41 protein-coding genes are annotated in these 42,049 nt (G+C 70.1%); 14 read left to right on the top strand and 27 right to left on the bottom strand.

All coding sequences use genetic code 11. From position 1 onward, the window contains the following. The 4 genes from oxlT to E1J50_RS11305 all read left to right on the top strand — a co-directional run. A partial coding sequence (gene oxlT / locus E1J50_RS11290; RefSeq protein WP_483466572.1) for an oxalate/formate MFS antiporter occupies positions 1-1,260 on the top strand: 1,260 nt, incomplete at its 5' end. Positions 1,261-1,368: 108 nt separating this feature from the next. Then, positions 1,369-2,049: a GntR family transcriptional regulator gene (locus E1J50_RS11295; protein ID WP_132253567.1), complete on the top strand. Its 681-nt coding sequence runs from the start codon at positions 1,369-1,371 to the stop codon at positions 2,047-2,049. Between the two features lie 20 nt (positions 2,050-2,069). Continuing rightward, positions 2,070-2,525, top strand: coding sequence for a hypothetical protein (locus E1J50_RS11300; RefSeq protein WP_132253569.1), 456 nt, complete (start codon positions 2,070-2,072; stop codon positions 2,523-2,525). Between the two features lie 202 nt (positions 2,526-2,727). Further along, on the top strand, positions 2,728-3,090 hold the full coding sequence (locus tag E1J50_RS11305) for a PRC-barrel domain-containing protein (protein ID WP_132253571.1): 363 nt from the start codon (positions 2,728-2,730) through the stop codon (positions 3,088-3,090). 223 nt (positions 3,091-3,313) lie between these two features. On the opposite strand, the gene E1J50_RS11310 is transcribed toward E1J50_RS11305, so the two are convergent. Continuing rightward, positions 3,314-3,817: a Fur family transcriptional regulator gene (locus E1J50_RS11310; RefSeq protein WP_132253573.1), complete on the bottom strand. Its 504-nt coding sequence runs from the start codon at positions 3,815-3,817 to the stop codon at positions 3,314-3,316. A gap of 175 nt (positions 3,818-3,992) precedes the next feature. Here E1J50_RS11310 and E1J50_RS27245 point away from each other — a divergent pair, with 175 nt between their 5' ends. From E1J50_RS27245 to E1J50_RS11320, 3 genes are read left to right on the top strand one after another with little or no spacing between them, the layout of a single operon-like run. Continuing rightward, on the top strand, positions 3,993-4,163 hold the full coding sequence (locus E1J50_RS27245) for a hypothetical protein (RefSeq protein ID WP_165937836.1): 171 nt from the start codon (positions 3,993-3,995) through the stop codon (positions 4,161-4,163). Next, positions 4,160-5,074, top strand: a complete 915-nt coding sequence (locus tag E1J50_RS11315) for a metal ABC transporter ATP-binding protein (RefSeq protein WP_132253575.1) — start codon at positions 4,160-4,162, stop codon at positions 5,072-5,074. The genes E1J50_RS27245 and E1J50_RS11315 overlap by 4 nt, the downstream gene beginning before the upstream one ends. A gap of 38 nt (positions 5,075-5,112) precedes the next feature. Then, positions 5,113-5,937, top strand: a complete 825-nt coding sequence (locus E1J50_RS11320) for a metal ABC transporter permease (protein WP_132253643.1) — start codon at positions 5,113-5,115, stop codon at positions 5,935-5,937. A 7-nt stretch (positions 5,938-5,944) separates the two neighbouring features. On the opposite strand, the gene E1J50_RS11325 is transcribed toward E1J50_RS11320, so the two are convergent. Beyond that, positions 5,945-6,547 (bottom strand): exopolysaccharide biosynthesis protein, encoded by a 603-nt coding sequence (locus tag E1J50_RS11325; protein ID WP_281024559.1) that lies wholly within the window; start codon positions 6,545-6,547, stop codon positions 5,945-5,947. A 357-nt stretch (positions 6,548-6,904) separates the two neighbouring features. On the opposite strand from E1J50_RS11325, the gene bcsS reads away from it, so the two are divergent. Then, positions 6,905-7,636, top strand: a complete 732-nt coding sequence (gene bcsS, locus E1J50_RS11330; RefSeq protein WP_245516534.1) for a cellulose biosynthesis protein BcsS — start codon at positions 6,905-6,907, stop codon at positions 7,634-7,636. Positions 7,637-7,656: 20 nt separating this feature from the next. Here the strand turns inward: bcsS and E1J50_RS11335 are convergent, their stop codons facing one another. Both E1J50_RS11335 and E1J50_RS11340 read right to left on the bottom strand, forming a co-directional pair. Further along, the gene (locus E1J50_RS11335) at positions 7,657-9,255 is read right to left on the bottom strand and encodes a cryptochrome/photolyase family protein (RefSeq protein WP_245516535.1); all 1,599 of its coding nucleotides are present in this window, start codon (positions 9,253-9,255) and stop codon (positions 7,657-7,659) included. 4 nt (positions 9,256-9,259) lie between these two features. Beyond that, positions 9,260-9,994: an SDR family NAD(P)-dependent oxidoreductase gene (locus E1J50_RS11340; protein WP_132253581.1), complete on the bottom strand. Its 735-nt coding sequence runs from the start codon at positions 9,992-9,994 to the stop codon at positions 9,260-9,262. Positions 9,995-10,166: 172 nt separating this feature from the next. Here E1J50_RS11340 and E1J50_RS11345 point away from each other — a divergent pair, with 172 nt between their 5' ends. Next, the gene (locus E1J50_RS11345; protein WP_132253583.1) at positions 10,167-11,033 is read left to right on the top strand and encodes a methionyl-tRNA formyltransferase; all 867 of its coding nucleotides are present in this window, start codon (positions 10,167-10,169) and stop codon (positions 11,031-11,033) included. A 2-nt stretch (positions 11,034-11,035) separates the two neighbouring features. Continuing rightward, the gene (locus E1J50_RS11350) at positions 11,036-11,194 is read left to right on the top strand and encodes a DUF2256 domain-containing protein (RefSeq protein ID WP_207919188.1); all 159 of its coding nucleotides are present in this window, start codon (positions 11,036-11,038) and stop codon (positions 11,192-11,194) included. Positions 11,195-11,202: 8 nt separating this feature from the next. On the opposite strand, the gene E1J50_RS11355 is transcribed toward E1J50_RS11350, so the two are convergent. From E1J50_RS11355 to E1J50_RS11370, 4 genes are read right to left on the bottom strand one after another with little or no spacing between them, the layout of a single operon-like run. Beyond that, the gene (locus E1J50_RS11355; protein WP_132253588.1) at positions 11,203-11,826 is read right to left on the bottom strand and encodes a nucleotidyltransferase family protein; all 624 of its coding nucleotides are present in this window, start codon (positions 11,824-11,826) and stop codon (positions 11,203-11,205) included. Further along, on the bottom strand, positions 11,819-12,847 hold the full coding sequence (locus E1J50_RS11360; RefSeq protein WP_132253590.1) for a molybdopterin-binding protein: 1,029 nt from the start codon (positions 12,845-12,847) through the stop codon (positions 11,819-11,821). The genes E1J50_RS11355 and E1J50_RS11360 overlap by 8 nt, the downstream gene beginning before the upstream one ends. After that, on the bottom strand, positions 12,844-13,539 hold the full coding sequence (locus E1J50_RS11365) for an XdhC family protein (RefSeq protein ID WP_132253593.1): 696 nt from the start codon (positions 13,537-13,539) through the stop codon (positions 12,844-12,846). Before E1J50_RS11365 ends, E1J50_RS11360 begins: the two co-directional genes overlap by 4 nt. Further along, entirely contained in the window at positions 13,539-13,862 is a 324-nt protein-coding gene (locus tag E1J50_RS11370) for an XdhC family protein (RefSeq protein WP_132253595.1), read from the bottom strand. The genes E1J50_RS11365 and E1J50_RS11370 overlap by 1 nt, the downstream gene beginning before the upstream one ends. 200 nt (positions 13,863-14,062) lie before the next feature. Between E1J50_RS11370 and E1J50_RS11375 the strand changes: the two genes are divergently transcribed. Both E1J50_RS11375 and infA read left to right on the top strand, forming a co-directional pair. Continuing rightward, positions 14,063-15,184 (top strand): branched-chain amino acid ABC transporter substrate-binding protein, encoded by a 1,122-nt coding sequence (locus E1J50_RS11375; protein ID WP_132253598.1) that lies wholly within the window; start codon positions 14,063-14,065, stop codon positions 15,182-15,184. Positions 15,185-15,386: 202 nt separating this feature from the next. Continuing rightward, positions 15,387-15,659, top strand: coding sequence for a translation initiation factor IF-1 (gene infA / locus E1J50_RS11380; RefSeq protein WP_109890537.1), 273 nt, complete (start codon positions 15,387-15,389; stop codon positions 15,657-15,659). Positions 15,660-15,737: 78 nt separating this feature from the next. Here the strand turns inward: infA and parC are convergent, their stop codons facing one another. Both parC and recO read right to left on the bottom strand, forming a co-directional pair. After that, positions 15,738-17,984 (bottom strand): DNA topoisomerase IV subunit A, encoded by a 2,247-nt coding sequence (parC, locus tag E1J50_RS11385; RefSeq protein ID WP_132253600.1) that lies wholly within the window; start codon positions 17,982-17,984, stop codon positions 15,738-15,740. A gap of 49 nt (positions 17,985-18,033) precedes the next feature. Next, entirely contained in the window at positions 18,034-18,765 is a 732-nt protein-coding gene (gene recO / locus E1J50_RS11390) for a DNA repair protein RecO (RefSeq protein WP_132253602.1), read from the bottom strand. Positions 18,766-18,868: 103 nt separating this feature from the next. On the opposite strand from recO, the gene E1J50_RS11395 reads away from it, so the two are divergent. Beyond that, positions 18,869-19,291 carry a hypothetical protein gene (locus E1J50_RS11395; protein WP_425374927.1) on the top strand — a complete coding sequence of 141 codons (423 nt, stop codon included), beginning with the start codon at positions 18,869-18,871 and terminating at the stop codon, positions 19,289-19,291. A gap of 43 nt (positions 19,292-19,334) precedes the next feature. Continuing rightward, a complete protein-coding gene (locus E1J50_RS11400) occupies positions 19,335-20,021 on the top strand; it encodes a gamma-glutamylcyclotransferase (RefSeq protein WP_132253604.1) in 687 nt (228 codons plus the stop codon). A 226-nt stretch (positions 20,022-20,247) separates the two neighbouring features. Here the strand turns inward: E1J50_RS11400 and dnaE are convergent, their stop codons facing one another. The 17 genes from dnaE to E1J50_RS11485 form a co-directional block, all read right to left on the bottom strand. Continuing rightward, a complete protein-coding gene (gene dnaE / locus E1J50_RS11405; RefSeq protein WP_132253606.1) occupies positions 20,248-23,799 on the bottom strand; it encodes a DNA polymerase III subunit alpha in 3,552 nt (1,183 codons plus the stop codon). Positions 23,800-24,256: 457 nt separating this feature from the next. Continuing rightward, positions 24,257-24,970: an ABC transporter ATP-binding protein gene (locus E1J50_RS11410; protein ID WP_132253608.1), complete on the bottom strand. Its 714-nt coding sequence runs from the start codon at positions 24,968-24,970 to the stop codon at positions 24,257-24,259. A gap of 21 nt (positions 24,971-24,991) precedes the next feature. Continuing rightward, positions 24,992-26,299 carry a lipoprotein-releasing ABC transporter permease subunit gene (locus E1J50_RS11415; protein WP_132253611.1) on the bottom strand — a complete coding sequence of 436 codons (1,308 nt, stop codon included), beginning with the start codon at positions 26,297-26,299 and terminating at the stop codon, positions 24,992-24,994. A 7-nt stretch (positions 26,300-26,306) separates the two neighbouring features. Further along, entirely contained in the window at positions 26,307-27,632 is a 1,326-nt protein-coding gene (proS, locus tag E1J50_RS11420; protein ID WP_132253613.1) for a proline--tRNA ligase, read from the bottom strand. 589 nt (positions 27,633-28,221) lie between these two features. Beyond that, positions 28,222-29,544, bottom strand: coding sequence for a sugar MFS transporter (locus E1J50_RS11425; RefSeq protein WP_132253615.1), 1,323 nt, complete (start codon positions 29,542-29,544; stop codon positions 28,222-28,224). A gap of 95 nt (positions 29,545-29,639) precedes the next feature. Then, complete coding sequence (locus E1J50_RS11430) at positions 29,640-29,963, bottom strand: DUF1467 family protein (RefSeq protein WP_132253618.1); 324 nt, start codon at positions 29,961-29,963, stop codon at positions 29,640-29,642. Between the two features lie 13 nt (positions 29,964-29,976). Further along, the gene (gene mce, locus E1J50_RS11435; protein ID WP_132253620.1) at positions 29,977-30,381 is read right to left on the bottom strand and encodes a methylmalonyl-CoA epimerase; all 405 of its coding nucleotides are present in this window, start codon (positions 30,379-30,381) and stop codon (positions 29,977-29,979) included. Positions 30,382-30,453: 72 nt separating this feature from the next. After that, a complete protein-coding gene (locus E1J50_RS11440) occupies positions 30,454-32,127 on the bottom strand; it encodes a ribonuclease J (protein ID WP_132253623.1) in 1,674 nt (557 codons plus the stop codon). A gap of 16 nt (positions 32,128-32,143) precedes the next feature. Next, complete coding sequence (locus E1J50_RS11445; RefSeq protein WP_132253625.1) at positions 32,144-32,953, bottom strand: biotin--[acetyl-CoA-carboxylase] ligase; 810 nt, start codon at positions 32,951-32,953, stop codon at positions 32,144-32,146. 7 nt (positions 32,954-32,960) lie between these two features. Further along, positions 32,961-34,406, bottom strand: a complete 1,446-nt coding sequence (gene nuoN, locus E1J50_RS11450) for an NADH-quinone oxidoreductase subunit NuoN (RefSeq protein WP_132253627.1) — start codon at positions 34,404-34,406, stop codon at positions 32,961-32,963. A 14-nt stretch (positions 34,407-34,420) separates the two neighbouring features. Next, positions 34,421-35,941: an NADH-quinone oxidoreductase subunit M gene (locus E1J50_RS11455; RefSeq protein WP_132253629.1), complete on the bottom strand. Its 1,521-nt coding sequence runs from the start codon at positions 35,939-35,941 to the stop codon at positions 34,421-34,423. Between the two features lie 34 nt (positions 35,942-35,975). Next, positions 35,976-38,102, bottom strand: coding sequence for an NADH-quinone oxidoreductase subunit L (gene nuoL / locus E1J50_RS11460; RefSeq protein ID WP_132253631.1), 2,127 nt, complete (start codon positions 38,100-38,102; stop codon positions 35,976-35,978). A gap of 77 nt (positions 38,103-38,179) precedes the next feature. Continuing rightward, positions 38,180-38,485 carry an NADH-quinone oxidoreductase subunit NuoK gene (gene nuoK, locus E1J50_RS11465; protein ID WP_003598182.1) on the bottom strand — a complete coding sequence of 102 codons (306 nt, stop codon included), beginning with the start codon at positions 38,483-38,485 and terminating at the stop codon, positions 38,180-38,182. Between the two features lie 136 nt (positions 38,486-38,621). Beyond that, complete coding sequence (locus E1J50_RS11470; protein WP_132253634.1) at positions 38,622-39,242, bottom strand: NADH-quinone oxidoreductase subunit J; 621 nt, start codon at positions 39,240-39,242, stop codon at positions 38,622-38,624. A 122-nt stretch (positions 39,243-39,364) separates the two neighbouring features. Continuing rightward, positions 39,365-39,853, bottom strand: coding sequence for an NADH-quinone oxidoreductase subunit NuoI (gene nuoI, locus E1J50_RS11475; RefSeq protein ID WP_132253636.1), 489 nt, complete (start codon positions 39,851-39,853; stop codon positions 39,365-39,367). 25 nt (positions 39,854-39,878) lie between these two features. Next, positions 39,879-40,901, bottom strand: a complete 1,023-nt coding sequence (gene nuoH / locus E1J50_RS11480; RefSeq protein WP_132253638.1) for an NADH-quinone oxidoreductase subunit NuoH — start codon at positions 40,899-40,901, stop codon at positions 39,879-39,881. 11 nt (positions 40,902-40,912) lie between these two features. After that, the coding region (locus tag E1J50_RS11485) for a molybdopterin-dependent oxidoreductase (protein ID WP_165937837.1) at positions 40,913-42,049 on the bottom strand (1,137 nt) is incomplete at its 5' end.

Consider the following 42,049-nt stretch of genomic DNA (forward strand, 5'->3'; position numbering starts at 1 on the left):
TCACCCAATCGCTGGTTGCAAATCGTTCTCGGCGTCGCCTGCATGGTGGCGGCCGCGAACATCCAGTACGCCTGGACCCTGTTCGTCCCGGAAATCCAGAAGACCTTCGGCTGGGATCGCGCCGCGATCCAGGTCGCCTTCACCATCTTCGTGATCGTGCAGACCTGGCTCACCCCGATCGAGGGCTACTTCATCGACAAGTACGGCCCGAGCCGGGTCGTCATGTTCGGCGGCCTGATGACCGGGCTCGCCTGGGTGATCAACTCCTACGCCACCTCGCTCACCGGCTTCTACGCCGGCGCCGTCGTCGGCGGCATCGGTGTCGGCTGCGTCTACGCGACCTGCGTGAACAACGCCCTCAAGTGGTTCCCGGACAAGCGCGGCCTCGCGGTCGGCCTCACCGCGGGCGGCTACGGCGCCGGCTCGGCGCTGACCATCCTGCCGATCGCCAAGATGATCGACGCGGGCAGCTACGCCCAGGCCTTCTTCGTGTTCGGCCTGATCCAGGGCGCGATCATCATCCTCGCCGCCGCCTTCATGCGCTCCCCCGGCAAGGAGGAGGTCAAGTACTCGACCAAGGTCCTGCAGTCGCGCCGCGACTACACCCTCGGCGAGGCGCTGCGCACGCCGGTCTTCTACGTCATGCTGCTGATGTTCACCTGCACGGTGACGGGCGGCCTGATGGCGGTGGCCCAGCTCGGCGTGATCGCGCAGGATCTCGGCGTGAAGAACTTCCAGGTGAACCTGTACTTCTTCGCCATGGCGGCGCTGCCCTTCGCGCTGATGCTCGACCGCATCATGAACGGCATCTCCCGCCCGCTGTTCGGCTGGGTCTCGGACCGGATCGGCCGCGAGAAGACGATGTTCATCGCCTTCGCGATGGAGGGCATCGGCATCGTCGCGCTCGGCTATTTCGGCTCGAACCCGTGGGCCTTCGTGATCCTGTCGGGCATCGTGTTCCTGGCCTGGGGCGAGGTCTACTCGCTGTTCTCCGCGACCGCCGCCGACACGTTCGGCTCGAAGCACATCGGCAAGATCTACGGCGTGCTCTACTGCGCCAAGGGTTTTGCGGCCCTGTTCGTGCCGCTCGGCAACGTGATCATGCAGGCGACCGGCACGTGGTCGACGGTGCTCTACACCGTGGCCACCATGGACCTCATCGCGGCCGCCCTCGCGGTGGCGGTGCTCCGGCCCATGCTCAAGAAGCACCACGCGGCGAACGAGGCCGCCCTCCCGGCCGGCGCCCTCGCCCACGCCTGAGCCAAAACGCGCGCCCCGGTTCGCCGGGGTGCGCAGCCTGTCCCGGAACGGCCCTTCTCAGGTTCTCGAAGCGTCTGGAGCGTCACGTTGCTTCAAGCTCACACGCCGATGCCAAATCTAGCTTTCGTCGGGCGTGGCGCGACGCTCCGGCACCAGGCCTACGAGATGATCAAGCGCTCGATCCTGGCGATGGACATCTACAACAGCGCGACCGAGATCCGCCTGGACGAGAACCACATAGCCCGTGAGCTCGGCATCAGCCGGACGCCCGTGCGGGAGGCGATGTCCCTCTTGGAGCAGGAGGGCCTCGTCCGATCCATTCCCCGCCGTGGCCTGTTCGTCGTCCGCAAGACCAAGCGCGAGCTGATCGAGATGATCACGGTCTGGGCGGCGCTGGAGGGCACGGCCGCCTACCTCGCGGCAAGCCGAGCGAGCGACGCCGAGCTCGCCGAGCTCGCCGAGATGTTCGCCTCCTTCACTCTCTCGGGCCTCACGAACCGGCTCGATGACTACACGGACGCCAACATCGCCTTCCACCAGGCCATCATCCGCCTCGGCAACTGCCAGCTCATGGTCGAGATGTCCGCGAACCTGTTCGTCCATGTCCGCGCGATCCGATCGACGTCGATTCGCCAGGACGGGCGCCCCGACCGCTCGATGCGCGAGCACGCCGCGATCATCGCGGCCCTGCAGGCCCGCGCCGCCGAGCGCGCCGCCATCCTTGTCCGCGACCATGCCCTCGGGCTCGCCGGCCATGTCGAGGCGCACTGGACCGTTCCCAAGACCTAGCAACACGATGGAGCCGGAGCATGCTTCGCTACGTGATCCCGATGGCCCTCGTCCTCGCCGCGACCGGCGCCCGCGCCGCCGAGATGGTCGAGGCGCCGCTCCCGAACCGCGCGCCGGCACTCGTCTCGAAGCTCGTCGGCTACGCGATCACCCTGGAGAAGTGCAAGGCGGTCAAGCCCGGCCGCAACGCCCAGGCACCCTGGCTCGCCCTCCGGTCGGCCTACGGCTCCGCGGAGGAGCGCTGGGAGCAGGATGAGGCACGGCTCAAGGCGCTCGTGCGCACCGAGATCAACCGCCAGCGCCTGACCATGCCGGAGCCCGCCGACGGCTGGTGTGAGGAGGCCAAGCGCGCCTACGGCCGCCGCGGCACCATATACCCGGACGCGATCTCGATGATCGACGGCTCCTCCAGCAGCGCCTCCTTGGGCGCCGAGGCGCTGTTCACCGCCGACACGCTGGAGATCTACCAGCACTGATCGCGCGCCACGCAAGGGCTGGCCGGCAGCTCCCTGTAATGCCGCTTACGCGACGGGACGCGCGCGCATGATGCGAATTCAGCAGCCTCGCGCGTGCACGACGGTTGCATCATTTGAGCTTGCTACCTCCTGCGACGGTCACCCAAAATGGGCGAGCGCCTTTCGTGGCTCTCGTTCAACCAAGGACTGGAGGAAGCGAGCTATGGCTGAGACGGGCACGTTATCAGTTCCGAGCCATCCGCTGATCGAGAGTGATCGCGTCGAGGGCACCGCTGTTTACGATGCGAACGGAGTGCGGATCGGAACCATCAAGCGTCTCGTGATCGAAAAGATCAGCGGCCAGGTGGTTTATGCCGTCACGACGTTCCGCGGCTTCCTGAACCTGGATTCCGAGATCCATACGGTTCCTTGGGAACAGCTGCATTACGACACGAAACTGCACGGCTACCATACGAGCATCACAGAGGAGCAGCTGCGCAATTCGCCCGAGTTCTCCCGTGACGACACGCTTCTGTCTCGGGACGAGTGGGAACAGCTCGGCGAGTACTACGCAGGTCCGTTGTAGGGAGCGCTCGGCAGCCACGGGCCCGGCTTCCCCTCACGGAGTCCGCGGCCGGTGATCCCCAAGCCCATACTCCTCCCTCTGCGATTCCCGTATTCCATGATGCCCAACCCGCGAAGGTCCGCTACCGAGGGCGATGCGACCCGTTGCGGCCGCTTGGCTGAATGCCGGCGACCCTCCCCTCAGCGGACCTCGCGAGCGGGGACCAAACGTCGGATTTCGGCCCCTAGGCTGCGCCCTCGCGCTGCAGGCAGGCCTCGCACTCGCCCTCGACTTCGAGGATGCGGCTCGCGGGGCGGAACCCGGCGCGCGCCAGGGTGCGGCCGAGCTGGTCCTCGATCTCGGGCGAGGTGGTCTCGTCGATGCCGCCGCAGCTGCGGCAAATCATGAAGACGAGGCCCGCCCCCTCCCCGTGGCTGTGGGCGCAGGGGACGAAGGCGTTGCGGCTCGCGATGCGGTGGACGAGGTCGTGCTCGGTCAGGAAGTCGAGGGCGCGGTAGACCGAGACCGCCGCCACCCGGCGCCCCGGCTCGCTCAGGCGCTCGGCGATGTCGTAGGCGCCGAGCGGGCGGCCCGCCTCGGCCACCGCCTTCAGGACGTCCCGGCGCAGCCGCGTGAATTGCAGGTCGCGCTCCCGGCAGAGGCGCTCGGCCCGCTCGATCACGGCGTCGCCGCCGCAGCAGGGGCCCGCCTCGTGGCCGGCCTCATGAGGGTGCCTGTGCTCCGTCACGGCGGGTCCCGATTGAACTCCGAGGGTGTTACAGTGTATCAGCCCCGACTATAGGGCGCAGGCCCGATCCCGGCAAATCGTCCGGCGCGCGAGGATGCGGGCCGGCGGGCGGGAGGCGCCACCCGCCGCGACCGGCCCGGACGCCCGTCGCCGCGCCACCGGAACCGACCCCGACGTGACCCGATCCGACCGGCCCCAAGCCTCGTCCCGAGCCCCCTCCGCCTCCCCGTCGCGCCGGCCGACGTCGCGCGCCTCCCTGTTCCGCGCCGGGATCGGCGCCCGCCTCGCCCTCGCCGCCGCCTGCGCCGGCGGGCTCTGGCTCGTGATCCTGTGGGCGCTCCGGTGACGGTGCCTCCGCGCGGCGCCATCGCCTTCGACGGGCTGACCCTCGGCTATGACCGGCACCCGGCCGTGCACCATCTCGACGGCGCGATCCCGCGGGGCGACCTGCTCGCCCTCGTCGGCCCGAACGGAGCCGGCAAGTCCACGCTCCTGAAGGGGATCGCGGGGGAGATCGGCAGCCTCGACGGCCGGATCGAGCGCGACCGCGGCGCCATCGCCTACCTGCCGCAGGCCGACGAGATCGACCGCAGCTTTCCCCTCAGCGTCCTCGACCTCGCCTATATGGGCCTGTGGCGGCGGCTCGGCCCCTGGGCGAGCCTGCGGCGGCACCGGGGCGAGGCGCTCGCCGCCCTCGCCGCGGTCGGCCTCGACGGGTTCGAGGCGCGGGCGATCGGCACCCTGTCCGGCGGCCAGTTCCAGCGGGCCCTGTTCGCCCGGCTGATCCTGCAGGACGCCGCGATCATCCTGCTCGACGAGCCCTTCACCGGGATCGACGCCCGCACCACCGACGACCTCGTCGGCCTGATCCGCCTCTGGCACGGGCAGGGGCGCACGATCGTCGCGGCGCTGCACGACCTCGCGCAGGTGCGCGCCCATTTCCCCACGACCCTGCTGCTGGCCCGCGAGCCCGTGGCCTGGGGACCGACCGCCGCCGTGCTGACGCCCGCCCATCTCGCCCGCGCGACCCGGCTCTCGGAGGCCTGGGACGAGAACGCCGCGATCTGCGCCCGCGGCCATATCCACGAGCATGCCCACGAGCATGCCCACGAGCCTCTTCACGAGCCCCACGACCACCACCACGCGGGCGCGCACGGGCATGATCGCGATCAACGCGGCGACGTTCGGGGGGAGATCGCGCACAAGGCCGCGCCGGACCCCGATCCCGCGCGCCCACTCCACCGGAGCGCCTCGTGATCGACCTCGTCCTCGGCCCCTTCCTCGAGTTCGGATTCATGCGCCGGGCGCTGGCGGGCTGCCTCGCCCTGTCCGTCTCAGCCCCCCCGATCGGCGTCTTCCTGATGCTGCGCCGGATGAGCCTGATGAGCGAGGCGATGAGCCACGCCATCCTCCCCGGCGCCGCGGCGGGCTTTCTCGTCGCCGGCCTGTCCCTGCCCGCGATGACGCTGGGCGGCCTCGCGGCCGGCCTCGCGGTGGCTTTGCTCGCCGGCCTCGTCACCCGCTCGACCGTGCTGAAGGAGGATGCGAGCCTCGCCGCCTTCTACCTGATCTCGCTCGCGGCCGGCGTGCTCCTCGTCTCCCTCAGGGGGTCGCAGATCGACCTCCTGCACATCCTGTTCGGCACGGTGCTCGCCCTCGACGACCCGGCGCTGCTGCTGCTCGGCGGCATCGCGAGCGTGACGCTCCTGGCGCTCGCCGTGCTCTACCGCCCGCTCGTGATGGAGTGCGTCGACCCGCTCTTCCTGCGCACGGTGAGCCGCGTCGGCGGCCCGGTCCACCTCGCCTTCCTCGGCCTCGTGGTGATGAACCTCGTCGGCGGCTTCCAGGCGCTGGGGACGCTGCTGGCGGTCGGCCTGATGCTGCTGCCCGCGATCACGGCGCGGTTCTGGGCCTCCGACCTCAGCGGCCTGATCCCGGTCTCGATGCTCGCCGCGGCGCTCGCCAGCGTGATCGGCCTCAGCCTGTCCTACCACGCGGACCTGCCCACCGGCCCCGCCATCGTGCTGGCGGCGGGGGGCCTTTACCTCGTCTCGATGCTGGTGGGGCCGCGCGGCGGCCTCGTCTACCGCCTCGTCCGCCCCCGCCACCTCGAAGCGTGAGGCCGTCTCAGAGGCCGAACAGGCTCATGATGCCGGCGACGATCGCGTAGACGAAGCCGGCATTCAGCGCGACGCCGACGGTGCCGATCCCGAGCCCGACGAGGACGATGATGCCGTCCCGCTCGACGAGGCCGAGCCCCACGAGGCAGACCGCGAGCCCGAGCGGGATCTGCCCGACCACGGGCGCCGCGACGATCAGCGCCATCGCCAGCGTCAAGAGGATCAGCCCCATCCCGCGCATGCCGATCGCGGTCTCGAACACCGCCATGCGCGGCCGCGACCAGCGCTCCAGCCGCCGCAGCAGCGGAACGGCCCGGTTCACCGCCCGCTCCACGTCGCTGCGCGCGACGGAGCGCCCGAGCAGCGCCCGCGGCAGCCAGGGCGCCGACATGCCGGCCGCGATCTGCACCGCAACGAGCAGCAGCAGCAGCCCGCAGATCAGCGGGATCGGCGGCGGCATCGGCAGGCAGTTCGGCAGGCCGAGGATGACGACGAGCAGCGCGAAGGCGCGGTCCCGCAGCACGGCGACGATGTCGCCGACGGTCAGCCTCTCGCCCTCCTGGCTCGCGAGCACGGTGAGGACGTCGGAAGTTCGTGCACCGGAATACAAGAAGGTTCGGCCGCTGGCTGCTGTCCCGGGCGCGGCTCTAGCCGAGTTCGGTGCGGGCGCCAAGCGCGCCAGCGCACCTGCCGGCGGGACTTCGAGGCTTCTCGCGGAGCGTGCGGGACTGCTCGCGGGGTGCGCAGCGCGGGACGCGTCATCGTCGAAGGACGCATCGCTGAAGTTTTCGGCGTCGGAGAATTCCGACCTGAGGTTTTCTTCAATCATGCCGACCGGATGATCCGCCGTTGACCTGAAACAACCAGAAATAATTCCTTGTTTCTCCCGTGCAGATGCGCCCGATCTCTGGCGGAATCGAGGCACGAGAACCTACACTGATGCGAATTCAGCCTGGGCGAGTCCCCGGTGACACGCATTCTCCTATCGGCCGTCTCCGCTGCCGCCGCGCTCCCGCTCGCCGCCGCTCCCCTGCGCGCGGAGAGCTACCCGCTCGGTACGGTCGTGTTCGGAAGCCTCGACGCGGCGCCCGCCTCCTTCGCGGCGAGCGGCCTGAAGCTCGATCTCGGGCATCGAGGCGGCTCCGGCCCCGTGATCCTGGCGAGTGCCGGCATGGGGCGGCGCTTCGAGACGGCCCTCTGTTTCTGCGGCCCACGCGTCACCATCGCGCGGCTCGCCCGCTACACCGTCTCGGCCTCGGCCCTCGCGGGTTACCAATGGGCCGGGGATTGGGGCGTCGCCGCCCTCTATGCCGGACCTGAATCCGTGCTCGAGGCGCTGACGGACGGCAGCGGGTTCGGCCTGCTGCCGGCGCGTTTCGGGCTGCGCCTGCAGAGCGAGATCTGGGCCCATCCGAGCCCGGACACCCTCGTGAACGGCACCCTGATCCTCGGATCCGCCCGGGGCGACCTCTGGAGCCGTGTCGCCCTCGGTCATCGGATCTGGGACGCGTATCTCGGACCCGAGGCGAGCCTGTCCGCGGATGCGACGGGCTACGGCAAGTGGAGCTTCGGCCTCCACGCCACCGACGTCGCGCTGTGGCGCTACCATCTGCGTGTCTCGGCGGGCGTGCAGTTCGAGAGCGGACGGCGGGATCCGAGCCCGTACGTCTCGCTCACGGTCTGGACGGATCTGCGGTAGCCGCCGGCACCGAGCCGCCTCTACGGCTCGAGCCCGAGGGCGAGCTGACCCTCCGGCGCCCGTGCCTGCGCTGAGAGGCCGTCGAGGAAGCGGGCCGCGTCCGCCGCGATCTCGCCCCGGCGCCTTGCATCCATCTTCGCCAGGGTCCGGTAGGGCATGGCGAGGCGTGGATTGCCGGACAGGCGATCCTCGTTCTCGATCAGGAAATTCCAGTAGAGGTAATTGAACGGGCAGGCCCGCGGGCCCGCCTTCCGCTTCACGTCGTAGGCGCAGGACCCGCAATAATCCGACATTCGGTCGATGTAGGCGCCCGACGCCGCGTAGGGCTTCGAGCCCATCACGCCCCCGTCCGCCCACAGCACCATGCCGTGGACATTGGGCAATTCCACCCATTCGAAAGCGTCGGCGAACACGACGAGATACCATTCCTCGACCTGCGCCGGCTCGATTCCGGCGATGAGGGCGAAATTGCCCGTCACCATCAGGCGCTGGATATGGTGGGCGTAGGCATGCGCCCGCGTGTCCCGGATCACGTGCGCGAGGCAATTCATCGGCGTCTCGCCCGACCAGTAGAACCAGGGCAGGTCGCGCGTGGCGCGAAGCGCGTTGGTCCGGGCGTAATCCGGCATCCGCGCCCAGTAGAGGCCGCGCACGTATTCCCGCCAGCCGAGGATCTGGCGGATGAACCCTTCGGCGCAGTTCAGCGGCACGGAGCCCTCGCGGTAGGCGCGCTCGGCCGCGCGGCAGACCTCCTCCGGCGTGAGGAGGCCGGCGTTCAGGGCCGGCGCCAGCAGCGCGTGATAGAGGAAGGGCGCCCCGGCCTGCATCGCATCCTGATAGTCGCCGAAGGTCGGCAGGCACTCGGCGACGAAGTGCCGGAGCGCCTCGAGCGCGTCCGACCGCGTCACAGGCCAGGCGAAGCCGTCGAGGTCGCCGAAATGGTCGGGGAAGCGTGCGGCCACGAGGTCGATCACCGCCCGGGTGATCGCGTCCGGCGCGAAGCCCGGCCGGCGCGGCGGGACGTGGCCCTTCGGCAGGCGCCTGCGGTTCTCGGCGTCGAAGTTCCACTGGCCGCCGACGGGCTCGGCCCCCTCCATCAGAAAGCCGGTGCGGCGGCGCATGCCCCGATAGAACGTCTCCATGCGCAGGCTGCGCCTGTCCCCGGCCCAGGCCGCGAACTCGGCGCGCGGGCAGAGAAAGCGGTTGTCGTCGCGGATCTCGACCGGGAGGGCGAGATCGTCCCGCCATCCCTGCATCATCTCGTGGACGCGCCACTCGCCGGGCTCGGTCACCACCACCCGGTCCGGCCGGTGGCGGGCGACCGCCCGCTCGAGCTCGCCCGTGAAGCTGCCGCTGTTGCCCGCATCGTCGAGGCGAACGTAATCGACCGCGACCCCCTCGGCCCGGAGCTCGTCCGCGAAGTGCCGCATCGCCGAGAACAGGAAGGCGATCTTCTGCTTGTGGTGGCGGACATAGGTCGCCTCGGCCTCGACCTCGACGAGCAAAACCACGTCGCGATCCGGGTCGAGGTCGGTCAGCGAGCTGACCCGCCGGTGGAGCTGGTCGCCGAGGACGAAGCGCAGGGTCCCCGCCGCGCGGGCCGCGCGCCTCCCCGCCACCGCCTCAGCCCTTGGTCCGCAGCATCGCCCGCCCGCCATCGGCGCCGATGATCTGACCGGTGATCCAGGCCGCCTCCTCGGAGACGAGGAAGCTCGCGAGCGCGGCGACGTCCTCGGGGCGCCCGAGGCGCTGCAGGGCGTGCATCTGGGCGATGCCCTGGGCCCGGGTCTCATTGCCGGTGATCGCCGCGGCAAGCGGCGTCCGGGTGAGCGAGGGCGCCACCACGTTGACGCGCACCTGCGGCGCGAGTTCGGCCGCGAGCGACAGGGCGAGCCCCTCGACCGCGCCCTTCGCCATTGCCACCGAGGCATGGGACGGGAACCCCTGCGCCACCGCCACCGTGGAGAACAGGACGACGCCCGCCCCTGCCTCGCCCGCGCCGGCCTTCAGGGCGGACGCCGCCGATTGGAGCGCCAGGAAGGCGCCGAGGGCGTTGATGCGGAAATCGGCTTCGACATCCTCGGCGGTCAGCCTCGCGAGGTGGCGCAGATTGATCGTGCCCACCGCGTAGACGAGGCCACCGAGGCGCCCGCCGGCCTCGCGGGTCACCTGGTCGAAGAAGGCGGGGTCCGTCACGTCACCGGCCGTGATCGTGGTGTCGCCGAGGTGATCCGCGGCCTCCTCGAGCCGGGCGGCATCGCGGGCGGCGAGATGGAGCGCGTAGCCGCGTGCCCGCAAGGCCCGCGCCGTGGCGCGCCCGATGCCGCCCGTGCCCCCGTAGATCACCACCCGTTCCATCGGCGTCCCGTCCCTCGGCGGATCCGGCGCGGATTTTTCGCGCGGGCCGCGACCATTCCCGCGGAATGATGCTTAGGTATGGCGCGGGGATGCCCCGGGGAGTCGCGGCGCGCGGCCCGGCCCCATCGTCAATGTCGCAGCCGGAGCCCCGGCCCCGGCGTCAGGAGCCTGCATGAAATTCGCCTTTGCGGGCATCGATTTCCTCGGCGGCGTGTTCGACGCGCTGATCCAGGCCGGCTGGACGCCGATCAAGCTGTTCACGCGGCCCTGCGACGGGATCTACGACCACAACGAGGCGGTCGTGGCGCTGGCGCGCCAGCACCGGCTGCCCATGCAGCTCTCGCGGCTGCGCATCGGCGATCTCGACGCGCTCAACGCCGCCCACGGCCGCGACTGGGCCCTCGTCGTAGCGGGCTATCCCTGGCTCATCACCGGCTGGCACGGGCGCGCAGCCTACGCGCTGAATTTCCATCCCTCCCCGCTGCCGACCGGGCGCGGCCCCTACCCGCTCTTTCAGGCGATCCGCGAGGGCTATGAGAGCTGGGGCGTCACCGCGCACGTCCTCGCCGAGCAGGGCTTCGACACGGGCGATATCCTGGCCCAGGACATCTTCCCCGTCTCACCCGGAGAGACGCACGAATCCCTCCTCGCCAAGTGCCAGATGGCGGCGCGGCGGCTCGCCTCCGGGCCGATCGCGCGTAACTTGCCCACGCGCTGGCGCAGGCCCGAACCGCAGGGCGACGGCTCCTACTGGGCACGGGTGAGCGACGCCGACCGGACCCTCGACTTCCGCCAGGAGGTCGAGGCGATCCTGCGCCGCGTGCGGGCCTTCGGGTCGATCGAGACGATCGCCCGGCTCGGCGACAGCCGTGTCTTCGTCGCTGCCGCCGAGGGCTGGCGGGAAGCCCACACCCACCCGCCCGGCACCATCGTCCACCGCTACCGCCGCCAGATCGTGGTGGCGGCCCGGGACGGCTACGTGCTCGTCACCCGCTGGAGCCTCGTGCCGATCAACGAGGCCGGGCAGATCGGCCGCTGACGATGGCGCGGATGCGCCGCAAGGGCGATCTCCCGACGAAGCCCTGCGCCCAGTGCGGCAGGCCCTTCGCGTGGCGCAAGAAATGGGAGCGGGTCTGGGAGGAGGTGCGCTACTGCTCCGACCGCTGCCGGGCGGAGGCGAAGCGGGAGCGGACGGGGTGAGGCCGCCCTCAGGAACGACGTCCGGACCCGGAAGGCGTCACCCCGAGCGTTCGCCGCAGCGCCTCCGGCGTGTCCACATCGAAGCCCATCCCGGCCGTGCCGGCGATCTCCAGCACGTCGTCGCGCCCGGCCAGCAGCGGACCGGCGCCCCGGTCGCCCCTCAGCGCGGCCAGGGCCGGCCCGAGGCGGCGCAGGTTGAGGAGCACCGGGTTGCCGCGCCGCCCCGCATGGACCGGGATCACGGCGGCCGGGCGCGGCTCGGCGCCCGCGAAAGCGTCGGCCAAGCGGTCGAGGTCTCCACCCGTGACGCGCGGCATGTCGCCGAGGAGGATCACGGCCGCCCCGATCCCCGCGGGCAGGGATGCGAGCCCGGCCCTGAGGGATGTCGAGAGACCCTCCGCAAAGTCGGGATTGCGCAGGCAGGTCAGGTCGAGGTCTCGGAGCGCCGCGCGCACGCCCTCCGCGTGGGCACCGAGAACCGCCACGACGGGGCGCAGCCGCGAGGCGAGCGCGGCCTCCGCCGCGTGGCGCACGAGGGGGCGGCCCTCGAGTTCGGCGAGAAGCTTGGGTTCGGGCCCGAAGCGGGTGCCGCGCCCGGCCGCGAGGATCAGGGCGGCGACCGCCTCAGCCATCCTCCTCCTCCGCGCTCGCGCCGCCGCCGCGCGGCTGCGGGCGCGAGACGATCTCGGTGAGGAGGCCGCCGACGCCGAGCGCCACGATGTCGGCGCGGGTCACGGCGAGCCCGGCGAGCAACCGGTGCAGGATCCAGTCGAACCCGTTCTCCTTCGGCGAGCGCGCACAGCCCGGCGCGCCGATCACCGGCACGGCACCGCGGGCGCCGACGAGGAGGAGGTTGCCCGGATCGACCGGCATGCCGAGATGGTCGACCCGGCCGCCCGCCGCCTCGATGCCGGCCGGGATCACGTCCCGCCGGTCCGCGATGGCCGAGGCGCCGAAGATCACGGCGAGTTCGGCACCGTCGCGGTCGATCAGGTCGGCCAGAGCCGTGGCGACGGCGGCACCCTCGTGGGGAACACGGCGTTCCGCGACGATCCCCGCCCCCGTCGGCGCGAGGCGCTGCGCCAGGGTGCGCAGGGTCTTCTCGACGGTCGCCGGCTTGAGGCTCGGCAGCAGGGTCGAGACCACGCCGATTCGGGTCAGGCGATAGGGCTCGACCGCGATCGGAGGGCTGAGGGCCGCCGCGCGGGCGCGCTCGATCAGCGCCCCCGGCACCGCGTAGGGGATGATCTTGACGGTCGCCACCATCTCCCCGGCCGCCACCGGCTTGAACGGCGGCAGCGTCGCCACCGTGATCGCCTCGTCGACGGCGTTCGCCGCGTCGATCCCCTCGCGGGCGACGCGCAGAACGCCCGCCCGCACCGCGTGGAGATTGCAGCGGCCGGTGAAGGGCTCGGCGGCGGAGACGCCCTCCCCGGCCATGTGCCGCGCGAGGCGCGAGGCCGCCTCGTCCTCGCCGAGGTCGCCCGGCTCGAGCCGCGCCGCGACGATCTCCCGGAGGCCGGCTCTCTCGAGCCGGGCCACGATCTCCGCCGAGATCGGGCTTCCCTTGCGCAGGGTGGCGTCGTCCGCCCGGACGGAATGCGCGGCGATGAGGCCCGCGGCCTCGTGCAGCGGAACCGGCCCGAATTTCACGCGCCCGCTCCCGTCCGGCGCCGGGCGGCGACGATCTCGGCGAGGATCGCGACCGCGATCTCGGGGGGTGTGGCAGCACCGATATCGAGGCCGATCGGCGCCCGGATGCGGCCGGTCTCGGCCTGCCCGAAGCCGGCTTCCGTCAGGCGATCGAGGCGCCGGGCATGGGTCTTCCGCGAGCCGAGCGCGCCGACGTAGAAGCAGCCTGCCCTCAGGGCGGACCGAAGCGCCGGATCGTCGATCTTGGGATCGTGGGTCAGGGCGGCCACGGCGCAGTAGCGGTCGAGCGGCGGCACGGGCCCGGCGAACGCCTCGTCCGGCCAGAGCGACACGAGTTCGATGCCGGGAAAGCGCTCGGGTGTCGCGAAGGCGGTGCGCGGGTCGATCACCGTGACGGCGAGGTCGAGGCCCGCGGCCATCGGCGCGAGCGCCTGGCTGATATGGACCGCACCGATCACCACGAGCCGCACCGGGGGGACCTGGACGGTGAGGAAGAGGTCTCGCCCGCCGGCCTCCACGAGCCCGCTGCGGCCGCTCGCGAGATGCGTGCGCAACGTCTCGGCGAGCGGGTCGGCGTCGATCTCCGCCTCGCGCACCAGCCGTTGCTCGCCGCTCGCGACGTCGGTGACGAGGATGGCGGCGCGGCGCGCGGCGCGCTCGGCGTTGAGGGCCGCGAGGGTCTCGATGCGCATCAGGCGACCCGTTCGAGGAAGACGCGGATCCGCCCCCCGCAGGAGAGGCCCGCCCGCCACGCCGTCTCGTCGGCCACGCCGAATTCGAGGATGCGCGGGCGACCGTCCGCGATCACGTCGAGCCCTTCGGTGATGACCTCGCCCTCGACGCACCCGCCCGAGACGGAGCCGAGGAAATTGCCGGCGCCGTCGATGACGAGGTGGCTGCCGACCGGGCGCGGCGCCGAGCCCCAGGTCTCGATCACGGTCGCGACGGCGACGTCGCGCCCGTCCCGCCGCCAGGACTCGGCGGCGGCAAGGATGTCTGTGTCGGTGGCGAGCATGGCGCGGGATCCCGCAACGGGCGGCAAGCCGGGGCCCCGGCCGCGCCCGAACGGGTGGAGAGGGAGGCAGTTAGGCGGTCCCGCGCGGGGCGCAAGCCGGGCGCGCTCCGCGGCCGGGCAGCGCGTGCCTTTCCGCACCGCGCCGCCGGGAGTATCAAACCGGACGGAGATTGCTCCGCCACCGCGCCCGGCGAACCTCAATGAAGCTTACTCCGGCCGTTCTTCTCGCTCTCATCGCGGTCGCCGCCCCGGCACGGGCTCAGGCACCGGCCTCAACCCCCCTGAAGATCGGGCTGGCGGCGCCGCTGACGGGGCCGGATGCCGCTTTCGGGCAGGGCCTGCGCCTCGGCGCCGAGCAGGCGGTCGCCGACCTCAACCGGGGCGGAGGCCGCAAGCTCACCCTCGTCGTCGCCGACGATGCCGGCGATCCGAAGCAGGGCGCGGCCCTCGCCCGGAAGTTTGCCGCCGAAGGGATCAGCCTCGTCGTGGGGCCGTTCGCCTCCTCGGTCGCGGCCCTCGCGCAGCCGGCCTACGAGGAGGCGGGCATCGTGATGGTGACGCCCGGCGCGACCTGGACGCCCCTGAGCGGGCGAGGTGCCTGGAACCTGTTCCGGCTCGTCCCGAGTGACGCGCAGCAGGCGGCCTTCGCCGGGGCCTACCTCGCGGACCGCTACGGCAGCCGACGCATCGGCCTCGTGCACGACCGCACCACCTTCGGCCGCGGACTTGCCGACGAGGTCGGTCGCACGCTCAAGGCTCGGGGGCGCCGGGAGGTGCTGTTCGAGAGCCTGCCCCGCGGCGCGAAGGACGCCGCGGATCTCGCGGCGAAGCTGAAACGGGCGGCGGTCGAGGTCGTCTATTTCGGCGGCCTCGCGCCGGAGGCGGCGCTGCTCATCCGGGCGATGCGCGAGGCCGGCCTCGACGCACCGCTCGTCGGCAGCGATGGCCTGCTGGACAAGGATTTCGCGCAGGCGGCCGGCCCCGGTGCCGAGGGCACGGTGATGACGATGGAGCCCGAGCCGCGCAGGCTGCCCGAGCCGCGGGGCGGCAAGGCGCCGGCGCGCACGCCCGAGGCGGAGGCCGTGGCGGCACGGGCCTATGCGGCGGTCGAGCTTCTCGCGCTCGGCGCGGCGCGGGCGAGATCGGCGCAGGCCCGCAAGGTCGCCGCCGCCCTGCGGGAGGACGCGCCGATCCGGACCCTCGTCGGCGACCTCGCCTTCGACGCGCAGGGCGACGCGCGCTACCCCGACCTCGTCCTGCGGACTTGGCGACGGGCGCCGGACGGCCGCATCGACTACCTGATCGCCGAGGGAGGCCCTTGAGGGCGGCTTTCCTGTCGATGGCGGGGGTGGGTGCGGGCGCACGCGCTTGCTTCGCCACCGCGCCGACACTACATGCGTGCTACGCTTGACGGCTTCGCGCATCCGACGGGATCGGACCCGCCGCCCCGGCGTTTTGCTGATTGGCTGGTGAACGTGATCCCGGATCCCCGCGCTCGCCGGGCGCTCCGGCTGGAGAGGATGGATGGCGAAAGAAGAATTGATGCAGTTCGACGGTCTCGTTCTCGAGATCCTTCCGGATGCCCGCTACCGCGTGCAGCTCGACCAGGGCCACGAGATCGTGGCCTACACGGCCGGCAAGATGAAGAAGAACCGCATCAAGACCCTCGCCGGCGATCGCGTCACGGTCGAGATGTCGCCCTACGACCTGGAGAAGGGCCGCCTCGTCTTCCGTCACAAGGACGAGCGCTCCGGCCCCCGCCCGCCCGTCCGCGGCGGCCAGTTCCGGCGCCGCTGACGCGCCTCCCGGACCCAGCCCCCTGTAGGCGCCGGCCCGCTCGCGCGAGGCCGGCGTTGTCGCGTCCGGCGCTCGCGTTCAGCGCCCGAAACGCTCGAATTTCGGGAAGCTGCGGGTCATCAGCGTGCCGGCCTCGGCCCGGTGGCCCATCCACTTCTCCAGAACCTGCGCGTTGGCGAGCCGCGCCTGACCCGATCCGTCCCGCCAGGGCAGGCCCTCCGCGAGCGTGAAGATGCAGGCATCCGTGAGGCTTGCCGCCCGGCAGCGCTGAAGGCGCACGCCCTTGCCGCGGGCGAGTTCCGGCAATTCCGAGACGGGGAACACGAGGAGCAGCTTGTCCGAGGAGCAGACCGCGACGTGGTCGCCCTCGCCCGCCGGCACCAGCACGGCGGCCACCGCCGCGCCGTCGAGGCCGAGGATGCCCTTCCCCTTGCGGGTGTTGGCGACGAGCGCGTCCGCCGGCGCCAGGAAGCCGCGCCCGTCCGAGCCCGCGATCAGGAGCCGGCTGCCGGCCTGATAGGGCAGCGCGGCCACGATTTCGGTGCCGTCATCGAGATCGACCATGAGGCGGATCGGGTCGCCGAAGCCGCGCCCGCCCGGCAGCTTCGAGGCTTCGAGGGTGAAGACCTTGCCGTTGGAGGCGAGCACCAAGATCTTGGCCGTCGTCTCGGTGGGGAAGCCGATCTTGAGGCTGTCGTCGCCCTTGAAGGCGATGCCGGAGAGGTCGGCGACGTGGCCCTTGAGCGCGCGCACCCAACCCTTCTGCGAGACGATCACGGTGACCGGCTCGCGCTCGACCATCGCGGCCGTGAAGTCGATGCCGGCGGTATCCGGCGGGTTCTCCAGGGTGGTGCGGCGGGCGCCGAGCTTGGTTTCCGGTCCGAAGGTCTTCTTCACCGCCCGGATCTGCTGGGTGATCGTCTTCCACTGGAGCGGCTCGGAGGCGAGGAGCGCATCGAGCCCCTCCTTCTCGGTCGTGAGCGATTCGAGCTCGCGCTTCAGCTCCATCTCCTCGAGCTTGCGCAGGGAGCGCAGGCGCGTGTCGAGGATGGCGTTCGCCTGGATCTCGGTCAGCGTGAAGCGGGCGATCAGGGCCTGCTTCGGCTCGTCCTCCTCGCGGATGATGCGGATCACCTCGTCGAGATCGAGATAGACGATGAGCAACCCGCCCAGGATCTCGAGCCGCCGCTCGATCTGGCCGAGGCGGAAGCGCGAGCGGCGCTGGAGCACGACCCGGCGATGGCCGAGCCACTCGCGCAGGGCCTCGGCAAGGCCGATCACCCGCGGCACCTGCCCGCCGACGAGGACGTTCATGTTGAGCGGGATGCGCGCCTCGAGCTCCGAGAGGCGGAACAGCGATTCCATCAGCACGACCGGATCGACGCTGCGGGAGCGCGGCTCCAGCACGACGCGGACGTCCTCGGCCGATTCGTCGCGCACGTCGGCGAGCAGCGGGAGCTTGCGCTCCTGCAGCAGCTCCGCGAGCTTCTCGATCAGCCGCGCCTTCGGCACGCCGTAGGGAATCTCGGTGACGACGATGTTCCAGGTGCCGCGGCCGAGATCCTCCTTCGCCCAGCGGGCGCGAACGCGGAAGGCGCCGCGGCCGGTGCGATAGGCCTCGGTGATGGCCTGCGCCGAATCGATCAGGATGCCGCCCGTTGGGAAATCCGGCCCCTTCACGAAGCTGTTGAGCTGCTCCGAGGTCGCCGCCGGGTGGCTGATTAGGTAGAGCGCCGCGTCGCAGAGCTCGGCGGCATTGTGGGGCGGGATCGAGGTCGCCATGCCGACCGCGATGCCCTGGCTGCCGTTGGCGAGGAGGTTCGGGAAGGCCGCAGGCAGGACCGAGGGCTCCTCCTTCTCACCGTTGTAGGAGGGCCGGAAATCGACCGTGTCCTCGTCGATCCCGTCGAGGAGCAGGCGCGCCACCTCGGTCAGCCGCGCCTCGGTGTAGCGGTAGGCGGCCGGCCCGTCGCCGTCGATGTTGCCGAAATTGCCCTGGCCGTCGACGAGCGGGTAGCGCTGCGCGAAATCCTGCGAGAGGCGAACCAGCGCGTCGTAGATCGCCTGGTCGCCGTGCGGGTGGAAATCGCCCATCACGTCGCCGACGATCTTGGCGCATTTCTTGTGCACCGTGTTCGGGTCGAGGCGGAGCAGGCGCATGCCGTAGAGGATGCGCCGGTGCACCGGCTTCAGGCCGTCGCGGGCATCGGGCAGGGCCCGGTGCATGATGGTCGAGAGGGCGTAGGCGAGGTAGCGCTCTTCCAGCGCGGTCTTCAGCTCGACGCTCTCGACATCGCCGGTCGGCGGCTCGAAGGGCTGTCCCATGAAAGCTCCGAAGGGAATCGCTCAAAAAAAGAACATAACACGAACAGGCTCACGCGGACGCGAGACCGAGTGCGACGAATCGCGTCCGCTCCTCGGGAACCGCGAGTCCGCGTGGCTCCCAGAGGTGGCGGGCCAGAAAATACCCCGTCAAGGTAAATCCCTGGCGAACGTCCTCCGGCCCGGGCACCCGGTTGGCACCGGAGCGCTCGCCGAGGAAGGCCGGCAGGGGCAGCAGGCGGTCGCGGTAGGGCTCGCCAGCCGAGGCGCTCACCGCGCGCCCCGTCTTCGGCGAGACGTAGATCAGGGCGTCGTTGCCGCCGGTCGCCGCGCAGGCGTCTAGATCGAGACCGAAGCCCAGTTCGGCGAGCACCGCGAGCTCGAAGCGCACCATGAGCGCGGAGGCGATCGCCTTGTCGTCGAGGTGGTCGATCAGCACCTGCGACGCCTCGTAGAGCGCCGGGTGCGGGTCGCGCTCCGGCAGAAGCCGCAGCAGGCCCGCCATGTGGTTGACGCCGTAGAGGGCGAGGCCCGAACCGATCAGGCGGGAGGCGACGAGGTCGAGCGGCTCGACCGCGTAGGAGCCGAGGCCCTCGTCGATGCGGGCGCGCCAGCTCACGCGGATGCGGTTGCCGGGCTGAAGAACGGGCTGCATCCGGCGCGAGCGGCCGCCGTGGACGAGCCCGAGATGGCGCCCGTGGCCGGCCGTCATCGCCTCTAGGATCACCCCCGTTTCGCCGTGCCGGCGCAGGCCGATCACGAAGGCGTCGTCGCTCCACTGCATGGACGATAGATAAGCATCCGGGCGCGGAAATGTGAGCGCCGGACCCGGCTTGATGATTGCCCCAGCAACGGTATCGTCGCATCCCGCCCGGAGGCGAACGCCCGTGATTCTCAGCCGACCCGCCGCCCGCTTCGGGGCTGCCCTGGCGATCTTCTGGGGTGCCGGCTGCACGGGCGCGTCGACACCGCCGATCGCCGCGACCGAGGCCGTGCCAATGGGCTTCAAGGAGCGCATCGCCGCGCTGGCGCTCCGCCAAGTGCAGTTCGGCGCCGTCTCGGTCCTGCCCGTCTCCTTCGAGAAGAGCCGCATCGCTGGCCCCTTCGAGGATGGCGGGCGCACACTCTACTGCGTGTCGAGCCGGATGCGGGGGCGCAGCCTGTTCGGCACCGAGCGCGCGAAGGTCGTGATCCGGGAGGAAATCGGCACCGAGGCGCTCAGCGTCGTGCGGGACGAGCCGGAAGTCTGCGAGGGTCACCGCTCGGTGCCTTTCCCCGAACTCGAAGCCTACGCCGCCCGGCGGAGCTGAGCCCGGGCTTGATCCGGCGCCGCGGCGATGGTCCCCTCAGCCCATGCCCGCCGCCAACCTCGCCCTCACCCTCGACTTGATCGCCCGAGCCCATCCGGAACCCGTCGCGGACGACGCGACCGCGCTCCACCTCCTCACCGACGACGAGTTGCGGCCCGGCCTCGCGACAGCCCTGTCGGGCAAGCCTGGCTCCGCCGACGAGATCTGGGTCTTCGCCTACGGCTCGCTGATGTGGCAGCCGGAATTTACGGTGGCGGAGCGCCGCCTCGGGCTGGTGCGCGGCTTCCATCGCCGCTTCTGCCTGCTGCAGCGGCGCTTCCGCGGCACGGTCGAGCGGCCGGGCTTCGTGCTGGCGCTCGACCGGGGCGGCACCTGCAAGGGCGTCGCCTTCCGCCTCTCGGGCGCGGACCCGATGACAACGCTCATGCCGGTCTGGCGCCGGGAGATGAAGGGCAACGGCTACGAAGCCCGCTGGCTGCCCGTCGAGAAGGAAGCCGGCACCGTCCACGCGCTGACCTTCATCGTGAACCGCCTCGGCGACCGCTACGCGGGCCGGCTGAGCGAGCCCGAGATCGCCGACAAGATCGCGGCGGCCTGCGGGCATCTCGGCCCCAGCGCGGAATACCTGCTGCGCACCGTCCAGGCCTGCGCCGAGCTCGGAATCCGCGACCGCCACCTGACGCGGCTGCAGGCGCTGGTGGCGGAGCGGCTGCGCACGTGTGATGTCTGATCCAACGGATCTCGCAGCCGCCGCGAACGGCAGCCCCGACGCCGGTGGATGGGCGCGGGTCCCCTCCCCCGACGGGGAGCGGGACAGGGCGAGGGATGGAGGGGCATCCGGAGAGATCGCACCCCTCGCACCGTCCGCATCCGGCGGACTCGACCTCTCCGCAACGGGAGAGGCGGGCGGCCGCGTCCGCATCTGACTGCGGCAGCGACGTCGAACAGGATTCCGCTCAGTTCACCTCGACCTGCACCACGCCCGGCACGGCGCGGAGCGCGCCCGCCACCTGCGGGCTCGCCTGGTACTTGCCCGACAGCTTCACCTCGACCTCGCGCTCGCCCCCATCGAGGATCAGGATCAGCGAGACCTCGCCCTCCCCGCGCAGGGACAGGCGCTGCTGCACGGAGCCGAGCGGGCGCTCGTCGCGCAGGTAGATCCGCATGCCCTTCTGATAGCGGGCGACCGCCTGGTCGAGGGGTTCGGCGGTCTGGATGCGGGCGCGCACGTCCTCGCCCTCGAGATTGGCCTGGAGCTGCAGCACCAGCGGGCGGCCGGGCTCCAGGATGTCCCGGTAATGGCCGAGCCCTTCCGAAAAGATGATCGCCTCGAAATGGCCGGTCTGGTCCGAGAGGGTGACGATGCCGAGCTTGTTGCCGGTCTTGGTGCGCCGCTCCGCGCGGTCGAGCACGGAGGCGGCGACGCGCCCGACGCTTGTCGTGCCGGCCCGGACGGCCCGGCAGAACTCGGCCCAGGTCTGGACGCGCAGCTTCTCCAGGAGGTGCCCGTACTCGTCGAGCGGGTGGCCGGAGAGGAAGAAGCCGATCGCGTCGTATTCCTTCTTCAGTTTCTCGGCCATCGGCCAGGGATCGTAGGCCGGGATGCGCAGGGAGACGTCCGCCGAGGCGACGCCGCCGAACATGTCGGCGATGCCCGTCGTCTCGGCCTCGGCCGCGCCCTGAGCGAGCTTCATCATCGGCTCGACGGCCGCGAAGGCGCGGGCCCGGTCCGGCTCGATGCCGTCGAGGGCGCCGGCCGCGATCAGGTTCTCCAGCGTCCGCTTGTTGATGTGGCGCGGGTTGAGGCGGCGCGCGAGGCAGGCGAGGTCCCGGAACGGGCGGTCGCCGCGCGCCTCGACGATCGCCTCCACCGCCGCCCGCCCGACGCCCTTGATGGCCGCGAGCGCGTAGCGGATGCGGCCCTCGTGCACCTCGAACACGACGCCGGACGTGTTGATCGAGGGCGGCTCGACCACGATCTTCATCCGCTGCGCGTCCTGGCGGAATTCGGCGAGCTTGTCGGTGTTGTCGAGGTCGAGCGTCATCGCGGCGGCGAGGAACTCGACCGGATAGTTCGCCTTCAGATAGGCCGTCTGGTAGGTCAGCAGGGCGTAGGCCGCCGCGTGGCTCTTGTTGAAGCCGTAATCGGCGAACTTGGCGAGCAGGTCGAAGATCTCGTTCGCCTTCGCCTGCGCCAGTCCGCGCTCGACGCAGCCCTTCACGAAGCGGTCGCGCTGGGCGTCCATCTCCGCCTTGATCTTCTTGCCCATGGCGCGGCGCAGGAGGTCGGCGTCACCGAGCGAGTAGCCGGCGAGCACCTTGGCCACCTCCATCACCTGTTCCTGGTAGACGATGATCCCGAAAGTCTCCTTCAGGATCGGCTCCAGCTTCGGGTGCGGGTACCAGCTCGCCTCGTTGCCGGCGTCCCGCCCGAGCTTGCGCTCGCAATAGACGGGGATGTTGGCCATCGGGCCCGGCCGGTAGAGGGCGACCAGCGCGATGATGTCCTCGAACCGGTCGGCCTGCATCTCGCAGAGCGCCTTGCGCATGCCGGCCGATTCCACCTGGAACACGCCGACCGTCTCGCCGCGCTTCATCGGCTCGTAGGTCTTCTCGTCGTCGAGCGGCAGGCTCGCGAGATCGACGTGGATGCCGCGCAGCTTGAGGAGGTCCGTGCAGCAGCGCAGCATCGTCAGCGTCTTGAGGCCGAGGAAGTCGAACTTCACGAGCCCTGCCTGCTCGACCCACTTCATGTTGAACTGGGTCACCCGCATGCCCGTCTTCGGGTCGCGGTAGAGCGGGACGAGCTGCTCCAGCGGCCGGTCGCCGATGACGACGCCGGCGGCGTGGGTCGAGGCGTGCCGGTGCAGGCCCTCCAGCTTCTTGGAGATCTCCATGAGGCGGGCGACGATCGGCTCCTCCTCGATCGCCGATTGCAGCTTCGGCTCGCCCTCGATCGCCTGGGCGAGCGTCACGGGGTTCGCCGGGTTCTGCGGCACGAGCTTCGTCAGCTTGTCGACCTGCCCGTAGGGCATCTCCAGCACGCGGCCGACGTCGCGCAGCACGCCGCGGGCGAGCAGCGTGCCGAAGGTGATGATCTGAGCGACCTGCCGGTGCCCGTAGCGCTCCTGCACGTACTGGATCACGCGCTCGCGGCCCTCGACGCAGAAGTCGATGTCGAAATCCGGCATCGAGACGCGCTCGGGGTTGAGGAAGCGCTCGAACAGCAGGCCGAAGCGGAGCGGGTCGAGGTCGGTGATGAGGAGCGACCACGCGACGAGCGAGCCCGCGCCCGAGCCGCGGCCGGGCCCCACCGGGATGTCGTGGTCCTTGGCCCACTTGATGAAGTCCGAGACGATCAGGAAGTAGCCCGGGAACTTCATCTTGACGATGACGTCGAGCTCGAAGGCGAGGCGCTCCCGGTAGATCTCCTCGGACATGCCCGGCGCGGTGCCGTGCTGCTTGAGGCGCAGTTCGAGCCCCGCCTCGGCTTGCCGCCGGAGTTCGGCCGGCTCGTCGAGGGTAAGGGTCTCCGCGACCGCGCTCGCGGCCTCGGCGCTGGCCTCGACCGTGCCGGTGGGCGCGGCCTCCCTGTCGACGAGCGCGGCCGCCTGGTCGGCGGCGGCGACGCTGCCGAAATTCGGCAGGATCGGCTTGCGGGTGCGCACCCGGTAGGCGCAGCGCATGGCGATCTCGACGGTGGCCGAGAGCGCCTCTGGCAGGTCCCGGAACAGCTCCGCCATCTCGGCGCGGGTCTTGAAGGCGTGGCGCGGGGTCAGCCGGCGGCGGCGCTCGTCGGAGACGAGGCGCCCTTCCGCGATGGCGAGCAGCGCGTCGTGCGCCTCATAGTCGCCCGCCTTGCCGAAGAAGGGCTCGTTCGTGGCGGCGACCGGCAGCCCGTGCCGGTCGGCGAGGCGCAGCAACTCGCGCTCGACCCGGCGCTCGTCGTCGGCTCCATGCCGCTGCAATTCGAGGTAGAGGTGGTCCTCACCGAAGGCGGAGAGAAGCTGCCCGAGGCGGGAGGCGGCGAGTTCCGGCCTCCCCGCGCGCAGCGCCGCGTCGAGCGGGCCGGTCGCTCCGCCGGTGAGCGCGATCAGTCCTTCGACGCCGTCGTCGAGCGCGCTCGCGGCGACCCGCGGCGCCTCGCCGAGCGGGCCGTCGAAATAGGCGCGGCTCGCGAGCCGCAGCAGATTGCCGTAGCCCGCCTCGTCCTGGGCGAGGATGACGATGTTGCAGGCGGGCACGCTCAGCCGGGCCATCGGCTCCGGCGCCTCGAAGACGACGGAGAGCTGCATCCCGGCGATCGGCTGGATGCCGGAGCCCGCCGCCTTCTCGGAAAACTCCAGCGCACCGAACAGGTTGTTCGTGTCGGTCAGCGCGAGTGCGGGCTGCCTGTCGCCGACAGCCGCCTTCACGAGGTCGCCGACCTTGAAGGCGCCCTCGAGCAGGGAATAGGACGAGTGAACGTGGAGGTGGACGAATCCGACCTCCTTGAGCTGGCGCGCCATGACCGACCTTGTTCGTGGTCGGCCAGGATTCCGGCTCGGGCTTAAGGTGTCATCCGCAAAGGCGATGCTCGCCGCAGATGTCCACCGCCATGTGCCCTGCCGGCATCACCGGGGGCGCCCTGCCGCCCGAAACCGCACCCTTGCCGCGCTTTCCTGTGGGCGGCACCCGCCGGGCGGGAACTTTTCGCGAACGGGAGGGCACCGTTAATGGAGCGGGGCCAATGCTACGGCCCAGAGCGCCACCGCGCTCGACAGGAGACCGAAGGCCGTGAACTCGATGAACCCCGTCAGGACGTTCCGCTTCGTGCTCATCGCTCGCATCTGCGCCTCCTTCTGATAGGCGCAGTTTTGTTCCTGTTTTGTTCTATGTAAAGCGGGGATAGTGGGAAGACCCGCGCGCTGGTTAGCGCGGGGTAAACGACCGACGCTCGGCCCAGTGGCCGCGGGGCCCGTCGCGTCAGGCCAGTTGCTCGATCAGCCCGTCGCGGATCGTGACCCGCCGGTCCATGCGGGCGGCGAGGTCGAGGTTGTGGGTGGCGATCAGCGCGGCGAGGCCGGAGGCCCGCACCAGCGCGGTCAGGATCGAGAAGACGTGGTCGGCCGTATGGGGATCGAGGTTGCCGGTCGGCTCGTCGGCCAGCAGCAGCCGCGGGCCATTGGCGACCGCGCGCGCGATGGCGACGCGCTGCTGCTCGCCGCCCGAGAGCTCGGCCGGGCGGTGCTGCAGGCGGTCCTTGAGGCCGAGAAAGCTCAGAAGCTCGGCCGCCCGCGTCTTGGCCTCGGCCCGCGACAGGCCGCGGATGAGCTGGGGCATCACCACGTTCTCCTGCGCCGAGAACTCGGGCAGCAGGTGGTGGAACTGGTAGACGAAGCCCATCTCCTCGCGGCGCAGGCGCGTGCGCTCGGCGTCGCCCATCGCGGCGGTGGGCTGGCCGCCGACATAGACCTCGCCGCCATCGGGCTTCTCGAGGAGCCCGGCGACGTGCAGCAGCGTCGACTTGCCCGCCCCCGAGGGCGCCACCAGGGCGACGAGTTCGCCCGGCCAGATCGCGAGGTCGGCGCCCCGCAGGATCTCGAGTGCGCCCTCGGCTTGAGGGTAGCGCCGCTCGACGCGGGCGAAGAACAGGGCCGGCACCGGCTGCGCGCCGGCGGGCTCGGGCGTCGTACTCATGAGCGTGACCCCTCTTGCGCCTCAGCCGTACCGCAACGCCTGGACCGGATCGAGCCGGGCGGCGCGCCAGGAGGGATAGAGCGTCGCGACGAGCGACAGCAGGAACGCGGTGACGACCACCACCGTGATCTCCGTGGCGTTCATCTGGGCCGGAATCTCGGCGAGGAAGCGCACGGTCGGGTCCCAGGCGGATGGGAAGAGGAAGCGCTGGATCGGCTTGATGTTGAGCGTGATCAGGATGCCGAGCCCGAGACCCGACAGCGTGCCCACGAGGCCGATCAGCGCGCCGTTGATCAGGAACACGCGCATCACGGTGCCGGGCGTCGCCCCCATGGTCCGGAGGATCGCGATGTCGCTCGACTTGTCGCGCACGAGCAGGATCAGGCCGGAGATGATGTTGAGGGTCGCCACCACCACGATCAGGCTGAGGATCAGGAACATCACGTTCCGCTCGACCTCCAGCGCGCCGAAGAAGGTGCGGTTTCGCTGGCGCCAGTCGGTCAGGAGCACGGGGCGCTCGGCCGCCATCTCCAGGGGCTCGCGCATCTCGGCCACCGCGTCGGCGTTGTCGAGGTAGATCTCGATCAGGCTGACGTCGCCCTCCCGGTTGAAGAAGGCCTGCGACTCGGTGAGCGGCATGAAGACGAAGGTCGCGTCGAACTCGGTCATGCCGATCTCGAACACCGCCTTGACGGTGTAGGCCTTGGTGCGCGGCGCCGTGCCGAAGGGCGTGGTCGCGCCCTTGGGGGTCGAGAGGGTGATTTGGTCGCCCGCCTGGAGACCGAGGGATTCGGCGAGGCGCCGGCCGATCGCGACCCCCGCCCCGTCGTCGAACCCGTTGAGGGTGCCGCTGCGCAGGTTCTTGGAGATCGCGGCGATGCCGTCGAGGTCCTGCTCGCGCACGCCGCGCACCAGCACGCCGCTGCCCCCGTAGGGCGAAGAGGCGAAAGCCTGCCCCTCGACGAGGGGAATGGCCGCGCGCACGCCCGCGACCTTCGAGAGGCGGTCCGAGAGATCCGTGTAGTCGGTGAACAGCTTGTCGATGGGCGTGACGAAGACGTGGCCGTTAATGCCCACGATCTTCGAGAGGAGTTCCGCCCGGAAGCCGTTCATCACCGAGAGCACGATGATCAGCGTCGCGACGCCGAGCGCGATGCCGAGCACCGAGAAGAAGGCGACCACAGAGACGCCGCCGCCCCGCCGGCGCGCGCGCAGGTAGCGGCCGGCGATGATCCACTCGAAGGGCGCGAAGGGCGCCGTCGAGCCGGCGCGCAAGCTGGCGCCGACGCCCCGCACCCGCTCTCCCAATCTCCCCGCGAGCCCCGACATCGCGGCCTCAGATCCGCTTCAGCCGGGCGAGGAGATCGACCGGCGCCAGCGTCTCGCGCTCGCCCGTCGCGCGGCGCTTCAGCTCGACCCTGCCCTCGGCGAGCCCCTTCGGCCCGACGATGACCTGCCAGGGCAGGCCGATCAGGTCGGCGGTGGCGAACTTGGCGCCCGGCCGCTCGTCGCGGTCGTCGTAGAGCACGCTCATCCCGGCGGCCTCGAGCTGGGCCTGGATCTCCGCGCAGGCGCCGTCGGTGGCGGCATCACCCACCTTCAGGTTGATGAGGGCCACGTCGAAGGGCGCGACCGCGTCCGGCCAGACGATGCCGGCCTCGTCGTGGCTCGCCTCGATGATCGCGGCGACGAGGCGGCTCGGCCCGATCCCGTAGGAGCCCATGTGCACCGGCCGCTCGATGCCGTCGGGGCCCGTCACCTTGGCGCCCATCGGCTCGGAATACTTGGTGCCGAAGTAGAAGATGTGCCCGACCTCGATGCCGCGGGCCGAGAGGCGGCTCGCCTCCGGCACCTCGGCGAAGGCGTCGGGCTCGTGCATCTCGTCGGTCGCCGCGTAGTGCGAGGTCCAGGCATCCACGATCCCCTGCAGGCCGGGGACGTCCTCGAAGTCGGTCGTGGCCGGCGGGATCTCGAAATCGAGATAGGCGCGGTCGCAGAAGACCTCGCTCTCGCCGGTGCTCGCCAGGATGATGAACTCGTGGCTGAGGTCGCCGCCGATCGGCCCCGTATCGGCCCGCATCGGGATCGCCTTGAGGCCGAGCCCGGCGAAGGTGCGCAGATACGCCACGAACATGCGGTTGTAGGCGTGGCGCGCGCCGGCCTGGTCGAGGTCGAACGAGTAGGCGTCCTTCATCAGGAACTCGCGCGAGCGCATGGTGCCGAAGCGCGGGCGCACCTCGTCGCGGAACTTCCAGGAGATCTGGTAGAGGTTCTTCGGCAGGTCCTTGTAGGAGCGCACGCTCGCCCGGAAGATCTCCGTGACCACCTCTTCGGCGGTGGGACCGTAGAGCATCTCGCGCTCGTGGCGGTCGGTGATGCGGAGCATCTCCTTGCCGTAAGCCTCGTAGCGGCCCGATTCCCGCCAGAGCTCGGCCGATTGCACGGTCGGCATCAGGAGCTCGACGGCACCGGCCCGGTCCTGCTCCTCCCGGATCACCGCGCAGACCCTGTTCAGGACGCGCAGGCCCAGCGGCAGCCACGCGTAGATGCCGGCCGATTCCTGACGGACGAGCCCGGCGCGGAGCATCAGCCGGTGCGAGACGATCTCGGCTTCCTTCGGCGTCTCGCGCAGGGTGGGCAGGAAATAGCGGGAAAGGCGCATGGGGAGCCTAAAGTCGTGGTCGGATGCTGGCTGGCCGGGGGTGTCCGCGGCGCGCCGGGGCACACAACACATTGCATCGGGAAAACACAAGCGCCGCAGACGCCTGCACCGGCTGCCCGCCACGACGGCGCGGGCGGCCCCGGTCCGGCATCGGTCCCCCTTCGCGATCTTGAACGTCGCGTCGGGACGGTTTGCCGCATCGTCGGCAAAAAAACGCAGATTTCTGCTCCAGACCCCGTGACAGGGCGAAATCTTATTCCTATAAGCGTGCCGCGATGGTCGCGCAGCCGTCCAGAGGCAGCGCACGGTCCGAGTCTTGGGAGGAACATTCAGCCGCCACGCAGGCAATGCGTAGGACAATTCAAGGCTGAGACGAGCAACAGCTCTTCAAGCAAGGCGTAACGCCTTGCTTTTTTGTTTTTCCGGGACCCGCCATCCAGCCTGCCGGCCTGACCGGCCCATCCTTTATGCTTGCATCCGAGTGGCCACCGCGATTTCAGCGGGAGAGCCCGCAGATCCGCGAGCGATCGACGGACAGTCTCACCCGGATCCTGCGCGCGGGGCGAGGGACTGGAGCGGGCCGCTTCCGTCAGGCGATCGCTCTGGTCGGCGACGCGCCGCCCTCCTGCGCCGTCTCGCGCAGATTGGCGAGGGCATAGGCCGCGATGCAGAGGTAGCAGAGGACGGGCGCGCCGAGGGCGAAGCTCAGGCCGACATGGTCGGCAAGGTAGCCCGTCGCCACGGGGATGATCGCTCCGCCGACGATGGCGACGCAGACGATGCCCGCCCCTTGCGCCGTGCGCTCGCCGAGCCCCTCGATCGCCAGGGCGAAGATCGTCGGGAACATGATGGCGTTGGCAAGCCCCACGGCGAGCAGCGTCCAGGCGGCGAGCGGTCCCTCGGACAGGCCCGATACGGTGGCGAGCAAGGCGGCCGCGACGGCGCAGGCCGCGAGCGCGGCGCCCGCCCGGACGTGGCGGAGCGCGACGCTGCCGATTATGCGCCCGACGAGAGCCCCGCCCCAGTAGAAGCTGAGGAGATGGCCGGCCGTTGCCGGATCGGCGCCGAGCACCCGGGGCTGCTCGAGGTAGCTCACCATGAGCGTGCCGATCGCGACCTCGGCACCGACGTAGAGGAAGATCGCCGCCGCCCCGAGGGCGAGGCGCGGCCGGCGCAGGAGGTCGAGGCCGAGCCCCTGCACCTCGGCGGCGTGTTCATCCTCCCGCACCCAGGAGCGCACGGACCAGAACAGGATCGCGAGGCCGATCAGCCCGCCCGCGATGACGAGGAACGGCACCTGCAGCACGGCGGCCTCCGCCTGACGCGCGGCGGCGAGCGCCCCGGGCGCCAGAGCGGCGGGGTCGGCGGGCGTCGCCGGCTCGTGGGACAGGATCGCCCAGGCACCGATGACCGGGCCGACGGTGGTCCCGAGCGAGTTGAAGGTCTGGGCCAGCGTCAGCCGGCTCGGCGCCTGGGCGGCGGGCCCGAGCTTCGTCACGAGGGGGTTGGCCGCCACCTGCAGGATCGCGATGCCGGACGCCATCACGAACAGGGCGAGGAGGAAGAGCGGGTAGAGCCCGACCTTAGCGGCCGGCGCGAACATCACCCCGCCCGCGGCCATCACGACGAGGCCGAGGACGAGGCCGCGCATGAATCCGATGCGGGCGACGAGGAGCCCCGCCGGCAGGGAAACGATGGCGTAGGCGAGGAAGAAGCAGAATTGGGTGAGCGTCGCCTCGGCATAGCTCAGGGCGAACAGGCTCTTCAGCTTCGGGGTGATGATGTCGACGAGGACGGTGGCCAGCCCCCAGGTGAAGAACAGGGCCAGCATGAAGGGCAGGAGCCAGCGCCTGCGGCCGGCGCCCGCCTCGTCCGCGGCGCTGCTCTGCGCCGTGCCCGCCTGCGGCAGCATAGGCTCCTCCCGATGCTCGTGACATGTCGGGTGCACCCGCACGTCTTGTCACGGGTTGTCGGGAGGGGCTGGCGGCCTGTCAATCGAAGGGCGGTTTACAAACCCGCGAGCGGGAAGACGGCGAGCGCCCCCAGGAAGGCCGCCCCGGCGAACAGGCTCGTCCAGATCGCCTTCTCGCGCAGCCGCGGCAGGGCGGGCGCGCCGGGGTCCTGGCCCGGCACGATTTGCTCGGGCCGGGTCTCGGGCTGATTGCGGATGGGCAGGATCGCGAAGAGGAGCGTCCACCACAGCACGAAGTAGAGCGCGGCCGCCCCGCCGATCGTGAGCTTGAAGAGGCTGACCGCCAGCGCCACGAAGGCAGCGGCCAGCACCACCACGGCCCCGACGGTCAGCGGAGTGGAGCGGCTGAGGGCGTGCATCCCGCGCAATCCCTCAGACCTGCTCCAGCTCGACGAGCGTGCCGAGGAAGTCCTTCGGGTGGAGGAACAGCACCGGCTTGCCATGGGCGCCGATGCGGGGTTCCCCGGTGCCGAGCACGCGGGCCCCCTGGCCCTTGAGGCGGTCGCGGGCGGCGATGATGTCGTCTACCTCGTAGCAGACGTGGTGGATGCCGCCGCCCGGATTGCGCTCGACGAAGCCCTCGATCGGCGAGCCCTCGCCCAGCGGCTCCATCAGCTCGATCTTGCTGTTGGGCAGTTCCACGAACACGACGGTGACGCCGTGCTCGGGCTGGGGCAGCGGCTCGGAGAGCTTGGCGCCGAGCGTGTCCCGGTAGACGGCCGAGGCCGCCTCAAGATCGCGCACCGCGATGGCCACATGGTTGAGCCGCCCGATCATGTCGTTTCCTCCCGGTCGCAGGTTCTCCCCTCCCCTTTCGCGGGGAGGGGCATCTCGTCAGTGCCAGTCCTATCACACCTCGACCACCTGCACGTGGCAGGCGGGCTTCTTGCCCCAGACCTCGTTGACGCCGGAGCGGATGGCGCGGTCGACCGCCTTCTCGACGGCGTCGGCGTCGCGGCGCTTGCCCTTCGAGAGGCCGGACAGGGTGCGCGAGACGATCTCGACCACCGTGTCGATCAGGGGCTCGCCGTCGCGGCCGCGGTTCGGCAGGCCCATGATGTCGACGGCCGGCTCGCCGGCCACGTCGCCGTCCTCGTCGATGGCGATGGCGACCGAGACCATGCCCGACATCGCGAGCTTGCGCCGCTCGGGGATCGCCCGATCCTTGTCGTCGACGAGGACGTTGCCGTCCTTGAACAGGCGCCCGGCCTTCGTGTGGTCGATCACCTCCGGCGTGCCGGGCGCGAGGCGGATCAGGCTGCCGTTGCGGGCCTTGACCACGTTCGGGACACCCTGCGCCCGGGCGAAGCGGGCGTGCTCGTCAAGGTGGAGCGCCTCGCCGTGGACCGGGATCGCGGTGCGAGGCCGGGTCCAGGCGTACATCTCGGCCATCTCCTCCCGGCGGGGATGGCCGGAGACGTGGACGAGTTCGGTCCGGTCCGTCACCACCTCGACGCCCTGGTTGATCAGGTCGTTGATGATGGAGCCGACATCCCGCTCGTTGCCGGGGATGGCGCGCGAGGAGAAGATCACCCGGTCGCCGCCGGCGAGCGTGATGGCTGGGTGATCGCGCCGCGAGACCCGCGCCAGCGCCGCCCGCGCCTCGCCCTGCGAGCCCGTCAGCAACGCCACCACCTTGGAGCGCGGCAGGTTGCCGTAGGAATCCGGGCTCAGGAACTCGGGCAGGCCGTCGAGGTAGCCGCATTCCCGGGCCACCTCGATGACCCGGTCCATGGCCCGCCCCACCGCGACCACCTGGCGCCCGCAGGCCTGGGCGGCCTCAGCCACCGCGCGGATGCGGGCGACGTTCGAGGCGAAGGTCGTCACGGCGACCCGGTGCTCCGACTCGGTGATGAGACGCTTGAGCGTCGCGGCGACCTCCGCCTCGCTCGGGGAGCGGCCCTCGCGCACCACGTTCGTCGAATCGCAGACGAGCGCGATGATCCCCTCGTCGCCGAGCTTACGGAAGGACGCCTCCTCCGTGACGTCGCCGAGGATCGGCGTCGGATCGAGCTTCCAGTCGCCCGTATGGACGACGAGGCCGTGCGCGGTGCGGATCGCCACCGCGTTCGACTCGGGGATCGAGTGCGAGACCGGCACGAACTCGATGTCGAAGGGGCCGACCGTGACACGCCGGCCCGGCACGACCTCCTTCAGCTCGACCTTGGGCGCGCCGGGCTCGCCCAGGCGGCGGGCCTCCAGGAGGTTCTTGGCAAAGCGCGTCGCGTAGACGGGCGCGCGCAGCCGCGGCCACAGCTCGCTGATCGCCCCGATGTGATCCTCATGCGCGTGCGTGATGAAGATCCCGAGGAGATCGGCCTTGCGCTCCTCGATGAAGGAGAGATCCGGGAACATGAGGTCGATGCCCGGCATCGCCTCCTCGCCCGCGAAGCCCATGCCGCAATCGACCAGGATCCATTTCCGGCGCTTCTCCGGGCCGAACCCGTAGAGGCCTGCATTCATCCCGATCTCGCCCACGCCGCCGAGCGGCAGGAAGACGAGGTCGTCTTGCCCTGTCGTCATCAAGTTCAACCCAAACTCACGCCGCCGTCGCGGCCGTCCCGAAATGCACCTCGCCCGCCGTCACGGTCCTGCGCGTGCCGTCCGGGGCGAGGATCACGAGCCGCCCCCCCTCGTCGATCGTGTCAAACAGGCCTTCCAGCGTCTCGCCGCCGGTACGGACCGCGATCCGCGACCCGAGCCCGGCGGCCCGCGCCAGCCAGCGCGCGCGAATGCCTGCGAAAGTCCGTCCGCCATCCCAGAGGCGCGTCGCCTCGGTGACATGGCCGGAGAGGAATTCAAGAACTTTCTCCGCTCCGGCCCCGCTTCCCAGTGCGGAGAGCGACGTTGCCGGGTAGGCCAAGCCTTCGGGGGAGGCCGCGACATTGACGCCGAAGCCGATCACCACCGCCCGCCGCCCACCGGGCAGCACCTCCGCCTCCAACAGGATGCCGGCGAGCTTGGCGCCGTCCGCCAGCACGTCGTTGGGCCATTTCAGAGCGATAGATCGGGAGCCGCGGCCCGGATCGCAGCCCGGCACGGTGCCGCAGGCGTCTGCGACCGCGGCGGCCAGCGAGACGCCCGCCACGAAGCCGAGGGTCGCGACCCGGTCCGCCTCGACGCCCGCCACCGGCCAGAGCAGGCTCGCGGCGAGGTTGCCGGGCAGCGACGTCCAGGTGTTGCCACGGCGGCCGCGCCCCGCCTCCTGGCGGCGGGCGACGACCCAGAGCGGGCCCGTCTCGCCCGCACGCGCGCGCTCCATGGCCTCGGTGTTCGTCGAGCCGAGGCTTTCGTGGACGTGGAGCCGATGCCCCGCCGCCCGCGCCGCCTCGCTGAGCCGGTAGCTCAACGGGATCTCAGAACAGCGACCTCGCCGCGGCGTCCGCGGCGCCCCGGAGCGGACCGGGCAGCAGGAAGAACAGGATCACGACGACGCTGGAGATGGCCAGAACGATCCGGAGGCCCGGCGCCATCGCCTCGTAGGGAGCCTTCGCCTCGTCGAAATACATCACCTTGACGATGCGCAGGTAGTAATAGGCGCCAACCACGCTTGTCACGACGCCGATCACGGCGAGGGTCACGAGGCCCGCCTTGATGGCGGCGGCGAAGACGTAGAACTTCGCGAAGAAGCCGGCCAGCGGCGGGATGCCGGCGAGCGAGAACATCATCATCGCGAGGCAGAAGGCGAGCACCGGATGGGTGCGCGAGAGGCCGGAGAGATCGTCGATCGTCTCGAACATCTCGTCGCGCCGCCGCAGCGAGAGGATGATCGCGAAGGCGCCGAGCGTCATGGCGAGGTAGATGATCATGTAGATCACCACGCCCTGCACGCCCTCCTGCGAGCCGGCGGCGAGGCCGATCAGCGCGTAGCCGATGTTGCCGATCGACGAATAGGCCATCAGGCGCTTGATGTTGCGCTGGCCGATCGCCGCGAAGGAGCCGAGCGCCATCGAGGCGATCGAGACGAAGACGATGATCTGCTGCCAGATCGCGGTCACATCCGGGAAGGCGCCGATGAAGACGCGCACGGTCATCGCGACCGCGGCCATCTTCGGGGCCGAGGCGAAGAAGGCGGTCACCGGCGTCGGCGAGCCCTCGTAGACGTCGGGCGTCCACATGTGGAACGGCACCGCCGACATCTTGAAGGCGACGCCCGCCGCCACGAACACGATGCCGAGAACGATGCCGAAGCCCGCCTCGCCGTGCAGGGCCGAGACGATTCCGGGGAAGGAGACGGTGCCCGTGAATCCGTAGACCAGCGAGGCGCCGTAGAGCAGCATGCCCGAGGAGAGAGCGCCGAGGACGAAGTATTTCAGGCCCGCTTCCGTCGACTTCAGATTGTCCCGGTGGAAGGCGGCGATGACGTAGGCCGCGAGCGATTGCAGCTCCAGCCCGAGATAGAGGGCGATGAGGTCGTTGGCCGAGGCCATCACCATCATGCCGATCGTGCAGAGCACGATCAGGATCGGGTACTCGAACCGGTCGATCCGCTCGCGCTGGAAATAGTCGCGCGAGAGCAGGATCGTGGCGGACGAGCCGAGCAGGATCAGCCCCTTCATCACCCGGGAGAAGGCGTCCGAGATGAAGGCCCCCGACAGCGTCGTCACCTTCATGCCGGCGGGCTGCGAGACGACCACGAAGAAGGCCAGCAGCAGAAGGAGCAGGGCGCCGACATTGACGCCCTCCACCGAGCGCTCGCCGCGGAAGGCGCCGTAGAGGATCAGCACCATGACGCCGACGGCGAGGATCAGCTCGGGCAGGAGCGGCGCGAGGGTCGGAAGGACGGTCTGGGCGGCGGTCATGGTTCCGTTTGCCTTCAGCGCGCGACGGGCAGCGCGGCGGCCGCGGTCTGCGTGTTCGAGAGGGCGGTCTTGATGCTCGCCATCAGCGCCTCGGTGGAGGGCGCGAACGTGTCGAGGATCGGGGCCGGGTGCACGCCGTAATAGATCGTCAGCGCGACGAGCGGCGCGAGGATCAGCTTCTCGCGGAGGTCGAGGTCGAGGATGCCTTTCAGCGAGGGCTTCTCGAGCTTGCCGTAGATCACGCGGGCGTAGAGCCAGAGGGCGTAGGCCGCCGACAGGATGATGCCGAAGACCGAGAAGAAGGCCACCGTCGGGTTCGCCTTGAAGGCGCCGGTCATCGCCAGGAACTCGCCGACGAAGCCGGATGTCCCGGGCAGGCCCACATTGGCCATGGTGAAGACCATCATGGCGACCGCGTAGAGCGGCATCCGGTTCACGAGGCCGCCATAGGCCGCGATCTCGCGGGTGTGCATCCGGTCGTAGATCACGCCGACGCAGAGGAAGAGCGCGCCGGACACGATGCCGTGCGAGATCATCAGGAACAGCGCGCCCTGGATGCCCTGCTCGTTCATCGTGAAGAGGCCGAGCGTCACGAAGCCCATATGGGCGACGGACGAGTAGGCGATCAGCTTCTTGATGTCGGTCTGCATCATCGCGATCAGCGAGGTGAAGATGATCGCGATCACGGAGAGGGCGAAGACGAGCGGCGCGAAGCTCTGCGAGGCGTCCGGGAACATCGGCAGCGAGACCCGGATGAAGCCGTAGCCGCCCATCTTCAGGAGGATGCCCGCCAGGATCACCGAGCCCGCCGTCGGCGCCTCGACGTGAGCGTCGGGAAGCCAGGTATGGACCGGCCACATCGGCATCTTCACCGCGAAGGAGGCGAAGAAGGCGAGCCACAGCCAGGTCTGCATGTGCGTGGGGAAGCGCGTCTGCAGGAGCGTCGGGATGTCGGTGGTGCCCGCGTGCCAGTACATTGCCATGATGGCGAGCAGCATCAGCACCGAGCCGAGCAGCGTGTAGAGGAAGAACTTGAAGCTCGCGTAGATGCGCCGTTTGCCGCCCCAGATGCCGATGATCAGGAACATCGGGATCAGGCCGGCCTCGAAGAACAGGTAGAACAGCACCAGGTCGAGGGCCTGGAACACGCCGATCATCGTCGTCTCGAGGACCAGGAAGGCGACGAAGTATTCCTTCACCCGGGTCTCGATCGCGTGCCACGAGGCGCCGATGCAGAACGGCATCAGGAAGGTCGTGAGCAGGATCAGCGGCATCGAGAAGCCGTCGACGCCGAGCTTGAAGCGGATCGTGTCGGTGAGCCAGGCGTGGCTCTCGACGAGCTGGAAGCTCGAAGAGGTCGCGTCGTAGCGGCCCCAGGCGACGAGCGAGAGCAGGAAGGTGACGATCGTCGTGGCCAGCGCCGCCCAGCGGGCGTTGCGCTTCACGCTCTCCTCGTCGCCGTTCAGCGTGAGGATGAAGGCCGCGCCCGCAAGCGGCACGATGAGCAGGCCGGAGAGGATGCCGAGGCCGAACATCAGCGGAGATTCCCGTTCTTCTCGTTGACGGCCATCAGTGCCCGCCCTTCGGCAGGCCGGACATCAGGTACCAGCTGATCAGGCCGGCGACGCCGACGAGCATCACGAAAGCGTAGTGGTAGACGTAGCCGGTCTGGAGGCGGACCACGCCGCGGGTCACGTCGACCACGCGGGCCGCGATGCCGTTCGGTCCCAGACCGTCGATGACCCGGCCGTCGCCCTCCTTCCAGAGGAACAGGCCGAAATCCTTGGCGGGCCGCACGAAGATGCGGTCGTAGATCTCGTCGAAGTACCACTTGTTGAGCAGGAACCGGTACAGGATTGGCTGCTGCGCGGCGAGGCGGCCGGGCAGTTCCGGCCGGCGGATGTACATCCAGAAGGCGAGAAGGAAGCCGAGCACCAGCATGATGAAGGGCGAGGCGACGACCCAGCCCGGCACGTGATGCATCTCGTGCATGATGTGGTTGTCCGGCCCGTGCGCGAGCGCGTGGCCCCAGAACGCCTCCATGTCCTCGCCGATGAAGCGGTCCTTGAAGATCAGGCCGGCGAACAGCGCCCCGAAGGCGAGGATCGCCAGCGGGAACGTCATGGTGAACGGGCTCTCGTGCGGCGTGTGCGGGTGGTGGTCGTGGTGCTCGATGGCGCTGTGCGAGGCGGGCTCGACGTCGTGGCCGTGATCGTCGTGCGCGACGCCCTCGTGGTGGCCGGGCAGCCCGTCCGCCTGATGCGGGTCGGCATGGCCGTGAGCGCCCGCATGGGCGACGGCCGCTTGGGCAACGGCCGCGTGGTGGTCGTCGTGACCGTGCGCGCCGTGATCGACCCAGCGGGCCGGGCCCTCGAAGGTCATGAAGAACAGGCGCCAGGAGTAGAACGAGGTGAAGAAGGCGGCGATCACGGTGGCCATGAAGGCCAGCGTGTGGCCCGGCCGGGTCGAGGCATAGGCCGCCTCGATGATCGCGTCCTTCGAGTAATAGCCGGCCGTGAACGGGAAGCCGATCAGCGCGAGCGTGCCGATCGCCATCATGGCGGTGGTGAAGGGGATGTAGGGGCGCAGCGCGCCCATGTTCCGCATGTCCTGCTCGTGGTGCATCGCGTGGATGACCGAGCCGGCCCCGAGGAACAGCAGCGCCTTGAAGAAGGCGTGCGTGAACAGGTGGAAGATACCGACCGAATAGGCGCCGACGCCCAGCGCCACGAACATGTAGCCGAGCTGCGAGCAGGTCGAGTAGGCGATGACCCGCTTGATGTCGTTCTGCACGAGGCCGACGGTCGCCGCGAAGAAGGCGGTGATGCCGCCGATGACCGTGACGACGATGAGCGCGTTCGGCGCCAGCTCGAAGAGCGGCGAGAGGCGCGCGACCATGAAGACGCCGGCCGTGACCATGGTGGCGGCGTGGATCAGCGCCGAGACCGGCGTCGGGCCCTCCATGGCATCGGGCAGCCAGGTGTGGAGCAGGAACTGCGCCGACTTGCCCATCGCGCCCATGAACAGCAGCAGGCAGGCGAGGGTCAGGGCGTGCCAGTCGTAGCCGAGGAAGTGGAAATGCGCGTCCTTGAGCTCGTTCACGCGCGGAAAGATCCCGTCGAAGGCGACCGAGCCGAACAGCACGAAGACGAGGAAGATGCCGAGGGAGAACCCGAAATCGCCGACGCGGTTGACGATGAAGGCCTTCATCGCGGCGGCATTCGCCGAGGGCTTCTCGTACCAGAATCCGATCAGCAGGTAGGAGGCGAGGCCGACGCCCTCCCAGCCGAAGAACATCTGCACGAGGTTGTCGGCCGTCACCAGCATCAGCATGGCGAAGGTGAACAGCGACAGGTAGGCGAAGAAGCGCGGCCGGTGCGGATCCTCCTCCATGTAGCCGATGGAGTAGAGGTGCACGAGGGTCGAGACCGTCGTGACCACGACGAGCATGACCCTCGTGAGCGTGTCGATGCGGAAGGCCCAGTCGACGACGAGGTCGCCGGCCGTGAACCACGTCGCAACCTGCACCCGCGTCGCGTGGTCCGCCCCCTCGAAGAAGACGCCCCAGGAGAGCAGCGCCGAGAAGGCGAGGCAGCTCGTTGTCAGGTACTCGCAGGCCCTCGCGCCGAGGAAACGGCCGAACAGGCCGGCGACGAGCGCGCCGATGAGGGGGAAGAAGACGATCGCGTGATACATCGTTCTCTAGCGTCCGGCCTCGCGCGGCGTCGTCGGCCGCGCGTCGAGTCCAAGGGGGTCCAGGCGGCGGCTTCCCGTCAGCCCTTCATCATGCTCACGTCCTCGACCGCGATGGAGCCGCGATTGCGGAAGAACACGACGAGGATGGCGAGGCCGATGGCGGCCTCCGCGGCGGCGACCGTGAGGACGAACAGCGCGAAGACCTGGCCCGTGATGTCGTTGAGGTGGGTGGAGAACGCCACGAGGTTGATGTTCACGGCGAGCAGGATCAGCTCCACCGACATCAGGATCACGATGACGTTCTTGCGGTTGATGAAGATGCCGAGCACGCCGAGCGTGAACAGGATCGCGGCGACCGTGAGGTAGTGGCTCAGTCCGATCATCGTTTCCTCAAGCTCCGACCTGCTCTCCTCCCCGTTGCGGGAAGAGATTGAGGTTGGGGGTCGTGCGGGAGGCGCCACCGAGCCTCGTCCGGCAGCGCCCACCCTTGGTTCCTCCCCGCAAGGGGAGGGGGAAAACTCAAACCTCGACGCCCTGTCGCGAAGGCACCTTGCGGGTCTCGACCGCCATGCCCTGCGTGCGGGCGTTCTGGACCGCGATGTTCTGGCGCTTGACGCCCGGCCGGTCGCGCAGCGTCAGCACGATCGCGCCGATCATCGCGACGAGGAGCACGAGGCCCGCGATCTGGAAGAAGTAGGCGTATTCCGTGTAGAGCACGCGGCCGAGCGCGGCTGTGTTGGTGAAGCTCTCGCCCATCGCGGCGTTGCCGAGCGGCGCCTGCACGAGGCCGGGGTCGATCGTCCACGAGCCGACCACGAGGACGAGCTCGATCAGGAAGATCGCGCCGATCAGCGCGCCCACGGGCAGGTATTGCTGGAAGCCCTGGCGCAGCTCGGCGAAATCGACGTCGAGCATCATCACGACGAACAGGAACAGCACCGCGACCGCGCCGACATAGACGACGACCAGGATCATCGCGAGGAACTCGGCGCCCATCAGCACGAACAGGCCCGCCGCGTTGACGAACGCCAGGATCAGGAACAGCACCGAGGCGACGGGATTGCGGGAGGCGATCACCATGAAGCCCGAGGCGATGGCGACGCTCGCGAACAGGTAGAAGAAGGCGGCGGCTGCAGTCATCGGAGTGTCGGAGTCAGCCGCGTGGCGCGGCCCCTTCTGCCTCGTGAACGATCAGGTCGCGCGGGCGGCCCGTCTATAGGCCCCGCTGCCGTATGGCACAACAGCGCGGGTTCCGGTTTGCCTCAGCGGTAGGGCGCGTCGAGGGCGATGTTGCGCGCGATCTCGCGCTCCCAGCGGTCGCCGTTCAGGAGGAGCTTCTCCTTGTCGTAGAGAAGCTCCTCGCGGGTCTCGACCGAGAACTCGAAATTCGGCCCCTCGACGATGGCATCCACCGGGCAGGCCTCCTGGCACATGCCGCAATAGATGCACTTCACCATGTCGATGTCGTAGCGGGTCGTCCGGCGCGTGCCGTCGTTCCGGCGAGGGCCCGCCTCGATGGTGATGGCCTGGGCCGGGCAGATCGCCTCGCAGAGCTTGCAGGCGATGCAGCGCTCCTCGCCGTTGGGGTAGCGGCGCAGCGCGTGCTCGCCCCGGAAGCGGGGGCCGCGATGGCCCATCTCGAAGGGGTAGTTGATCGTGGCCTTGGGCTTGAAGAAGTATTTCATGGCGAGGGCGAACCCCGACACGAACTCCTTCAGGAGGAGGCCCTTGGCGACTTGATCGAGCTTCATGGCGCGATCTCCGATTGGGTGTGGCTCAGGCCCCCGGCGCGAGGCCGGTGAGCTTGAGGACGAAGGCGACGACGACGACCGAGATCAGCGAGAGGGGCAGGAAGACCTTCCAGCCGAGCCGCATGAGCTGGTCGTAGCGGTAGCGGGGCACCATGGCCTTCACCATGGCGATCATGAAGAACAGGAAGCTCGCCTTGATCGCGAACCAGATCACGCCCGGCACCCAGGTGAAGGGCGCAAACGGGATCGGCGAGAGCCAGCCGCCGAGGACCAGCACGGTGCCGAGCGCGCACATGGTCATGATGGCCACGTACTCGCCGAGCATGAAGAGCAGGTAGGGCGTGGAGGAATACTCCACCATGTACCCGGCCACGAGCTCGGATTCGGCCTCAGGCAGGTCGAAGGGGGGGCGGTTCGTCTCGGCGAGGGCCGAGATGAAGAACACCACGAACATCGGGAACAGCCAGAGCCAGTACCAGCCGAAGAGCCCGAGCGCGGTGTCCTGCGCCAGCACGATCCGCGAGAGGTTGAGCGAGCCGGCACAGAGCAGCACGCAGATGATCACGAAGCCGAGGGAGACCTCGTAGGAGATCATCTGCGCGGCCGAGCGGAGCGCGCCGAGGAAGGCGTATTTCGAGTTCGAGGCCCAGCCGCCCATGATGACGCCGTAGACGCCCAGCGACGAGATCGCGAAAATGTAGGTGATCCCGACGTTGATGTCGGCGATGGCCCAGCCGTCGGCCAGCGGGATCACCGCCCAGGAGGCGAGCGCCAGAGTCGCGAAGACGAGGGGCGCCAGGAGGAAGATGGCCTTGTTGGCGCCCGCCGGGATGACGGGCTCCTTGAGAACGAACTTCAGCAGGTCGGCGAAGGATTGCAGCAGGCCCCAGGGCCCGACCACGTTCGGGCCGCGGCGCAGCTGCACCGCCGCCCAGATCTTCCGGTCGGCGAGCAGCGCGTAGGCGATGAAGACGAGCAGGGCCGCGAGCAGCACGAAGCTCTTCAGCGCGATCAGGAGGACGGTGCCGAGCACTTCCCAGAAGGTCATCGCAGGCGGCCTTATTCCGCGGCCTCGAGCGCGCGCCCGCGGGCGAGGCTCGAGCACTCGGCGAGCACCCGCGAGGCGCGGGCGATCGGGTTGGTGAGGTAGAAGTCGAGGATCGGGGAGCGGAACGGCTCACGCGCGGGCGTGCCGCCGAGGCCGGCCAGGGTCTCGAGCGCCGCGGCCGCGTCGGCGGGCTCGACCGCATCGACCGCCGCGAGATGCGGGTGGTCGGCGTAGAGCGCGCGGCGGAGCGCGGCGAGCGAATCGTACGGCAGGCGCCTGCCCAGCACGTCGGAGAGCGCGCGCAGGATCGCCCAATCCTCGCGGGCATCGCCCGGCGGGAAGGACGAGCGGTTCGCCCATTGCACGCGGCCTTCGAGGTTCACGTAGGTCGCGTTCTTCTCGGTATAGGCCCCGCCCGGCAGGATCACGTCGGCGCGGGAGGCGCCGCGGTCGCCGTGGGTGCCCTGGTAGATCACGAAGGCGCCCGGCGCGATCTCGACCTCGTCGGCGCCGAGATTGAAGACCACGTCGAGGGCGCCCGGCGCGATCATACCGGCGAGATCGAGGCCCCCCTCCCCCGGCACGAAGCCGAGATCGAGCGCGCCGACGCGGGCGGCGGCCGTGTGCAGCACGCCGAAACCGTTCCAGCCCGGGCTCACCGCGCCGACATCCCGGGCGAGAGCCGCGGCGGCGGCGAGGATCGCGGCGCCGTCCGGGCGCGCGAGCGCGCCCATGCCGACGAGGACGATGGGATTGGCGGCCGCCTTCAGCGTCTCTGCGAAGCTGTGGCGGCCCGCGGCGAGATCGGCCAGCGTCTCGGGCCCGGCGCCGAGATGGATGTGGGGATAGGTGAGGTCCGCCGGCTCGCCGATCATGCCGACCGGCAGGGGGCCCATGCGCCAGCGCTTGCGGATGCGGACGTTGAGCAGGGACGCCTCGAGGCGCGGGTTGGCGCCGACGAGCAGGATCGCGTCCGCCTCCTCGATACCGGGGATCGTCGGCCCGAACGTGTAGGCGGCCCGGCCCCAGGCCGGATCGAGGGCCTCGCCGGCCTGCCGGCAATCGAGGTTCGCGACGCCGAGGGACGTCATCAGGCCCTTCAGCGCATATGTCTCCTCGACGGCCGCGAGATCGCCGACGAGCGCGCC

The sequence above is a fragment of the Methylobacterium segetis genome (assembly GCF_004348265.1).
Taxonomy (GTDB): Bacteria; Pseudomonadota; Alphaproteobacteria; order Rhizobiales; family Beijerinckiaceae; genus Methylobacterium; species Methylobacterium segetis.

Coding starts and splice junctions, on each gene's coding strand:
- E1J50_RS11295 (WP_132253567.1), top strand. CDS start 1,369: ATGCCAAATCTAGCTTTCGTCGGGCGTGGCGCGACGCTCCGGCACCAG.
- E1J50_RS11300 (WP_132253569.1), top strand. CDS start 2,070: ATGCTTCGCTACGTGATCCCGATGGCCCTCGTCCTCGCCGCGACCGGC.
- E1J50_RS11305 (WP_132253571.1), top strand. CDS start 2,728: ATGGCTGAGACGGGCACGTTATCAGTTCCGAGCCATCCGCTGATCGAG.
- E1J50_RS11320 (WP_132253643.1), top strand. CDS start 5,113: ATGCGCCGGGCGCTGGCGGGCTGCCTCGCCCTGTCCGTCTCAGCCCCC.
- E1J50_RS11340 (WP_132253581.1), bottom strand. CDS start 9,994: ATGGAACGGGTGGTGATCTACGGGGGCACGGGCGGCATCGGGCGCGCC.
- E1J50_RS11345 (WP_132253583.1), top strand. CDS start 10,167: ATGAAATTCGCCTTTGCGGGCATCGATTTCCTCGGCGGCGTGTTCGAC.
- E1J50_RS11350 (WP_207919188.1), top strand. CDS start 11,036: ATGGCGCGGATGCGCCGCAAGGGCGATCTCCCGACGAAGCCCTGCGCC.
- E1J50_RS11355 (WP_132253588.1), bottom strand. CDS start 11,826: ATGGCTGAGGCGGTCGCCGCCCTGATCCTCGCGGCCGGGCGCGGCACC.
- E1J50_RS11365 (WP_132253593.1), bottom strand. CDS start 13,539: ATGCGCATCGAGACCCTCGCGGCCCTCAACGCCGAGCGCGCCGCGCGC.
- E1J50_RS11370 (WP_132253595.1), bottom strand. CDS start 13,862: ATGCTCGCCACCGACACAGACATCCTTGCCGCCGCCGAGTCCTGGCGG.
- E1J50_RS11375 (WP_132253598.1), top strand. CDS start 14,063: ATGAAGCTTACTCCGGCCGTTCTTCTCGCTCTCATCGCGGTCGCCGCC.
- infA (WP_109890537.1), top strand. CDS start 15,387: ATGGCGAAAGAAGAATTGATGCAGTTCGACGGTCTCGTTCTCGAGATC.
- parC (WP_132253600.1), bottom strand. CDS start 17,984: ATGGGACAGCCCTTCGAGCCGCCGACCGGCGATGTCGAGAGCGTCGAG.
- recO (WP_132253602.1), bottom strand. CDS start 18,765: ATGCAGTGGAGCGACGACGCCTTCGTGATCGGCCTGCGCCGGCACGGC.
- E1J50_RS11400 (WP_132253604.1), top strand. CDS start 19,335: ATGCCCGCCGCCAACCTCGCCCTCACCCTCGACTTGATCGCCCGAGCC.
- dnaE (WP_132253606.1), bottom strand. CDS start 23,799: ATGGCGCGCCAGCTCAAGGAGGTCGGATTCGTCCACCTCCACGTTCAC.
- E1J50_RS11410 (WP_132253608.1), bottom strand. CDS start 24,970: ATGAGTACGACGCCCGAGCCCGCCGGCGCGCAGCCGGTGCCGGCCCTG.
- E1J50_RS11415 (WP_132253611.1), bottom strand. CDS start 26,299: ATGTCGGGGCTCGCGGGGAGATTGGGAGAGCGGGTGCGGGGCGTCGGC.
- proS (WP_132253613.1), bottom strand. CDS start 27,632: ATGCGCCTTTCCCGCTATTTCCTGCCCACCCTGCGCGAGACGCCGAAG.
- E1J50_RS11425 (WP_132253615.1), bottom strand. CDS start 29,544: ATGCTGCCGCAGGCGGGCACGGCGCAGAGCAGCGCCGCGGACGAGGCG.
- E1J50_RS11430 (WP_132253618.1), bottom strand. CDS start 29,963: ATGCACGCCCTCAGCCGCTCCACTCCGCTGACCGTCGGGGCCGTGGTG.
- mce (WP_132253620.1), bottom strand. CDS start 30,381: ATGATCGGGCGGCTCAACCATGTGGCCATCGCGGTGCGCGATCTTGAG.
- E1J50_RS11440 (WP_132253623.1), bottom strand. CDS start 32,127: ATGACGACAGGGCAAGACGACCTCGTCTTCCTGCCGCTCGGCGGCGTG.
- nuoN (WP_132253627.1), bottom strand. CDS start 34,406: ATGACCGCCGCCCAGACCGTCCTTCCGACCCTCGCGCCGCTCCTGCCC.
- E1J50_RS11455 (WP_132253629.1), bottom strand. CDS start 35,941: ATGTTCGGCCTCGGCATCCTCTCCGGCCTGCTCATCGTGCCGCTTGCG.
- nuoL (WP_132253631.1), bottom strand. CDS start 38,102: ATGTATCACGCGATCGTCTTCTTCCCCCTCATCGGCGCGCTCGTCGCC.
- nuoK (WP_003598182.1), bottom strand. CDS start 38,485: ATGATCGGACTGAGCCACTACCTCACGGTCGCCGCGATCCTGTTCACG.
- E1J50_RS11470 (WP_132253634.1), bottom strand. CDS start 39,242: ATGACTGCAGCCGCCGCCTTCTTCTACCTGTTCGCGAGCGTCGCCATC.
- nuoI (WP_132253636.1), bottom strand. CDS start 39,853: ATGAAGCTCGATCAAGTCGCCAAGGGCCTCCTCCTGAAGGAGTTCGTG.
- nuoH (WP_132253638.1), bottom strand. CDS start 40,901: ATGACCTTCTGGGAAGTGCTCGGCACCGTCCTCCTGATCGCGCTGAAG.